Annotated in this window: 53 protein-coding genes and 1 pseudogene (1 of these 54 running past the window's edge); 27 read left to right on the forward strand and 27 right to left on the reverse strand. The window is 65.1% G+C overall.

The features are described from left to right. Positions 1 to 117 precede the first annotated feature (117 nt). A complete protein-coding gene (locus QU481_RS14415) occupies positions 118 to 1425 on the forward strand; it encodes a hypothetical protein (RefSeq protein WP_289830733.1) in 1308 nt (435 codons plus the stop codon). Between the two features lie 425 nt (positions 1426 to 1850). Here the strand turns inward: QU481_RS14415 and QU481_RS14420 are convergent, their stop codons facing one another. Both QU481_RS14420 and QU481_RS14425 read right to left on the reverse strand, forming a co-directional pair. Beyond that, positions 1851 to 2204 carry an EamA family transporter gene (locus tag QU481_RS14420; RefSeq protein ID WP_289830734.1) on the reverse strand — a complete coding sequence of 118 codons (354 nt, stop codon included), beginning with the start codon at positions 2202 to 2204 and terminating at the stop codon, positions 1851 to 1853. Then, complete coding sequence (locus QU481_RS14425) at positions 2201 to 2767, reverse strand: EamA family transporter (RefSeq protein WP_289830735.1); 567 nt, start codon at positions 2765 to 2767, stop codon at positions 2201 to 2203. Before QU481_RS14425 ends, QU481_RS14420 begins: the two co-directional genes overlap by 4 nt. Positions 2768 to 2904: 137 nt before the next feature. On the opposite strand from QU481_RS14425, the pseudogene QU481_RS23890 reads away from it, so the two are divergent. The 10 genes and pseudogenes from QU481_RS23890 to QU481_RS14470 form a co-directional block, all read left to right on the forward strand. Further along, positions 2905 to 3306, forward strand: a pseudogene (locus tag QU481_RS23890) (LysR family transcriptional regulator); the annotation flags it as partial. Between the two features lie 86 nt (positions 3307 to 3392). Further along, a complete protein-coding gene (locus QU481_RS14430) occupies positions 3393 to 3719 on the forward strand; it encodes a LysR substrate-binding domain-containing protein (protein ID WP_289830736.1) in 327 nt (108 codons plus the stop codon). A gap of 232 nt (positions 3720 to 3951) precedes the next feature. Then, on the forward strand, positions 3952 to 4962 hold the full coding sequence (gene tauA, locus QU481_RS14435; RefSeq protein ID WP_289830737.1) for a taurine ABC transporter substrate-binding protein: 1011 nt from the start codon (positions 3952 to 3954) through the stop codon (positions 4960 to 4962). 12 nt (positions 4963 to 4974) lie between these two features. Continuing rightward, positions 4975 to 5772 (forward strand): taurine ABC transporter ATP-binding protein, encoded by a 798-nt coding sequence (locus tag QU481_RS14440; RefSeq protein WP_289830738.1) that lies wholly within the window; start codon positions 4975 to 4977, stop codon positions 5770 to 5772. Next, positions 5759 to 6601, forward strand: a complete 843-nt coding sequence (gene tauC / locus QU481_RS14445; protein WP_289830739.1) for a taurine ABC transporter permease TauC — start codon at positions 5759 to 5761, stop codon at positions 6599 to 6601. Before QU481_RS14440 ends, tauC begins: the two co-directional genes overlap by 14 nt. A 198-nt stretch (positions 6602 to 6799) precedes the next feature. Beyond that, on the forward strand, positions 6800 to 7633 hold the full coding sequence (tauD, locus tag QU481_RS14450; RefSeq protein WP_289830740.1) for a taurine dioxygenase: 834 nt from the start codon (positions 6800 to 6802) through the stop codon (positions 7631 to 7633). 287 nt (positions 7634 to 7920) lie between these two features. Continuing rightward, positions 7921 to 8340 carry a M67 family metallopeptidase gene (locus QU481_RS14455; protein WP_289830741.1) on the forward strand — a complete coding sequence of 140 codons (420 nt, stop codon included), beginning with the start codon at positions 7921 to 7923 and terminating at the stop codon, positions 8338 to 8340. Continuing rightward, complete coding sequence (locus QU481_RS14460) at positions 8337 to 8636, forward strand: MoaD/ThiS family protein (RefSeq protein WP_289830742.1); 300 nt, start codon at positions 8337 to 8339, stop codon at positions 8634 to 8636. Before QU481_RS14455 ends, QU481_RS14460 begins: the two co-directional genes overlap by 4 nt. Then, positions 8620 to 9786 (forward strand): molybdopterin-synthase adenylyltransferase MoeB, encoded by a 1167-nt coding sequence (gene moeB, locus QU481_RS14465; protein ID WP_289830743.1) that lies wholly within the window; start codon positions 8620 to 8622, stop codon positions 9784 to 9786. Before QU481_RS14460 ends, moeB begins: the two co-directional genes overlap by 17 nt. After that, positions 9761 to 10723 carry a PLP-dependent cysteine synthase family protein gene (locus tag QU481_RS14470; protein ID WP_289830744.1) on the forward strand — a complete coding sequence of 321 codons (963 nt, stop codon included), beginning with the start codon at positions 9761 to 9763 and terminating at the stop codon, positions 10721 to 10723. The genes moeB and QU481_RS14470 overlap by 26 nt, the downstream gene beginning before the upstream one ends. Positions 10724 to 11501: 778 nt before the next feature. Here the strand turns inward: QU481_RS14470 and QU481_RS14475 are convergent. After that, positions 11502 to 12422, reverse strand: coding sequence for a LysR family transcriptional regulator (locus QU481_RS14475; protein ID WP_289830745.1), 921 nt, complete (start codon positions 12420 to 12422; stop codon positions 11502 to 11504). A 119-nt stretch (positions 12423 to 12541) separates the two neighbouring features. On the opposite strand from QU481_RS14475, the gene QU481_RS14480 reads away from it, so the two are divergent. Then, entirely contained in the window at positions 12542 to 13537 is a 996-nt protein-coding gene (locus QU481_RS14480; protein ID WP_289830746.1) for a bile acid:sodium symporter family protein, read from the forward strand. 67 nt (positions 13538 to 13604) lie between these two features. Here the strand turns inward: QU481_RS14480 and QU481_RS14485 are convergent, their stop codons facing one another. After that, entirely contained in the window at positions 13605 to 14300 is a 696-nt protein-coding gene (locus tag QU481_RS14485) for an alpha/beta hydrolase (RefSeq protein ID WP_289830747.1), read from the reverse strand. A 123-nt stretch (positions 14301 to 14423) separates the two neighbouring features. Between QU481_RS14485 and QU481_RS14490 the strand changes: the two genes are divergently transcribed. Continuing rightward, positions 14424 to 15323, forward strand: a complete 900-nt coding sequence (locus tag QU481_RS14490; RefSeq protein WP_289830748.1) for a LysR family transcriptional regulator — start codon at positions 14424 to 14426, stop codon at positions 15321 to 15323. An 89-nt stretch (positions 15324 to 15412) separates the two neighbouring features. Here QU481_RS14490 and QU481_RS14495 read toward each other — a convergent pair whose 3' ends face one another. The 10 genes from QU481_RS14495 to QU481_RS14540 form a co-directional block, all read right to left on the reverse strand. Then, positions 15413 to 16237, reverse strand: a complete 825-nt coding sequence (locus QU481_RS14495; RefSeq protein WP_289830749.1) for a ChaN family lipoprotein — start codon at positions 16235 to 16237, stop codon at positions 15413 to 15415. Between the two features lie 86 nt (positions 16238 to 16323). Continuing rightward, positions 16324 to 16857, reverse strand: coding sequence for a DedA family protein (locus QU481_RS14500; protein ID WP_289830750.1), 534 nt, complete (start codon positions 16855 to 16857; stop codon positions 16324 to 16326). A gap of 304 nt (positions 16858 to 17161) precedes the next feature. Beyond that, entirely contained in the window at positions 17162 to 18043 is an 882-nt protein-coding gene (locus QU481_RS14505) for an ABC transporter substrate-binding protein (RefSeq protein ID WP_289830752.1), read from the reverse strand. Beyond that, positions 18006 to 18767 (reverse strand): siderophore-iron reductase FhuF, encoded by a 762-nt coding sequence (gene fhuF, locus QU481_RS14510; protein WP_289830753.1) that lies wholly within the window; start codon positions 18765 to 18767, stop codon positions 18006 to 18008. Before fhuF ends, QU481_RS14505 begins: the two co-directional genes overlap by 38 nt. Beyond that, entirely contained in the window at positions 18764 to 20737 is a 1974-nt protein-coding gene (locus tag QU481_RS14515; protein WP_289830754.1) for an iron ABC transporter permease, read from the reverse strand. The genes fhuF and QU481_RS14515 overlap by 4 nt, the downstream gene beginning before the upstream one ends. Next, positions 20719 to 21543 (reverse strand): ABC transporter ATP-binding protein, encoded by an 825-nt coding sequence (locus QU481_RS14520; protein ID WP_289830755.1) that lies wholly within the window; start codon positions 21541 to 21543, stop codon positions 20719 to 20721. Before QU481_RS14520 ends, QU481_RS14515 begins: the two co-directional genes overlap by 19 nt. An 89-nt stretch (positions 21544 to 21632) precedes the next feature. Further along, positions 21633 to 22937, reverse strand: coding sequence for a lysine N(6)-hydroxylase/L-ornithine N(5)-oxygenase family protein (locus tag QU481_RS14525; protein ID WP_289830756.1), 1305 nt, complete (start codon positions 22935 to 22937; stop codon positions 21633 to 21635). Positions 22938 to 22948: 11 nt separating this feature from the next. Continuing rightward, a complete protein-coding gene (locus QU481_RS14530) occupies positions 22949 to 24742 on the reverse strand; it encodes an IucA/IucC family protein (RefSeq protein WP_289830757.1) in 1794 nt (597 codons plus the stop codon). Positions 24743 to 24749: 7 nt separating this feature from the next. Then, on the reverse strand, positions 24750 to 25763 hold the full coding sequence (locus QU481_RS14535; RefSeq protein WP_289830758.1) for a GNAT family N-acetyltransferase: 1014 nt from the start codon (positions 25761 to 25763) through the stop codon (positions 24750 to 24752). Then, positions 25760 to 27592, reverse strand: coding sequence for an IucA/IucC family protein (locus QU481_RS14540; protein ID WP_289830759.1), 1833 nt, complete (start codon positions 27590 to 27592; stop codon positions 25760 to 25762). The genes QU481_RS14535 and QU481_RS14540 overlap by 4 nt, the downstream gene beginning before the upstream one ends. A 118-nt stretch (positions 27593 to 27710) precedes the next feature. Between QU481_RS14540 and QU481_RS14545 the strand changes: the two genes are divergently transcribed. Together QU481_RS14545 and QU481_RS14550 are read left to right on the forward strand one after the other, a co-directional pair. Then, on the forward strand, positions 27711 to 28922 hold the full coding sequence (locus QU481_RS14545) for an MFS transporter (protein WP_289830760.1): 1212 nt from the start codon (positions 27711 to 27713) through the stop codon (positions 28920 to 28922). Positions 28923 to 29173: 251 nt separating this feature from the next. After that, positions 29174 to 30262: a threonine aldolase family protein gene (locus QU481_RS14550; RefSeq protein ID WP_289830761.1), complete on the forward strand. Its 1089-nt coding sequence runs from the start codon at positions 29174 to 29176 to the stop codon at positions 30260 to 30262. A gap of 69 nt (positions 30263 to 30331) precedes the next feature. Here the strand turns inward: QU481_RS14550 and QU481_RS14555 are convergent, their stop codons facing one another. From QU481_RS14555 to QU481_RS14575, 5 genes are read right to left on the reverse strand one after another with little or no spacing between them, the layout of a single operon-like run. Continuing rightward, positions 30332 to 31717, reverse strand: a complete 1386-nt coding sequence (locus tag QU481_RS14555) for an MFS transporter (RefSeq protein WP_289830762.1) — start codon at positions 31715 to 31717, stop codon at positions 30332 to 30334. Between the two features lie 11 nt (positions 31718 to 31728). Beyond that, positions 31729 to 33210 (reverse strand): 4-hydroxyphenylacetate 3-hydroxylase family protein, encoded by a 1482-nt coding sequence (locus QU481_RS14560; RefSeq protein WP_289830763.1) that lies wholly within the window; start codon positions 33208 to 33210, stop codon positions 31729 to 31731. Further along, complete coding sequence (locus QU481_RS14565; RefSeq protein WP_289830764.1) at positions 33200 to 34519, reverse strand: FAD-dependent monooxygenase; 1320 nt, start codon at positions 34517 to 34519, stop codon at positions 33200 to 33202. The genes QU481_RS14560 and QU481_RS14565 overlap by 11 nt, the downstream gene beginning before the upstream one ends. Then, a complete protein-coding gene (locus tag QU481_RS14570) occupies positions 34516 to 35679 on the reverse strand; it encodes a monodechloroaminopyrrolnitrin synthase PrnB family protein (RefSeq protein WP_289830765.1) in 1164 nt (387 codons plus the stop codon). The genes QU481_RS14565 and QU481_RS14570 overlap by 4 nt, the downstream gene beginning before the upstream one ends. Continuing rightward, entirely contained in the window at positions 35676 to 36623 is a 948-nt protein-coding gene (locus QU481_RS14575) for an NmrA family NAD(P)-binding protein (RefSeq protein ID WP_289830766.1), read from the reverse strand. The genes QU481_RS14570 and QU481_RS14575 overlap by 4 nt, the downstream gene beginning before the upstream one ends. 102 nt (positions 36624 to 36725) lie before the next feature. On the opposite strand from QU481_RS14575, the gene QU481_RS14580 reads away from it, so the two are divergent. From QU481_RS14580 to QU481_RS14630, 11 genes are all read left to right on the forward strand, one after another. Next, entirely contained in the window at positions 36726 to 37676 is a 951-nt protein-coding gene (locus tag QU481_RS14580; RefSeq protein ID WP_289830767.1) for an AraC family transcriptional regulator, read from the forward strand. 407 nt (positions 37677 to 38083) lie between these two features. Next, positions 38084 to 39850 (forward strand): acetate--CoA ligase, encoded by a 1767-nt coding sequence (gene acsA, locus QU481_RS14585; protein WP_289830769.1) that lies wholly within the window; start codon positions 38084 to 38086, stop codon positions 39848 to 39850. Further along, a complete protein-coding gene (gene pdhA, locus QU481_RS14590; RefSeq protein ID WP_289830770.1) occupies positions 39847 to 40893 on the forward strand; it encodes a pyruvate dehydrogenase (acetyl-transferring) E1 component subunit alpha in 1047 nt (348 codons plus the stop codon). The genes acsA and pdhA overlap by 4 nt, the downstream gene beginning before the upstream one ends. Continuing rightward, positions 40890 to 41864, forward strand: a complete 975-nt coding sequence (locus tag QU481_RS14595; protein WP_289830771.1) for an alpha-ketoacid dehydrogenase subunit beta — start codon at positions 40890 to 40892, stop codon at positions 41862 to 41864. The genes pdhA and QU481_RS14595 overlap by 4 nt, the downstream gene beginning before the upstream one ends. A 17-nt stretch (positions 41865 to 41881) precedes the next feature. Then, entirely contained in the window at positions 41882 to 42334 is a 453-nt protein-coding gene (locus QU481_RS14600; protein ID WP_289830772.1) for a pyridoxamine 5'-phosphate oxidase family protein, read from the forward strand. Between the two features lie 49 nt (positions 42335 to 42383). After that, positions 42384 to 43475 (forward strand): dihydrolipoamide acetyltransferase family protein, encoded by a 1092-nt coding sequence (locus QU481_RS14605; protein WP_289830773.1) that lies wholly within the window; start codon positions 42384 to 42386, stop codon positions 43473 to 43475. 19 nt (positions 43476 to 43494) lie between these two features. Continuing rightward, on the forward strand, positions 43495 to 43779 hold the full coding sequence (locus QU481_RS14610; RefSeq protein WP_289830774.1) for an acyl carrier protein: 285 nt from the start codon (positions 43495 to 43497) through the stop codon (positions 43777 to 43779). A 295-nt stretch (positions 43780 to 44074) separates the two neighbouring features. Beyond that, on the forward strand, positions 44075 to 44404 hold the full coding sequence (locus QU481_RS14615; RefSeq protein WP_289830775.1) for a hypothetical protein: 330 nt from the start codon (positions 44075 to 44077) through the stop codon (positions 44402 to 44404). Between the two features lie 114 nt (positions 44405 to 44518). Then, complete coding sequence (locus tag QU481_RS14620; RefSeq protein ID WP_289830776.1) at positions 44519 to 44968, forward strand: DUF411 domain-containing protein; 450 nt, start codon at positions 44519 to 44521, stop codon at positions 44966 to 44968. 64 nt (positions 44969 to 45032) lie between these two features. Then, complete coding sequence (locus tag QU481_RS14625; RefSeq protein WP_289830777.1) at positions 45033 to 45569, forward strand: C40 family peptidase; 537 nt, start codon at positions 45033 to 45035, stop codon at positions 45567 to 45569. A gap of 275 nt (positions 45570 to 45844) precedes the next feature. After that, entirely contained in the window at positions 45845 to 48439 is a 2595-nt protein-coding gene (locus tag QU481_RS14630) for a DUF3141 domain-containing protein (RefSeq protein ID WP_289830778.1), read from the forward strand. Between the two features lie 233 nt (positions 48440 to 48672). Here QU481_RS14630 and QU481_RS14635 read toward each other — a convergent pair whose 3' ends face one another. Further along, entirely contained in the window at positions 48673 to 48858 is a 186-nt protein-coding gene (locus tag QU481_RS14635; RefSeq protein WP_346432441.1) for an oligopeptide/dipeptide ABC transporter ATP-binding protein, read from the reverse strand. 98 nt (positions 48859 to 48956) lie between these two features. Between QU481_RS14635 and QU481_RS14640 the strand changes: the two genes are divergently transcribed. Continuing rightward, entirely contained in the window at positions 48957 to 49229 is a 273-nt protein-coding gene (locus QU481_RS14640; RefSeq protein WP_289830779.1) for a hypothetical protein, read from the forward strand. 242 nt (positions 49230 to 49471) lie between these two features. Here the strand turns inward: QU481_RS14640 and QU481_RS14645 are convergent, their stop codons facing one another. From QU481_RS14645 to QU481_RS14675, 7 genes are all read right to left on the reverse strand, one after another. Further along, on the reverse strand, positions 49472 to 50482 hold the full coding sequence (locus tag QU481_RS14645; protein ID WP_289830780.1) for a cytochrome d ubiquinol oxidase subunit II: 1011 nt from the start codon (positions 50480 to 50482) through the stop codon (positions 49472 to 49474). Then, positions 50479 to 51822, reverse strand: a complete 1344-nt coding sequence (locus QU481_RS14650; RefSeq protein ID WP_289830781.1) for a cytochrome ubiquinol oxidase subunit I — start codon at positions 51820 to 51822, stop codon at positions 50479 to 50481. The genes QU481_RS14645 and QU481_RS14650 overlap by 4 nt, the downstream gene beginning before the upstream one ends. Then, positions 51822 to 52391 (reverse strand): GbsR/MarR family transcriptional regulator, encoded by a 570-nt coding sequence (locus QU481_RS14655; protein ID WP_289830782.1) that lies wholly within the window; start codon positions 52389 to 52391, stop codon positions 51822 to 51824. The genes QU481_RS14650 and QU481_RS14655 overlap by 1 nt, the downstream gene beginning before the upstream one ends. A 190-nt stretch (positions 52392 to 52581) precedes the next feature. Beyond that, positions 52582 to 52824, reverse strand: coding sequence for a helix-turn-helix domain-containing protein (locus QU481_RS14660; protein WP_289830783.1), 243 nt, complete (start codon positions 52822 to 52824; stop codon positions 52582 to 52584). Further along, positions 52821 to 55070, reverse strand: a complete 2250-nt coding sequence (locus QU481_RS14665; protein ID WP_289830784.1) for an FdhF/YdeP family oxidoreductase — start codon at positions 55068 to 55070, stop codon at positions 52821 to 52823. The genes QU481_RS14660 and QU481_RS14665 overlap by 4 nt, the downstream gene beginning before the upstream one ends. Positions 55071 to 55175: 105 nt before the next feature. Then, positions 55176 to 56330 (reverse strand): trans-sulfuration enzyme family protein, encoded by a 1155-nt coding sequence (locus tag QU481_RS14670; RefSeq protein ID WP_289830785.1) that lies wholly within the window; start codon positions 56328 to 56330, stop codon positions 55176 to 55178. A gap of 143 nt (positions 56331 to 56473) precedes the next feature. Continuing rightward, a protein-coding gene (locus QU481_RS14675) for a pyridoxal-phosphate dependent enzyme (RefSeq protein WP_289830786.1) crosses the window boundary here: on the reverse strand, positions 56474 to 56585 show its end. Its footprint extends 1259 nt past the window's final position; only the last 112 of its 1371 coding nucleotides appear in the window; its start codon lies off the right edge, out of view; it ends in the stop codon at positions 56474 to 56476.

The raw sequence follows: 56585 nt of genomic DNA on the forward strand, positions 1-56585 counted from the left end.
CGCAATCAACCACATAAAACCATTTCCCGTTGGCAACTCCTTGAACTCATCGGACTCGGCCAAGAGCGGGGGCTGGAAGGGTCGCAAATCCGTCAAGTTCTGGCGAGCGAATATGGTGTGAATCCGGACTACACTTCGCGCTTGCTGGTCGACTTCGTCCAAAAAGGCTACGTGACCAGCCAAGCGGCCCCGCCGGCGCCAGGCGCGAAAGGCGGCCGCAACCGCAAGGTGTACATTCGGACCGACAAAGCCAATGATCTGGCGGATAAACCGATTCCCCGCTCGGCCGCCTTGGTGGCGAAGTTAACTCCCGCCGCGCTGGCGCCTCAGGAGGCGACCCCCATCCCGGCTAGCCAGGCGGAGATCCTGACCACCCCGCCAACCGACCAACCGGTGCAACAGGAGATCCCGGTCACGGAGGTCGTGCCCCCACTGCGCCAAGAGACGACGGTGGCGCCGGAGGCAACGCGCCGTCGCGGTCGCCGCCCCCTCGCGGAGGCCACCGCGAGCGAAACACCTCCCCAACAATCCCTGCCTTACTCCACACCGGAGGCCGACGCCGCGCGTGAGGGCAGGGCGGAACCGTCCCGATCCGCCTCATCGACACCGGTCCCCGTTCAGGACCTAGCACTCGATGCGGACGTCCCGTTCACTCCGGCCGACGCCGCACCGACCAATAGTGCACCGCTCGCTACGCCGGAGACGCTGGCGCACGAGGTGGCCCCGAGTACCCCACCGGCAGTGCACGATGCCCTCACGTCGGCAGTCGACCAGTTCTCCGACCTCTTGCTGTTACAGGTCGCGCAGAAACTGGGCACTTTCGTCGCGAATCAGATGGCCCCGCTGGAACAGGCCACCCAGGAATTGTGCGCCCAGATCGACGTCATCCGCGCCCGGCTGGACGCCATGACCCAGCAGCTCAGCACCGCGTTCACGGCGCCGGTAGCGGCGCCACACCGTGAGCGCCCGCCGGTGACGGGGCGGTCAACGCCGGGCAACGTCGCGCCTGCGGCGGAGCGTCCCACCCCGCCCGGCCAAGGGCGTGGCAAGGTCGGCAAGCAGCCCCCCGCCAGCCAGGCCGAGCGCAAAGGCAACCCGCAGACGACCATGGCCGGCCCGCGCAAATTGCGCGCCCTGTTGATCGGCGTGCCCGCCGAGCAGGAACAGGCCCTCCGCGAACGTTTCGGCGCGCGCTACGATTTGCTGTTTCTCGGCGCCGATGCGCGTTTTGGGAAAGTCCGCGCCATCAAGGACAAGCATGATATCGTCCTCGGGCTGGAAGAGACCTGCAGCCCGGCGATCAAGGACGCGCTCAAGGGGCACCCGCACAAGGCGGTCTTGCCGCATCCCGCGCAGTTGATGGATGAACTGGAGGAATATTTCCAGCTGCACCAGGAGCAGTCACAGGGCGGGTCAGCTGGCTGACGGTAGTACCCGGCGGGGATGACCCGTAGTAGGGAACGGCCATCATGAGTGACACCGTTCCAGGCGAGTAGTAGGCAGACGGGCCTCCGGGACTGTGGCCACCCGGTCTCGCTCGCCCGTTTCCGCTGCCTACTCATTGTCCCACCCAAGACTGGCACAAGACTGGCCCGTTCCGAGACCCCCCTTCGTCGTTCGGGACAGGGCGGCACGAACGCGACACATGGCGCCCGAGCGGCGATGCGGTGAAGGCAGTCTGATCCGTACTTCCGCGAGCTACAAACCTTGTTGGCAAGATGCCCGTTCAACGAGGTAGTGACGGCACTTGCAAACAAGCTGCCACAACGGGCCGTTACCTTCTGATCTTGGATCCTATTGGGCTCCGCTGAACGCTAAGGGATGGGAGCTTAGAAGTGAACATTGCCTTCTTACTCAGATCGTCTCACCGACCACAGAGTAAAGGCCATGAGCAGTACCCCTGCCACTTGTATAACGCTCAATGCATGCCCGTACACGGCCCAATCGACCAAAATCGCGGTGACCGGATATACAAACTGCAAGAGAGCAATGCGACTGGTCCGTAAGCGGCTCATGCCTGCGTACAACACGGCGTAGGCGAGGCCGGTATGGATGATGCCGAGTCCGGCGAGCCAAGCCCAAGCCGACTCTGTGCTCGGCCAGCCATAGACGAAGGGCCACCAAGCGGTGAGCATCACACCAACCGCGCATTGCCACCAGGCGAGCGCAAACGAACTGACCGAGGACATGACCTTGGCGATCATGGTGACGCCGGCGTAGGCCAGCGAACCGATAACGCACATCGCAATGCCCACCACATAGTCATGCGTAATGGGTTGCAGCCTGCCGCCATCCAACAGCCCTGTCGCAAGCACCAAACCCAGTAAGGCAATACCGCAGCAACGGCCCGTTGCACCGACACCTTTTCCCGCAACCACCACGCCCCCATCGCCATCACCCAGAACGGCTGGATATGGAAGATTACCGTGGCCACACCAATCGAGGAGCGAGGAATAGCCGCGAAGAACAACCCCCAGTTCGTCGCCATCAGCAGGCCGGCGCCGATCGCGCCGAGCAGCGCGCGACCCCTCAGCCTTAACTCGGGTAAACGCCGGTTGGCCAGGCCCCAGAGTAGCAAGGCTAGACCGCCAAACAAGCAACGGAACAGGACGGTTGTGACCGGGCTCTGGGCGGCCTCTTCGACAAAGATACCTATGGTGCCGAGGATGAGTCCGCCCATCACCATCAAGGCTGTGCCACGCTGCTCAGCCTGGGACTGATGCGTCTCGGCGTTAGTGGTTACGGAAAGGGGGATGTCAGTTTTCATGGCAGAAATTGTGCGAGGGTTGATTTCTGCTGGAAAGCGAATTTATATGTTGGATAACATTCGATTTTCGAATAAGTACTGAGCCATGCAGTCGAAAAAACCTTCAACTCGACTGGCTACGCGCCTTTGTCTCTGTGGTGGATTCCGGATCGTTGACGGCGGCGACAAAGCAAGTGCACCGGTCGCAATCGGCCGTCAGCATGCAGTTCAAGAAGCTGGAAGAGGTCGTGGGGCGGCCCCTGATTTTGCGAGGTTCACGCCACATGTTGCTGACTCCCGCCGGCTCCGAGTTGTTGTGCTGTGCGCGCCGCTTGCTCGGGGTGCACGCCGAGGCGCTGGCCGCGATCCAGGGGCCGGACATTTCCAAGCGGATCAGTCTGGGCGTCCCGGATGATTACGCCATGGCTTACCTCACGGCAGTATTGCGCACGTTTGCCAACCGTTATTCGAGCGTCGAGATCACCTTGGTGTGCGAACAGTCCACCGCGCTGATCCCGAAGGTTGAGCGAGGCGAACCCGACTTGGCGGTGGTGACGCGTGACCATCCGAACCGAGGGGAAGTGTTGTTCCGCGAAGGGGTGGTGTGGGTGGGGCAGAATAGCATGAGGCCTGACGGCGCGATCCTTTGCCGATCGCCGTGCACGAGCTGGGCAGCCGTGTCCGTAGGGAAGTGCTCGCCGCGATTTCGGCTCAGCAGCGCAAATACCGTATCGTTTATCACAGCCCCAACGTTGCGGGGCAGTTGGCGGCGACAGAAAGCGGCATGGCCGTGGCCGTGCTGATGCGCTGCAGCCTGTCTCCCAATCTCAAGGTACTGGATGCGCGGCACGGGCTGCCAGACTTACCCGACCTTGAGGTCGCCATTGTGCGCAGCAAAAACTCCGTGAGCTCACCCGCCGTTGATGCGATGTATGAGCAGATCATTCGCACACTCAAGCGGATTATTATGTAAGATTTTGTTAAAAGTCTTTTGATTGTTTTGAATGGGCGGTGCGATGGCAGGATGGAGGAGAACTTGGCTAGCTCAACTTTATTTCCTACAGCCCAACTACATTTTTCAGGAGCCATGATAATTTTCTTTTAACTATTATTTGGCTATTAAAAAATAATTTTAGATTACTTTTGATTATTAAGTGAACTGGGTATAGTCAGCTTCATTCCTCTCATTGATGCAGGAGCTGACCATGCAGACTACTCGCCGCCACCTGATTGCCATCGCCATTGCCACCGCCACCGGTTGGGTCGCGCCTGGCCTCGCCCAGGCCGCAGACAGCCCGATCGTGATCGGCTACCAGACCGGAGTAGACCCGTCGAAGGTCGCCCAGGCCGACGGCCTGTACGAAAAGGCCATCGGCAAGCCACTTCAGTGGAAGAAATTCGAGAGCGGCGCCGAGGTGATCGCCGCGCTGGCCTCGGGCAGCGTGCAGATCGCCGACCTTGGCTCCAGCCCGCTGGCCGCCGCCACTACCCGCCAGCTGCCGATCAAGACCTTCCTGATCGTCGCCGAGATCGGCAGCTCCGAGGCGCTGGTGGCGCGCAACGGCAGCGGCATCAAGACCCCGCAGGACCTGGTCGGCAAGAAGGTGGCCGTGCCGTTCGTGTCTACCACTCATTACAGCCTGCTGGCCGCACTGAAGCACTGGAAGATCGACCCGGCCAAGGTCAACATCGTCAACCTGCGCCCGAGCGAGATCACCGCCGCCTGGCAGCGCGGCGACATCGACGCCGCCTATGTGTGGGACCCCGCGCTGAGCAAGGCCAAGGAAAGCGGCAAGACCCTGGTGACTTCCACCGAAGTGGGCAAGTGGGGCGCGCCGACCTTCGAGGCCTGGGTGGTGAACAAGGACTTTGCCGCCAAGAACCCGGATGTGGTCGCCAAGTTCTCCCAGGTGACGCTGCAGACGTTCGCCGACTACCGCAAGAACCCGTCGGCCTGGAACGCTCAGTCGCCGCAGGTGGCCAAGATCGCCCGCCTGACTGGCGCCGATCCGAAAGAGATCCCGGGCTTGCTCGCCGGCAGCCGCTTCCCGGTAGGCCAGGAACAGCTGTCTAGCAGCCTGCTCGGTGGCGGCACCGCCAAGGCGCTGCAGAACACCGCCGAATTTCTGAAAGAACAGAAGAAGGTCGACAGCGTGCTGCCGAGCTACAGCGGTTTCGTCGAGGCGAGCTTCGTGCGCCAGGCGGCCGGCAAGTAAGGGGAGGCGACCATGGCCCGTCTGAGCGTCGATAACGTTTCGGTGCATTATCCGACCCCGCGTGGCGTCGTGCATGCACTGGACAAGGTGTCGCTGGAGATCGCCAGCGGTGATGTCGTCGTGGCGCTGGGCGCCTCCGGTTGCGGCAAGTCGACCCTGCTCGGGCTGATGGCCGGCTTCCAGCGCCCCGATGCCGGTCGCGTGACGCTGGACGGCGCGACCATCACCGGGCCGGGCGCCGATCGCGGCGTGGTGTTCCAGGACGACGCGCTGATGCCGTGGCTGTCCGCCGCCGACAACGTCGCCTTCGGCCTGACCTTGCAGAAGGTTGGCCGTAGCGAGCGGCGCGAGCGCGCCGAGGCGCTGATGCGCCAGGTGGGTCTGGCGGGCTTCGAGGACCATCGCATCGGTGAGCTGTCCGGCGGCATGCGCCAGCGCCTGGGCCTGGCGCGCGCGCTGGCCAACCGCCCGGACTTCCTCTTGATGGACGAGCCGCTCGGCGCGCTGGACGCGCTGACCCGCGAGCGCATCCAGAGCCTGATCCTCGACATCTGGCGCGGCACCGGCACCGGCATCTTCCTGATCACCCACAGCATCGAGGAGGCACTGTTCCTCGCCACCGAGCTGGTGATCCTGTCGCCGCGCCCGGGCCGCATCGTGCGGCGGCTGCAGCCGGGCTTCGCCCGCCGTTACGCGGCCGGCGAGAGCGCCCGCTCGATCAAGGCCGACCCGGACTTCGTCCGTGCCCGCGAGGACATCCTGAACGCGCACTTCGCGTACGACGAGGAGATCGAACATGCCGCCCATTGAGTTGAGCGTCGCCGAAGAGGTGGCGCTGCAGTCCGGCCGCCCCGAGCCGGTGCGCTACCGCGCCCCATCCGCCTGGCGGGCACGCCTGCCGAAGCTGGTGACGGTGCTGGGCCTGTTGACGCTGTGGGAGCTGGTCAGCGGCTTCGGCGTGGTGTCATCGCTGTTCCTGCCCGCACCGCAGCAGGTGCTGACGAAACTGGTCGAGATCGCCACCACCGGTTTCATGGACGCCACGCTGTGGCAGCACACCGAGGCGAGCCTGCTGCGCGTCAGTCTGGCCGTGCTGGCCGCGTTGCTGACGGCGGTGCCGCTGGGGGTGCTGATTGGACTCAACCGTACCGTAAGCAGCGCAGTCGACCCTTTGATCGAGTTCTACCGCCCGGTGCCGCCTTTGGCCTACCTGCCGCTGATCGTGATCTGGTTCGGCATCGGCGAGGTGTCGAAGGTACTGCTGATCTATCTGGCGATATTCGCTCCGCTGGTACTGGCCACCGGCAGCGGGGTGCGCCGGGTGGAGCAGAGCCGGGTGCTGGCCGCGCGCAGCCTGGGTGCCTGCCGCTGGCAGCTGGTGCGCCACGTGATCCTGCCGAGCGCCTTGCCGGATATCTTGACCGGCCTGCGCATCGCGCTGGGGGTGGGCTGGTCGACGTTGGTGGCCGCCGAGCTGATCGCGGCGCAGCGTGGCCTGGGTTTCATGGTGCAGTCGGCGTCGCAGTTCCTGGTCACTGACGTGGTGATCGCCGGCATCCTGGTGATCGCGGTCATTGCGCTGGTGCTGGAGTTGTCGATCCGTTATCTGGAGCGACGCTACGCCGGCTGGGCGCACTAACGCCACTGACAAAGCCCTTCCGGCGTTGTTGCGCTGCCTTGCCGTACCACTTGTACTGTAGCTACGCAGAAACTTCGGCTACGCCTCGTTTTCTGCGGCAGCGCGCCTAGCCGGAACCGCTACGCTGGGCTTTGTCAGCGGCTCTGATTGATGGTGGCCTTATGTGGCCGCCACGTCCGAAAAGAAAAAGGAATACCCGTGTCGCAATTGCATTTCCAACCGCTGAGCCCGGCGCTCGGCGCCCTGGTGCAGGGTGTCGACTTGACCTCCAAACTGGATAACGCCGTGTTCGGCCAACTGCAGCAGGCGCTGCTCGACTATCAGATTCTGTTCTTCGAGAACCAGCCGCTTACGCCGCGTCAGCAGCGCGACTTTGCCGCTCGTTTCGGCGACCTGCACGTGCACCCGGTCTACCCGAACGTGCCGGAGCAGCCGGAGATCATGGTGCTCGACACCCATGCCGACAACCTGCCGGACAATGACAACTGGCACACCGACGTCACCTTCATCGACACCCCGCCGCTGGGGGCGATCCTGTCGGCGCGCGAGTTGCCGCCGGTCGGTGGTGACACGCTGTGGAGTAGCAGCGCCGCCGCCTACGATGCGCTGTCGCCGGCCTTCAAGACGCTGCTGGATGGGCTGACCGCCGAGCATGAGTTCACCAAGTCCTTCCAGGAATGGCGCTTCAAGGGCACCGACCATTATGAGCGTTGGAAGAAGGCGCGCGATGACCATCCGACCGTGGTGCACCCGGTGGTGCGCACCCACCCGGTTAGCGGCCGAAAGGGTCTGTTCGTCAACGAGGGCTTCACCTCGCGTATCCGCGAGCTGAGCCAGAAAGAAAGCGACGCGCTGCTCGCTTTCCTGTTCACCCACGCGGCGCGGCCGGAGTTCACCATTCGCTGGCGCTGGAAGCAGTATGACTTGGCATTTTGGGACAACCGCATTACCCAGCACTATGCGGTGGCCGACTATCTGCCGGCGCGGCGCATCATGCACCGCGCGACGATTCTCGGCGACAAGCCGTTCTGAGAGTCCGTCACGATCTGCTGCACTCGGGTGATCCTGCGTTGAAATGAGGCTCAACATGCTCATGTACTCCCTGTACATTCCGCTGTTTTGCCTCATTTTGCATTGTCTGGCCCTTCGTTCGCGAGATCGTAAACAGGTTCTGACGCGCTAGCGGACTTCGGCGCCCCGCTGGCCACATGGCTGCGGGGCGTTGCTGCGCCCGTCGCCTGACCGGCCAGGCTCTACGCAGTTTCTATACTGGCTAATAGGGCGGCGATCGCCGCTCGACCCGCTGCTGGAGGCCGGCCGTGAGCGCTGTCCTGCATCTTCCCCCCGACATCTTCGACGCCTTGCGTACAGCGGCACGGCAGGGTTACCCATACGAGGCTTGCGGACTGCTGATCGGGCGGCGCGAGGGCTCGGTCCATCACGTCGTGGCGATGCGCCAAGCACGCAACCTGAACCGGGAACGCGCCCACGACCGCTACGAGCTGGACCCGGCCGATTACCTGACCGCCGAGCTGGCGGCGCGAGACGCGGGGCAGGAGATCGTCGGCATCTGGCACACCCATCCCAACCATCCGGCGCGACCGAGCGAGACCGACCGAGCGGCGGCGTGGCCCAACTGGTCCTACCTGATCTTGTCGGTCGAGGCTGGCGGGGTGGCGGCGGTGACGTCGTGGCGGCTGGACGGGGAGGCGTTTGTGGAAGAGGAGATGGCATCATGAGTGCGACGGTGGTGATTCGCATTCCGACCCCATTGCGTAGTTATACGAACGGTGCTGATGAGGTGACGCTCGAGGCCGACACGGTGGGGCAGGCACTGACCACTTTGGCGCTGTTGCACGAGGGCCTAGGCGAACGCATCCTCGACCTCGACGGCAAGCCGCGCCAGTTTGTGAATATCTTCGTCGGCAAGGCCGACCTGCGCACCCTGCAGGGCCTGGGCACCACGCTTCAGGCTGGCGACGTGATCGCGATCGTGCCGGCCGTCGCGGGAGGCTGCGATGAAGGCGAAGGATAGGGAGCTTGTGGCACTGCGCGCCCGCATTGCCGAGATCAGTCCGACCGAAGCGCAGCGGCTGCAGCAGCAGGGCGCAGTGCTAATCGACGTGCGCGAGGCGGACGAGATTGCCCAAGGCAGCCCGCCTGGTGCGCTGCGGCTGGGGCGTGGCTTTCTGGAGCTGCGCGTCGAGGATGCGATTCCCGATTTCGACCAGCCGGTGGTGCTGATGTGCAATGGCGGCACGCGTTCGCTGTTCGCCGCTGATAGCTTGGCGCGGATGGGGTACAGCACGCTGTTCTCGATGATGGGCGGCTTTTCGCGCTGGAAGGCCGAGGGCCTGCCGTTTGAGCAACCGTCGCAGCTGGACGGCCTGGCGCGGCAGCGCTATGCACGCCACCTGACCATACCCGAGGTGGGCGAGGAAGGGCAGGCGAAACTGATGGCGTCCAAGGTGCTGCTGATCGGCGCCGGCGGGCTGGGTAGTCCGGCGGCGTTCTATCTCGCTGCGGCCGGCGTCGGCACGCTCGGTTTCGTCGACGACGATGTGGTCGACCGCAGCAATCTGCAGCGGCAGATCCTGCACAGCGAGGCCAAACTCGGCATGCCCAAGGTACGTTCGGCCCGGCAGACCATCGAGGCACTCAACCCGGCGGTGAAGGTCGACACCTACGAGACCCGACTGTCCAGCGCCAACGTGGAGGAGATCTTCGCCGGCTATGACGTGGTGGTGGACGGCTCGGACAACTTCCCGACCCGCTATCTCGTCAACGATGCCTGCGTGAAGCTGGGCATCCCGAATGTGCATGGCTCGGTGTACCGCTTCGAGGGGCAGGCGAGCGTGTTCTGGCCCGGCTACGCCAAGCGGCGCGGGCCATGCTACCGCTGCCTGTACCCTGAGCCGCCGCCGGCCGAATTCGCACCGTCCTGCATGGAGGCGGGCGTGCTCGGCGTACTGCCGGGGGTGATCGGTCTGCTAGAGGCGGTGGAGACGCTCAAGCTGCTGCTGGGCGTGGGCGATCCGCTGGTCGGACGCCTGCTGTGTTATGACGCGCTGAAGGCCGAGTTTCGCGAACTGGAGCTGCAGCCAAACTCCGACTGCCCGTATTGCGCGCCGGGGCGAGCCTTCCCTGGTTACATCGATTATGAGCAATTCTGCCATGCAGGGTGAGCCGGCGGAACTGCCCGATGCCGCACGGGCACTGGTCGGCGCAATCGGCCAGACGCCGCTGGTGGAGATTCCATTCGCCGCCGAGGTAGCGCCGGGCGTGCGGCTGTTTGCCAAGCTTGAGAGCCTCAATCCGAGCGGCTCGATCAAGGACCGGCCGGTAGCGCGGATGCTGGTTGAAGCTTGGCGGGCTGGTGTGTTCGCCGACGGCAGGCACCTGCTCGACTCCTCGTCCGGCAATGCCGGCATCGCCTATGCGATGCTCGGCGCTGCGCTGGGCATCGGCGTCACCATCGTGGTGCCGGGCAATGCCAGCCGCGAGCGGCTGGAGCGGATGCGTGCCTACGGTGCCGAGCTGGTGGTCACCGACCCGATCGAGGGCTACGACTTCGCGCTGCGCGAGGCGCATACCCTGGCCGAACGGGAGCCGGAGCGCTACTGGCACTGCGACCAGTACGCTAATGCCGACAACTGGCGATCACACTTCGTGGGTACCGCCGAGGAAATCCTCACCCAACTGCACGAGCGTGGCCTGCCGGCGCCGGATACGCTGGTGGCCGGCATCGGCACCGGAGGCACGCTGACTGGTTGCGGCCGGCGTCTGTGCCTTGCCAATCCCAATATTCACATCGCGGTGGTGATTCCCGAAACCTTTCCTGGCATCGAGGGGCTGAAGCCGTTCGGCGCGCCGGGCGACATCGTGCCGGCGCTGCTCGACGCGACGCTGATCAACGAGCGGATCGGTGTCAGCTCGGAGCAGGCGGTGGCGATGTGTCGGCGGCTGGCGACGTTGGGCCTGTTCGTTGGTCCGTCGTCAGGGGCTTTCGTGCATGCGGCGCTGAGGGTGGCAGCGAGCGGGCATTATCGGTGCATCGTCACGTTTCTGAACGACACGGGGGAGCGGTATGTGTCGACGGGGATGTGGGGGGCGGATACATAGGGTGCTGCGCGCCTAACGGTAGGGGAAGCTGCGAAGGCTGTCGTTTTGTCAATCTCGCTCTGTTGGCAATCCACATTCTTTCCCTTGGGCCAACCTTAGAGCCTGTTTACGATCTTGCGAACGAAGGGTCAGCCAAGGCGAAATGACGCGAAAAAACGGAATGTACATGAAGTACATGAGCATGTTGAGCGTCATTTCAACGCAGGATCACCCGAGTGCAGCACATCGTAAACAGGCTCTTAGTGAGGTTTGTTGCAGTGCCGGTCCCGCACAACGGGGCGGGGTACTTTCTTTTGTCTCGTGTACAGACCAGGGACATGGTTGACACTGCTGCGAACCCTGCTTCGCAGATGAACCCTGCCTCGGGGCACCAGAGACAACATGAGCCTATGAACTGAATTCGTCTTGTTGGCCAGCCAGGAAGGCGCCAATCGGTGCGAGCTGTGCTGCCGTTTCGCCATCAACTCGTAGGATGGTGGAGCGGCGGCGCAACTCATCGTCTCGCTTTTATCGATGGGTTGTGGCTCCAGTGCCTTCACCCGTCCTACGGGGGCAATGCAAAAGCGGCCCGAAGGCCGCTTTCCTCACACTGGCATTCACCCCACCATCACCACACTCTTGGCAATCTGCCCATTCTGAATCGCCAGCCCCGTCAGGTCCGCGATGGTGATCTGTTCCGTGCTCTGCCGCTTCGTGATTCGCTGGAGGCCGGTCTCGATGGGGCTACTTGTCTATATCGATGTCGATGCATCAGTCCAGGCAGGGCAGGGAGGAGAACTCAGCCAGCCAGTGGCCAGCTGCGGTTGGCCGAAAACTCGGCTGCGACGTCGCGGATCAGTGCCCACACGGTTTCGGCCAACGGCGACAGCGAGCGGTTCTTGCGCCGCACCAGCATCAGCGAGCGCTCGACGCTGGGGGTAAGCGGGCGTACCACCAGGTCGCTGGCCTCGGGCAGCGGCAGGGCCAGGGTGGGTAGCACGCTGATACCGATGCCGGCCTCGACCATGCGGTAGACAGTGGTGGAGTGGCCGAGCTCCTGCACCACTTGTGCCTTCACGCCCCGTTCGGCCAACGCGCGGTCGATCAGCGGACGGCTGCCCGAGGCGTAGTCGAGCAGCACCAAGGGCTCGCTGGCAAGGTCGGTCCAGGCTACGCTGTCGGCGGCGGCGAAGCGGTGGTCGGCGCGGCAGACGAGACAAAACGGCTCCTGCAGGATGGTCTCGCAGACCAGGTCGTCGGCGCCGAGTGGGTCGATGATCACGCCGAAGTCCACCTCGCCGTTGCGCACGCTGGCCAGCACCAGCTGCTGCACCTGGTCGCGCAGCATCAGCGACAGCTTGGGATAGCGCTCGGCGGTGCGGGCGATGCAGGCGGGCATCAGGTTGGCCGAGATGGTCGGGCTGGCCGCCACGCGCACCCGGCCCTGACGCGTTTCGCCGAGCTGGCGGGTTTCGGTGAGGCAGGCTTCCAGCTCGTCGAGCAGCCGCTCCAGCGAGCCGGCCAGGCCGTGCCCGGCCTCGGTCAGCGCCACCTCGCGGGTGGTGCGGTCGAACAGCTTCAAGCCCAGCTCGCTCTCCAGCTCGCGCAGCGCGTGGCTGACCGCCGGTTGCGACAGGCCGATCGCGTCGCCGGCACGGCTGAAACTGTGGTGCTTGGCCACGGCGAGAAAGGTGCGGAGTTGGCGTAGCGAGATATTCATGCAGTTATTGAATGAATTGATCAGATAAATCCATTTGAATTCTATATCGGCTCGCCGCGAAAATAACGACCATGAATAGAGGGCCGCAGGCTCTCGCAACGACGATTCAGGAGCACCCCGTGGCACGACCTCGTTTCCTTCCCGACAACTTCACGCTGGCGCTGATCACCACCGTGCTGCTGGCCACCTTCCTGCCCTGTGAGGGCCAGACCGCCGTGGTATTCGGCAAGGTGACCTATGCGGCGATCGCGCTGCTGTTCTTCCTGCACGGCGCCAAGCTGTCGCGCGAGGCGGTGATCGCCGGCGCGACGCACTGGCGGCTGCACCTGTTGGTGTTCGTCAGCACCTTTGTGTTGTTCCCTGTGCTGGGCTTCGCGTTGAAACCCATCCTGTCGCCGCTGGTGACGCCAGACCTGTATCTGGGCGTGCTGTTCCTGTGCACGCTGCCGTCGACGGTGCAGTCGTCGATCGCGTTCACCTCGATGGCGCGCGGCAATGTTCCGGCAGCGGTGTGCAGCGCCTCGGCGTCCAGCCTGATCGGCATTTTCCTGACCCCGCTGTTGGTCAGCGTACTGGTGGTGTCGCACGGTGGTGGCACCACTTCGTGGCACTCGATCATCGACATCATGGTGCAGCTATTGCTGCCGTTCCTGGCCGGCCAGGTGGCGCGTCGCTGGATCGGTGGCTGGGTGGAGCGCAACAAGGCACTACTGCGCGTCGTTGACCAGGGCTCGATCCTTTTGGTGGTGTACACCGCGTTCAGCGAGGCGGTGATCCAGGGACTGTGGCACAAGACCCCACTAGCGGCACTGGCGGGCCTGTTGGTGGTCAACGGTGTGTTGCTGGCGCTGGCGCTGTTTGCCACCCGCACGGCGGCGCGCAAGCTCGGCTTCGATAAGGAAGACGAGATCACCATCGTGTTCTGCGGCTCGAAGAAGAGCCTGGCGAGCGGCGTGCCGATGGCCAATGTGCTATTCGCCGGCCATGCGGTCGGGGCGATCGTGTTGCCGCTGATGCTGTTCCACCAGGTGCAGCTGATGGTGTGCGCGGTGCTGGCGCAGCGCTACCGCCGTCGGCACGAGGAAGCGGCGGCGGTGGAGCAGACCGCTAGTTAGTCGATTTGAAACAACAAGGCCCGCCGATTAGGCGGGCCTTGTTGCTTGATTCTCTAGAAGGGGACTTTCAGTGCGGACTCGTCAGCGTCTGCGCCCAGTCGAGGAAGTCGGCGGCCATGGCCGGGCTCAGCGCATGATCGACGGGGTAGAGCCGGGTGGCGTGGGGCACGCCCAGGTCGGTGAGCCACTGGTCCGCTTTGTGCGCCCATGCGACCGGCAACTTGCTGTCGTATTGCCCGTGGGCGATGAAGGCGCTCAGCGTCGCGAGCTGCTCGCGCGGGGCCAGGCGGGGCCCTAGTTCGGGCAGGATGCGGCCGGACAGCACGCCAAATCCGGCGACCCGTTCCGGTGCGCTCAGCCCCACGCTGGCGCTGAGGATGCCGCCCTGGCTGAAGCCGGCGATGACCGTGCGCTGAGGCGCAATGTCGTAGGCGGATTGCAACTGTTCGATGAAACGAATCAAGGTCTGGCGGCTCTGTTCCGCCTCCTCGACCACAATGCTGGGCCCGTTGGGGGTGAATGCTACCCGGAACCAGCCGAACTGCCCCGGTGCGAAGGTCAGCGGGCCACGCGGCAGCACGACCAGCACTTCGGGATCGATCGCCATGGCCAGCTCGGCGAGGTTTGTTTCGTTGCCGCCGACGCCATGCAGCAGCAGGAGGCAGGCCTTCGGGGCGGCGGGCACGGGCTGGCGCAGCCGAAAGTCCAGCGCAAAGGCCGGGTCCTGCTGCAGGGGGCTGATCGGGTCTAGTGTGTGAGACATGGAGGGCTCCGGAAGGGGAACTCGGCCAAAGCCAGGTTGGATGGATATTGGACGAATCGTAGGCGTTGTCTCGATTGAGATAAACGGCTTATTCTGAGATCAACTGTTCCACTTATAGAGACAATGGACCGATTCCTCGAAATGCGTGCCTTCAACGCGGTGGTCGATAGCGGCAGCTTCATCAGGGCGGCCGAGGCACTCGACCTGTCCAAGGCGGCCGTGTCGCGTTACATCGCAGAGCTGGAGGGGCGTTTGGGCGTGCGCCTGCTGCACCGAACCACCAGACGGCTATCACTGACCGAGGAAGGTCAGGTGTTCTACGCGCGCAGCAAGGAGCTGTTGGCCGGGCTCGACGAGGCCGAGGCGGAAATCACTTCACGCAGCGTGGCGGTCAGCGGTCTCGTGCGGATCAACGCGCCGGTGACCTTCGGGATCCGCCACCTGGCCCCGCTTTGGGGTGAGTTTCGTGCCCTTTATCCCGAAGTGATGCTCGACGTGACGCTGGCCGACCGGGTGATCGACCTGGTCGAGGAGGGCTACGATCTGGCGATCCGTATCGCCGCGTTGCCAAGTTCGACGCTGATCAGCAAGCGCCTGGCGACTACGCGCATGGTGCTGTGTGCCTCGTCGCAATATCTGGAGGCTCACGGCGTACCGACACAGCCGGCCGAGCTGGCCGACCATGGAGTGATTTCGTACAGCTACTGGTCCACCAAGGACGAGTGGCACTTCGACGGACCGGCGGGGCCGGTCAGCGTGAAGACCAACCCGTGCATGCACACCAATAGCGGCGACACCTGCCGCGCGGCGGCATTGGCGCACCAAGGAGTGATCCTGCAGCCGGGCTTCTTGGTCGGCGACGATCTAGCCAGCGGGGCGCTGGTGGAGCTGATGCCCGAGTTTCGTTCGATCGGGCTGGGAATCTATGCGGTGTACCCGACCCGCAAGCATGTCTCCCCCAAGGTCAGGGTGCTGATCGAATTCCTGTCGGAGCATTTCGCGAGGGCGGCGCCACGCTGGTGAGTGCCGCCGCCGGCCTTGCCCCGTCTATTCGTCTACCAGTGAAACCTTTGGCCAGCGTCGTGGTAGGGCGGGGAGACAGACTGCAGTGGTCAGGAGGCGGCCTTATTCAGCGCCGTGCACGGGTTCGGGTGCTCGGTGGCCGGGACGGTGACCACGCGGTCGAAGGCCTTCGGTGCCGGTTTGGAATCGACGAAACCGACGCTTAGTGCACCGTTGGCGTATTTGCCGAGCCAGCGGGGCACGCCGATGTCGCGGCGCACGTGGCCGTTGCCGGCGATCAGCAGCACGCTATGCGCGCGGTTGTCGAACATCACCTTGGCCATGAACACGTCGCGTGCGATCTGCGCGTTCACCATGCCTTGCAGCGTTTCTTTGGGCAGCTTGCCGCAGTGGCCTGCGTCGAGCTCGTGGGCCTGGGCTGTCAGGATGTCGGCCGGCACCGGCTTGTTCAACCCATAGCCGTCGAGGGTGGCCTGGTCGAATATCGCGCTGAAGCCATCGCGCATGACCTTGGCGGCCTCGTCGCGCGACACGTTGGCGGCGATGATGGGCAGCTTGTAACGTTGCGCCAATTCGATCAGTGGCTTGTAGTACTCCCAGTTCCAGCCACTGTTGGCCGGCGCGGCCGCCTCAATTACGCAGTCGGTGTTGGTGCAGCGCTTGAGTGCCTCGTCCAGCTTGGCCTGGTTACCACGGTCGAACTGCTCCATCGCGATGACCGGGCGCCAGCCGTTGAACACCGCTTCCTTGATCAGCGCGTAGCGCTGCTTGTGACCTTCGGCGTTATCGTGCATCTCGCCGAGTAGCACTAGTGGCTGGCGGCTGAACTGCTGGTCGAGCGTCGGTGGTACCGGTTTGCTGGCACAGGCGGACAGGGCGAGGGTGGCGAGTAGGACGGTAAGGGAACGGGTCATCGTTGGCTTCATTGTGTTGATCTTATCGCGAGGCGACGAAGCGAGCGGCTTCGCGGCCATGTCGATTGTAGCGGTTCTGATCGAGGTCAGGCGGCCATCCAGCCTTCCAGCCAGCGCAGGCCGAAGGCACCCGGCGCTAGGATGCCGGTGGCCCAGGCGATGCCCGAGGCGACGTTTACCAGCTGGAAGGTGAATGCAGGCATTTCACAGATGCCGGCCACCAGCGGTACCGATGCGCGCAACGGGCCGAAGAATCGCCCGGCGAACACCCCGGCGGCGCCCCAGCGCTCGAAGAGGCGGTGGCCGCGCGGCAGCAGGTCGGGGTGCTTCGACAGCGGCCACATATGCGCGACACGGTGTTCCAGTTTCAACCCTATCCAATAGGACAGCCAGTCACCAAGGATGGCGCCGACCGCGGCGGCGGACCAGATCGGCCAGAATGCGATGCCGCTTTTTCCGATCAACACGCCCACGCCGAGCAGGATGGCGGTGGCGGGCAGCAGTAGCGACAGGAACGCGAGCGACTCGCCAAAGGCCAGCACCAGCACAATAGGGGCGGCCCAAGCTTCGTGCTCGCGGACGAAGTCCAGTGTTTGGGTAGTCAGTTCGTGCAGCGTCACGGCGATCCTTTGCGGGCATCAGAACCTGTCATGAGCCTGGTGCGGGGCCGCCAAGCGAACCCGGGTGAGCAAGACCGCTCGCCGTCAACGTAGCTGGGATCGGGCCATGACAGGTACTAGTGTCGCGGCAGCATTTCAGCAAGGCAAGGCCGGTGCGGCCTCAGAGCCTGTTTACGATCTGCTGTACTCGGGTGATCCTGCGTTGAAATGTCGTTCAACATGCTCATGTACTCCTTGTACATTCCGCATTTTCACGCAATTTCGCCTTGGCTGACCCTTCGTTCGCGAGATCGTAAATAGGTTCTCAGACCAGTGCCCGGGCGAGCCGTTCGGTCAATCTTTGCGCCGACAGCGGGCCACCAAAGGTCCAGGTGTCCGGCGCGAGCCGCACCAGCCGGCCCTGCGCCAGGGCCGGCACCTTGGGCCATAGGGTGCCACGGGTGAAATCGGCGCGTGGGTCGACGACGGTCGCAAGATCGGCCGGCTGGTTCAGCAGATCCTCGACACCGACGGTCAGGATGCCTTGTGCCGCGTCGTCTTCGGGCCAGGCGTTGACCATGCCGAGCGCGCGGATCACGCCGCCGGGCAGGCTGTTTGCGGCGAACGCCCAGCAGGATGGCGAGCCGGCCAGGCCTTGCAGCAACCCCAGGCGCCGCCCGGCGCGCTGTCTTAGCTGCGCCCGGCCGTTGGCGAGTGTTGCGTCGAGTCGGGCCAGCACCCGCCGCGCCTCGCCCTCCCGGCCGGTCCAGCCGGCCACCCTAGCGAAGTCGTCGCGCATGATAGCGAGGCCGTCGCCGCGCTGCTGGCTGACGAGCAGCCGGGTCGGCGCGATCTTCTCTAGCAGCGGCATGAGCGGCGCGTGGCGGAAGTCGACGCCGAGGATCAGGTCAGGCTTGAGTGCGACGATCGCCTCGAACGATGGCTGCTGGCGGGTACCGACCGAGGCGACGTGGCCGAGTTGCTCCTTGCCGAGGCCGACCCAGCGCTTGTAGCCCTTCAGATCGGCCGCGCCGACGGGCGTGACGCCGAGCGCCAGCAGCATCTCGACCAGGCTGTATTCGAGCGCAACGACGCGCAGCGGGCGGGCGGCGGCGAGGGCGGGGCCGGCGACGAAGAGGGCGGTGAGGCCGGCGATGAAGCGGCGCCGGTCAGGCCTTGGCGGCGCGCCAGCGGTCGAGCAGGGCATACAGTTCTTCCTCGGGTTTATTGGGTAGCAGCGGGCAGGTGGCGCAGCATACTTCGCCCGGCAGTTCGTAGCGCAGGCAGCACAGACGTCGCAGCCGTACCGGCGACGAAACCTGCGGCAGGAACGAGTCGACGTAGTGCACCGGTTGCCACAGCGGGTTGGCCGCACCGTCGGCGAGGCGGCGCGATCCGAGCAGCCAGTCGGCGTGGGCCTGTGCCTCCGGGTGGCCCTCGTCGGCAAAATGCCGCAGCAGGTGCTCGATCAGATTGCCGGCGCTGTTCCACAGCACGCGGCGACTGAGCTTGCCGTGCTCGGCCAGACGGTCGATCAGCGGCGCCAAGTGCTGCCACAGCAGCGGCTGGTAGCGTTCGGCCAAGGAGTCGTGCGGTGCGGGCGTACCCAGGTGGTCGAGCTCTAGCTCGCCGGGCAGACCGTGCTCGTCGAACCGCAGGCCGACACGCTCGAGCGCCAGTGGCAGCCGCAGCCCCAGCAGCGCCGCGGCGATCGCCGGGGGCAGCAGCAGGCGGAAATAGTGTTTGGCCCATTGCGACACCTGTGCGCGGCGCGGGGCGCCGGCGTAATCGCGTGCGAGGGCCAGCAGCGCGTCGGGCAGGTGCGACCCGTCGGCGAGCGTTGCTAGCGGCAGTGCGTCGGGGCGGTGGCCGGCGTACAGCTGCGCGCGGCACGGCGCCAGTTCGCCGGTGAGCAGCGTGTGCAGGCTCATGGGCGCTGCCTGCGTTGTCGCGCCAGCAGGATCAACAGATACGGCGCGCCGAGCACGGCGGTCATCAGGCCGAGCGGGATGTCGAGCGGGGCGAGCAGGCTGCGGCCGAGTAGGTCGGCGACGCCGGTCAGCACCGCGCCGACCAGCATCGCGCAGCCGAGCCTCCAGCGCGGGTTCTGGCCGACCAGCAGGCCGGCCAGGTGTGGTGCGGCGAGGCCGACGAAGCCGACCGGGCCGACCGCAGCCACCGCCAGCGCCGCGGCCAACGCCGCGAGCGACAGAGCGAAGAGGCGCAGTCGCGCCACCGGCACGCCCAGCGCATTGGCCTGTTCGTCGCCGAAGGCGAGAAAGCCCAGCGCGCGTGCCAGCCACAGGCCCGGCAGTGCCAGCAGCAGCCAGGGCAGCAGCGCCAAGGCGCTGTCGAGGCCACGGCCGTAGCTGCTGCCGGCGAGCCACACCACCGCCTGCGCCGCCTGGACCTTGGCCGACACGATCAGCAGTGCCGCCAGCGCGCCGAGCAGCGCCGACAGCGCGATGCCGGTCAGGGCGAGCCGCACCGGCTCGTAGTCGTGGCGGCGGTTCACCGCCAGCGCGACCGCCAGCACCAGCGCGGCGCCGACGAGAGCGGCCAGCCATTGGGCCGGCAGCGGCGCGGGGGGCCACGCCAGCACCAAGGCCAGCATGGCGAGTCCTGCCCCCTGCGAGACGCCCATCAGCTCCGGGCCGGCCAGCGGGTTGCGCACCACCTGTTGCAAGAGACCGCCTGATAGAGCTAGCAGTGCACCGGCCGTCAGCGCCAGCACGAGGCGCGGCAGGTGTAGCTCGACGAGTAGCGCGCCGCTGCTCGGGATCTGCGCGAGCCAGTCGGACAGCGCATAGTCAGGCAACGGCAGGCTGCCGTAGAAGAGGCCGGCCACCAGCAGCACGGGGATCAGCGTGGCGAGTGGCAGCACCGGCCAGCGGCGGGACGGCACGGCCGTGCCGAGCGTGTCGGCGCTTGGCGGCACCAGCCGGCTCAGGCGCTGGATCAGCCAGATCAGCAGCGGCGTGCCGACCAGCGCGGTCGCGACGCCGAGCGGCAGGCCGCCACTGCCGCCGATGCGCTGCACCGCCGCGTCGGCCAAGGCGAGCAGCAAGGCGCCGGCGAGTGCCGACGCCGGCACCAGGCGGCGCGGGTGCCAATGGCCGGCGAGGCGCGCCAGGTTCGGCGCGATCAGGCCGACGAAGGCGATCGGTCCGGCCAGGCTGACGGCGACGGCGGCGAGCAGCGTGGCGATCAGCAGCACGCGACGGCGCAGCGCGGCTACCCTCAGGCCCAGCGTCGCGGCCGCCTCGTCGCCGAGACCGAGCACCGCCAGCGGCTGGCGCAGCCAGAGGGCGCCAGCGGTGGCGAGCACGAACCACGGCAGCGTCTGAGCGACGCCGCCCCAGCCGTTCTGAAATAGGCTGCCGGCGCTCCACAGCGCGAGGCCGGCGATGTGCTGCTCGTTGAGGATCAATAGCAGCGACGCAAGCGCGGCCAGCAGCAGGCTGGTGGCGGTGCCGGCCAGGATCAGCCGCAGCGGCGTGGCGCGCCAGCCGCCGGCGACCGCGAAGGTGAGCAGCGCGGCGACAAGGCCGCCGGCGAACACCGCCGGTACGCCGACGAACTTCAGCGACGCGGGCAGGAGCAGGCTGACCATCAGGCCGATCTGCGCGCCGGAGGTGACGCCGAGCACGTTCGGCGCGGCGAGCGGGTTGCGGGTGGACAGCTGCAACAGGGCGCCGGCAAGGCCCAGCGCCGCGCCGGCGATCAGCGTCGCGGTCAGGCGCGGCAGCTTCAGCTCGAGCAAGACCGCGTGCGCGAGGTTCGGGTCGGCGAGGTGGCCGGGCCACATGTTGGCTGAAAGCAGCGCCACGGCCAGCAAGAGAGCCAGCGGCACAAGCCGGCGCGGCGCGGCCGGCGCGACGCTCAGGCGGACTGCAACCATGCGGCCTCCTGCAACTGGCCGTGGTAGCGGGGCAGGCACACCGGCGGTTGGCTGTCGGGCAGCCGCCACATCTCGACGTCGAACACGTCCTTCAACAGCGCCGGGGCCATGATCTCGTGCGGGGTGCCGCGCGCGCGCAGGCTGCCGGCCTTCATCAGCAGCAGTTCGTCGCTGAACGCGGCGGCCTGGTTCAGGTCGTGCAGCACCCAGATCACCGTCAGGCCGTGCTCCTCGTTGAGGCGGCGCACGGTGGCGAGCACGTCGATCTGGTGGTGGACGTCGAGGTAGGTGGTCGGCTCGTCGAGCAGCAACACCTCGCCGCCCTGCGCCAGCGCCATCGCGAGCCAGGCGCGCTGGCGCTGGCCGCCGGACAGTGTGCCGATGTCGCGCTCTGCCAATGTTTCGAGCCTGGTCAGCGCGATCGCGCGGTCGATCGCGAGCTGGTCCTTGCGGTCCAGATGGTGACTGAACCCGGTGTGGGCGAAGCGGCCGCAGGCGACCAGCTCCGCCACCGTCAGGCCCGGCGGGGTGGTGTGGCTCTGCGCCAGCATCGCCAGCCGTTTGGCGCGCTCGCGCGGCGCCATTGTCGCGAGCGGCCGGCCGGCCAGCGTCACGCTGCCGGCGGCCGGTGAAATCAGGCCGGCCAGCGAGCGCAGCAGTGTGCTCTTGCCGCAACCGTTCGGGCCGCACAGGGCGTAGACGCGGCCGGCGTCGAAGCCAACCGACAGCGAATCGAGGATGGTGCTGCCGCCGAGCACGACGCGCAGCGCATCGGCCTCGAGCAGCGGGAAGTGGTGTGTGCTCATCGAAAACAAGGGGCCACCGGTTGCCCGGCGGCCCGTCAGGCGAGGATATGTCATCATTCCAGTGAAAACGAGAATGATTATCTATTAATTTATGCCGCCTTTGCGGTCGGCGCGGTCGGCTGCTCGGGGGCGGTCCAATGGAGCGGGGCGGCCGCATCGCTGTCGTTGTAATGACGGCGGCCGAGCAGGCTGTTGGCGATCACCGCGCTGCGCCACGCGGCGAGCGACAGCTGCGGGTCGGCGATGCCGTGGCTGAGCCGGCCGGCGTTCTGGAAGAACAGCCGCTGCTCGGCCGGGCCGTCCCAGTCGGCCGAAAAGTCCTCCCGCAGCGCGAGGCGGCCGTTGCGGGCGCGACGGATGCGCTCGGACAGCGGCGCGAGGCAAGACGGCAGCACGCTGCGGTAGCCGGTGGCGAAGATCACCAGGTCGGCGCTCAGCTCTTCGTCCTCGCCGTTGAAGCCGTTGTGCATCGACAGGCGCAGCGCCTTGCCGTCGCGGCGCATCGCGCATACCTCGCGGAACGGCAGCAGGCTCGGGCGGCTCTGGCCCGGGTCGAGGAAGTCGGCGACGTACAACGCCTGCGTCAGCTCGCGCAGCGTGTCGGGCGAGATGCCGTCGCTGGCGAGCTTCTGGCGCTCGACGATCGCCGGCTTGCGCTCCTCGGGAAGGCGGTGGAAGGCGCTCACGTAGTCCGGCGTGAAGAACTCGTTGGTGAACGGGCTTTCGTCCAGCGGCTCCAGTGTCGGGCGGCGGCTGACCAGCGTCAGCGACGCGAGCTCGCCGCGCGCGCCGTTCATCAGGTCGAGTACGATCTCGGTGCCGCTCTGGCCGCCGCCGATCACGACGACGTTCTTGCCCGTCAGGTTCAGCGGCGTGGTCATGTACTGGCTGGCGTGCAGCGCCTGCTCGCCCAGGTGCGGCGCTCCCCAGTCCGGCACGTGCGGTACCGAGCCGGTTGCGACGACGAGCTGTTCGGCCTCGATCTGGCGGTCGGAGAAGCTCAGGACGAAGCAATCGCCGTTGTGGCGCACGTCACGGATCTCGCTGCCGAAGTGCAGATTGGGCAGCTGCTGGGCGACCCAGCGTAGGTAGTCGGCGAACTCGCGGCGCTCGATACGCGGGAATTCGGCGTTGATGAAGCGATAGAAGCGCTGCTTGGCGACCAGGTAGGCGAGGAAGGAGTAGGGGCTCGTCGGGTCGGCCGAGGTGACCAGGTCCTTCAGGAATGAGGTTTGCAACCGGGTGCCCGGCAGCATCATGCCCGGGTGCCAGTCGAACGCCGGGCGACGTTCGAAGAAGCCGGTCTTCAGCTCGGAGAGCGGAGCGAGCAGCGCGGCGACGCTCAGGTTGAACGGGCCGACGCCGATGCCGGCAACATCCAGACGGATAGTCATGGGGGGATCCTTTAGAAGCGGTGCGCGTCGTGCGCGGCCAGCGGGTTGGTCAGGGTCGGGCCGAGGGCGTGGATGGGCCGCTCGGCGCTGTCGCCGTAGCCGGCGACGAAACGGGCGCGGTTCAGCGACAGCCGGGGCATCTCGGCGGTGAACGGGTCGAACAGCACGAAGCGTTCGGCCAGCTCGGGGTGGGCGGTCTGGTAGGCGCGCAACCGGGCTGACAGCAGCCGGTAGAACGCAGGCTCGGCGATCACGTCCGCATCGGCCAGCGCGCTCGCCATAAAGCGGAACACGCTGCCGAACAGCGCGGTCCACAGGTTGTGGATCAGGTAGTGCGGCGGCATCGTCGGCAGCGCGGCCTTCACCATGGCGGGCAGGCCGGAAAGCTCGGGCAGCGCGGCGTCGGCGACGAACAGGTCGCCCTGGAAATCCTTCAGCGCCACGCCGACCGGCACGTTGCCGTCGAGGATCAGCGTCAGGTTCTGGCCGTGCGCGATAAAGCCCAGGCCGTAGCGGCACTGCAGGTGGTAGAGCGGTACCACGCAGCGCTCGAACAGCCGGCTCAGCCATGCCTCGGGCGCGAGGCCCGAGCGGCGTATCAGCTCGGCGGCGAGCGGGCGGCCTTGGTCGTCGCACTGCTGCAGCACTGCGAACATCAGCGCCGTCTCGCCGTCGTCGAGTAGCGACGCGGGGCTGATCCGCCACACCGCGCCCAAGAGCTCATTCAGGTGGTATGGCGCGCCATCGAGCCGGCTGTAGAACGGGTGCGGCACATGGCCGCCGGCCAGCTCCTCGAGCACCAGCACCCGGCCTTCGGTCAACGTTGGGTCGCTGGCGACCGTGTCGCTCAGCCAGCGCGACAGCGCCGGGCCGATCGCCAGGTAACGGCCGGGCAGGCCGCGATAGCTTGAGGTATTGAGCACGGTCAGCGGCAGCTTCAGGTGTAGCGCGTCTGGGCGGACGTGGTTGGACAGCGTGCGTAGCGACGGTTGCGGTACGTAGCGATCGCCGAACTCGCCTAGGTGAATCAGCTCGCCGCTGGCGAGCAAGCCGGCGAATTGGCTCGCGATATGCGTCTGCCACTGCCAGGGGTGGACCGGTAGCAGCCAGTGGCTGGTGCGGCTTGCGCCGTGCTCGGCCAACGTCGACAGCAGCCGAGTCTGTTCGGCGCCGTCGCATGAAGCGGCGAGCAGCTGCTGCTCAGAGAGTCCCTCGGCGAGGTGGAACGGCGCTAGATCGCGCGACACCGCCAGCCAGTGCAGCGCGAACGGGCGGGCGCTCTCGGTGCCGTAGGCGTGGTGCTCGGCCAGCCCCCAGCCGACTCGGCCCTTGCTCGGCACGGCTTTGGGATGGCCGTCGAGCAGGCTGTTGAGCCGGTCGGCCGGCAGTGCCAGTAGGTCGGTGGCGGTGAGGCCGCGTCGCGCGGTGAGCAGCTGCAGGTCGACGAGCAGCGTCTGCTGCATTTCGCTCGCGTACTGCGCCAGTGTCAGCGCCGGGGTCGGCAGATCGGGCGTCAGGTCGGCCAGCGCCTGCAGCGCGTCCCAGGCCGGCTCTTGTACACCGTCGGCGTCGCGGTACAGCGTGTCGGGGCGGATCACCGGCATGCCCCAGGCGTTGACGCGGCCGTACCAGCCGTAGTGTACGGCGCCCGCGCGGGCGCGGAACTGACCCGGCATGGTCTCGACCGGCTCGATCAGCCCCTCGTACGCGAACTCGGACAGCAGCTTGGTCAGCAAGCGGCGGTTGGCCAGGCGCCACAATGCAGGGTCGGCCTGCGCGGTGAGGGCGTGATGCGCGTGGTTCATCGCCGCCTCACAGTCCGAACTGGTCGAAGAACACGTCGCGCTCCATCACCACCAGCGCGGCGCGCTTGTGCGGGAAGTCGAACTCCTTGCGCTTGACGAAGCCATGGTCCTGCAGGTGCTCGATGAAGCGGCTGTTGTCGACGCGCGGCTCGCCGACGAAGCGGTGGCAGCGCGGCTCGTCGATGAACAGGTAGTGGGCGATCGCGCGCAGCCACAGCGGGAAGCGGCGCGGGCCGCGGAAGCGGCTGTCGCCTACCAGCACGTGGCAGCCGCGGTCGTAGTCGTCGGCGTCGTAGAACGGCGAGATGCGGTCTTCCTTCGCCCAGTACGTCTCGAAGTAGCCGAACGGCACATCGTCGAAGCAGCCGATCAGCGGGTGGCTGTGCTGGTCGGCCAGCCGTTTTTGCAGGTACTCGGCATGCGACTCGCGGGTGCCGGCCATCTCCCAGAAGTGGTCGACCCGCTGCTGGTTCATCCATTGGTGGAACACCTCGAGGTCGCGCTCGGGGTCGAGGGTGCGGAACGACAGCGTCTCGCCGATCTCGGGCAGGAAGCGCCGGTAGACGTCGCCCTGAGGCTTGGGCGGGCGCAGCGGGTGCTGATGGTGGTTGGTCACGGTGAAACGCGACGGGAACAGACCCGACGCCGGCGCGGTGAGCCACGGCCCCGGCAGCTGCCAGAACGCGCTGCGCCAAGCGATGGCGCGGCCGGCTTCCTGTATCTGCACTAGGCCGAGCCGGTGCGCGGCGGCGGCGAACTCCGGCACTGCGCCAAGCTTAAGCGTGACTCGGCGGGTGTCGCGGTCGCTGCGGAAGGTCTCGGCGAGCAGCGCGTACAGCGCGGCCGGCGGCAGCGCGGCGTCGACGCCGCCTTCGAGCGTCAGGGTGAGCTCGCACTCGGCATGGTTGACGGTGAAGCGGGCGGCGCTGCGCCCGTCCAGCAGCAGGGTCAGCGTGTCGGCCTCGGCGAGGCAGGCAGCGCTCTGGCCGCCGGGCAGGGTGATCGGGGGCAGGGTGGTCATGGACGGCTCTCGGAGTCGGTGCAGTGGTAAATCGGGTTGGCCAGCGGCACGTAGGAGCGGAACGAGCCGTCCGGCTCGGTGGTCTCGTTGACGTTGCGCAGGCAGATCATGAAGTTGCCCTTGGCTTCGATCTCGGGCGAGGTGAGCAGGTAGTCGACGAAGGCGGTGTCGGCCAAGCCCTCGGCCTTCAGCGCCAGCAGGAAGCGGCGCATCAGGCGGGCGAGCCGCACCTCGTCGGCAACGCCGGCGGCACCGAGCACGCTGATCACGTTGAACACGTTGTTGACGATCAGGTAGTAGCCGCACAGGCAGTTGGTCTCGGCCTGGCTGAACTGCAGCTCGAGCGCGGCCTCGATGCCCGGCACGTGCGGCTTCAGGCGTTCGATGGTCGCAGTGCTAAACGTGGTGCCCTGGCAGTCGCGGAAGTACACGCGCGACGGGTAGCCGCCGGCGAGACCCAGCACCATGTTTTGCTGGTGGGCGCTGAACAGGAAACCGAAGTCGGACATCGCGATCAGGAAGGGGCGTAGCGCCACATCGAGGAAGCTGCCGAACCAGCGCTCGGCAACGATGGCCGCCGGCTCACCGGATTGTTCGGCCAACGTCGTCACCAGTTTGCCGAGCATGCCCGGCGTACCGTCCGGGCCATCCTGGCACAGTGTCGCCATCACGTAGGTAGTGTCGCGCTCTGCGAATGGGTTGTCGCGCAGCAACACGAAACTTTCGGCCAAGGGGCTGCCGTCCAGGTTCGCCAGCGCGAACGCGGCGCGTTCGTGCATGATCGCGAGCGTTGGGCAGCGCTCGGCAAGCTCGCGGCCAAGCGGGCTCATGAACGCACCGTGCACCAGCGCGCCGCGTGCCACTTCGGCCGGCTGCAGCACGCGCTTGGAGTTGGTCAGCCGCACGCTCAGCGAATGCTTGAGCATGTAGCGCTGGCCCGGTGCGTACAGCGTGCGCAGCGACGAGGTCGGGTACCAGTCGACGCCCTGCGCGCCGAGCTCCTTCAGCCTACCGGCGCGAATCCAGTGCTCGTAGCTCGGATGGTGCTTCAGCACACGTGCCTGCCACGGGTGCACCGGCAACAGCAGCCAGTCGTCCGGCAGCTGATTCTGCGCGACGATGCGCGAAAGCGCCGGGTCGTCGGTGATCAGGCCGGCCAGCCGCGCCGACGCGGGTAGGCCGTCGCAGTCGACGCTCCACAGCGCTTCCGGGGCCAGTGCCAACCATTCCAGCGCGAAGCGCGACGCGAATTCCGGGCTGTACGCGCGCACGTCGTCGGCTGAAAACTCGTCGCGGCTCTTCGGCGTGGGATGGACCGCGTGGCCGTATACCAGGCCCTGCTCGGCGGCCAGGTAGCCAGCCTCCGGCCACGACAGCGCGGAAAGCTCAGTGAGTCGCGCCGCCTCGGCGGCGGCAAGGTTCAGCGCGCTGTCGGCCACCCTCTTGATGAACAGCCAGGCGAGTTGCGGCGTAGCGTTGCGGCCGGCGATCGCCGGTTCGGTGGCGATCAGCGCGACCAGTTCGGCGAGGCTGCCCGGCTGCCAGGCTCCGTTGTCGCGAGCGAGCCAGAGCGGCAGGGCAAAGGCATGACGCCCGGCCAGCGACCAGTGCGCCAGCGGTAGCCACACCGACAGCGCATGGCCGGGCAGCGGCAGCAGCACGCCGCCGTCGACGCCGGCCTGCGCGGTGCTGATGCCGGCCGGCAGTTGTTCGCGGCGATGGTGGGTCCAGTGCGGCCACTCGCGCAGCAGCGCGTTGACGAAGGCGTTGGTCGAGGCCAGTTCGCCGGGCGTCCGCCCGGATCCTGGGGGAGTGAGGTGCAGCGACATGATGGGGTGTCCATCGGTGGTGGTTGGTGTTTTTCATGCTAAACACAAACAAGAATCGTTTGCAATAGCGCAAATGCAAGATAAAATGGCGGCTCTGAATTTGATGTCGTAGCTTCCGATGCCCACCCCACCTGTTGCGTCCCGTTCCTTCGTCTTCACTCTGGCTGCCGGCTGCGCCGTGATGGGCCTGGGCCAAGCCGCGCTGTTCACCTTCCAGCCGCTGCTGATCGCCGCTACCGGCCTGACTCTTGCGCGCGTCAACAGCGCGTTCGCGATCGGTAGTGCACTGTTCCTGCTCGGCGCGCCGCTGTGGGCACTGGTCGGCGATCGCATAGGCCGCCGGCCGGTGCTGGTGATCGCCTTGCTCGGCTTTGCGGTCAGCCACGTTGCGCTGTTGCTGCTGACTTTGGTGGCGCAGCGCGGCTGGCTCAGTGCCGACGCGATCTGGTGGTGGCTGGCGGCGAGCCGGGTGGCTTACGGCTTGACAGTGTCGGGGCTGGTGTCGTCCAGCCAAGCCTGGGTCGGGGCGACGGTTGCCATCGGCGAGCGCCTCGGCGCGCTGTCGCGGCTGTCGGCGGGGCTGACCGTCGGCCGGCTGATCGGGCCGGTATTGGCATCGACGACGCTGGCGCTCGATCCCCTGGGGCCGCTGTGGCTGGTGGCGCTGGTCGCCTGGCCTGCGTTGGTGGCCACCGCAAAATTGGTCGAACCGTCAGCACATCCATCGCACGCGGTATCGCGGCTGTTGCCGCAGCGGGGCCTGTTCGGGCTGCTGTGGCGTTTCTGGCCGCTGGCGTTCGCCACGCAATGCGCGCTGGGACTGGTGCAGTACGTGGCGGGGGTGTGGCTGGCGGCGCGCTTCGGCTGGAGCCCGACCCGTGCCGCGGCGACGCTCGGCGGCATGCTGACCGCCGCCGGCGTGGGGGCGCTCCTAGTGCAGCTGTGGCTGGTGCCGCGCTTGTCGCCGCGCTGGGTGCCGGCAGCCGGCGTTCTGCTCGTCGCCTCGATTGCGTTGATGCCGCTGTGGCACCACCCGGCGGCGCCGTGGCTCGGCTTCGTCGGCATGTCGCTCGCGCTGGCGGTGATGGTGCCGGCGTACAGCCACCAGGCGGCGAAGGTGGTACCGCCGGCGCAGCAGGGCCGCGTCAGCGGCTCGATCGCTGCCGCGCACACCGTCGGCTACACGGTCAGCGCGGCACTGGCCGGCTGGCTGTTCGAGCTGGGGCCGGACTGGCCGTTGTGGCTGGCGGTGGCGAGTGCCGTCGTCGCCGCTTGCCAGCTGTTGCTACTCGGCCGCCGGCCGCAGGCAGCCTTCGTCACCGCAAGCTGAGCGAATCGCCCGTCGCTGCACAGCTCGGCCAACCTCGTGTTGGGGGCCGGCAAGCGAAGAGTGTGTTGCTCTTGCGGTCATAACCTGCCGCCGATCGGCTGGTTGGCAAAAACCACGGGGGGCGGGAAGCGGCGCTGGGCGCTCTGCGTTACCATGGGCGACCTGCGGCCCGGCCGAAACCCGACTTGGCCGCGATCCCGCCGGCCACCCGCCGAGCGGATCCCGCTTACCGTTATCTATGGAGAGTCGCTATGTCCCCGCTAGTACTGCGTCAACGTTGCCACACCGTTGTTCCGGGCCACCGCCCGCATAGCGCTGCCGAGGACTTCGCCGCGATGGCGGCATGGTGCGAGGTCAACGGTGTCCAGCACGACCAGTATGGCGAGGGGGCTCTCGTCAACAGCTTCGAACGCAAGATCGCCGAACTGCTCGGTTTCGAGGCCGGCGTGTTCATGGTCAGCGGCACGATGGCGCAGACCATCGCGCTGCGCCTGGCTTGCGAGGAGCGCGGCAGCCGGCTGGCGGCGATGCACCCGTCGGCGCACATCGTGCTGCACGAGCGCAGTAACTACCAGTTGCTCGACCATTTCGACACGCTGCCGCTGGGCCGGCCGCACCGTGCGTGGACGGTCGACGACCTGAAGGCCTGGCCGGAAAAGCTCGGCGCTGCGCTGTACGAGCTGCCGATGCGCGAGATCGGCGGCGTGCTGCCGGCGTGGAACGACCTGAAGGCGATCAAGGAATACTGCAGCACCGAGCGCATCCACCTGCATCTGGACGGCGCGCGGCTGTGGGAGGCCGCCACCGGCTACGGGCGTGGGCTCGACGAGGTGTGTGCCGGCTTTGATTCGGCGTATGTGTCGTTCTACAAGGGTATTGGCGGCATGGGCGGCGCGATGCTGCTCGGCAGCGCTGATTTCATTGCGCGCGCATCGAACTGGGCGAAGCGGCTGGGTGGCAACGTCTGGCAGCGCTCTCCGTACGTGGTCGCCGCGGCGCGGCAGTTCGACGAGCGCCTCGCCGCGATGCCGCGCTACGTCGAACGCGCGCGGCAGGTCGCCAGAATTGTCGGCGAGTTCCCCGAGCTGACCCTGAACCCGTCCACCCCTCAGTGCAATCTGTTCCACGTTCACCTGAAGGTCAGCGAGCAGACGGCTACTGCCGCGCGGGATAGGCTCGCGCAAGACTACGGCGTGTGGCTGTTCGGTGCCGCGCAGCCGGGCATGCTGGCCGAGTCGAGCTATTTCGAATGGTACGTCGGTGACAACCTACTTGCGCTGTCCGACGGCAAGCTGCGCGAAATCCTGATGATGTTCGTCGCCGAGTTGGCGCGCGGCTGAATCCGGCGCTGACAAAAAAGCCCGCATACCTAAGTGCGGGCTTTTTTATTGCTGACTGAAGCCAAGGGCTCAGGCAGTTTCAGGAATCCCATCCCAACGCCGTATGATCGCAACGACTGCTGCCAGCATGGAGATAATCGATGCAACCATCAGCGCCAGCGAATAGCCTCCCGTCAGAGCCGTCCTCGCGTCCGTATCCAGCATGGACAGTGATGTCGAATGGTACGACGCCAGCCCGACGAACGCTGCGATGCCGATCACTGCGCCGAACTGCTGGGCGGTATTCAGCAGACCGGAAGTCAGGCCCTCTCGACCCTGCACCGAGTGCGTGCCGGCCAGGATGCCGGTCGTGATAGACACGATGGGCAGCCCGACGCCGACGATGAGAGTCGGCCCCAGTACATCGCCAATGAAGCTGCCTTGTGCGCCCAGCGCCGACAGCCAGCCAAGCCCGATGCCCACGATGATGAAGCCCGACGTCATGGCGCAGCGCAGCCCAAGCCAGGCGATGAGGCGCGGAACCTGCGAGGCAGTCGCGATGACCACCGCACAAAGCGGGAGCAGCGCCAGACCCGATTCGAACGGCCCGAACCCCAGCACTTGTTGCAAATAAAGATTGACGATGAAAAACATCGGAAACAACACGATTTGCCCCAGGCAGGCAAGGAGGTTGGCCTTCATGAGACCGGCATTGCGCCATACGTCCGGTGGTATCAGCGGCGCGGGGCCGCGCTGTTGCCAAATGGCGAACGCGATCAGCAAGCCGACCGCCAAGGCCAAGGCGGCGAGGTTCGCCAGCTTGACAGTACTGCTCAGCGAGAGCAGGCCAAACGCCAACAGCACTTGCCCGCCCATCAACAGCAAGGCCCCCGGAAGGTCTATGGGGGAGTGAACCCTACGGTCGGGAATGCCGGCCAATACCCGGTGTGCCAGCGCCAGCAGCACGAGGGCAGCGATTACACTGACCCAGAAGGTGGAGCGCCATCCCCACGACTGGGTCAGCAAGCCGCCCAGCACCGTTCCAGCCGCTCCACCGGCACCCGCCATCGCCGCGAGCAGCCCCAGAGCGCGTTGGCGGGCCTCCCCGTCGAACACGGTCAGTACGAGCGCGAAACTGGCCGCTGCCGCCAACGCCGCGCCGACACCCTGCAGCGCCCGCCCGGCCACGAGCGATACTGGACCGGCTGCGACGGCGGCGAGGGCGGAGCCTAGCGCCAGCGTGATCAGCCCGAGGCGGAAAACCCGTCTCCTGCCGAGGATGTCGGCCACTCGGCCACTTAGCAGCAGCACCCCGCCAAACGCGATCAGATAGGCATTCGCGATCCAGGACTGGCCGGTGGAGTCAAACCCCAACTCTTGCGTGACTGACGGCACCACTACGTTGATGATGGAAGTGTCCACCAACAGCAGAAACTGCGTGCCTGCCAGTAGCCAGCGAATTCGTCCGAGATTCATTGTGTTTTCCTTCAATGATTATCCGGCCCGCCGGTCTCGTTCTTCCCGGCAAGGGCCTGAGACGCAAAGTGGCCATACTTTTCCGCCAAGCCCGTAAACGTCATTTGGGCCAAATAGACATGCGGCGCGCCTTGGTAGAACTGTTCGTAATGGGCGTGCCGGCTGGCAAAGTCAGAGCCCGTGGCATCCCAGACCAGTTTCATCAGCCGGATGCGCTCATCGGCCGACTGGGCCGACGAACGTATGAACCGCCGCAGCATCGGCCCGATGTCCGGATGGTCGAGGTCGTGAAGGGAGTCGGGCAGCTGTATCAACGCACCGCCGCAAAGCATTCGCAGCTCGTGGATGAATTTCGGGTAAATCTCACCCGCCAATATCCGCTGGGCGTAGGTGATTTCTCTGTTGAGACGAACGACCCCATCGTCCTCCGCTTTCGTCTCATGCCCCGCCTCGGCGGCGAGCACCGTCGATTTGGCGAGCTGGACATAGCCCAATAGGCGGCCGAGTTGGGCGCGGGCTTGCGGGTTGCCAGCGCTGCCATGGCTGTCGCATACGAGCGAGGCGAGGCCGGCCAGGAATTCCAGCTTGGTCCAGAAACGCACCGATGCCTGATGCGCCATATTGGTGTAGGCAGGGGTCTCCCACCACATGGCAAAGGTGCGCTGAATATCCCTATACGTCAGTACCCGTTCCCATGGGATGAATACATTGTCGAGCACGAGCAGTGCATCGTTCTCATCGAACCGCGAAGAGAGCGGATTGTCCTCGCGGCTGCGGGCGGCGTGTTCGTACGAGTCACGCGAAATGAGGATGACGCCGGGCGTTGCTGGCGTGACGGTAAAGCTCAATGCATAGTCGACATCGTCCTGCGAAAGCGGCTCGATAGTCCCGACGATGATTTCGTCGGCGAAGATGGCGGCCGTGCCGATGCTCTTCGCCCCGCTGACGACGATGCCACCGTCGGTTTCACGGACGGTGCGAACGCCAATATCGTTGCCCGGGCCCTGTTGCGCCAAGCTCTTGGCCTTGTCGATCTTCGGGTTAGTGATCGTGAAGGCTACAAACAGATTCTGTTCGGCAGTCCGCCGGTAGAGCGAGAGTACGTTCGCCGAGCCATCGAAGTCGCCGCCGGCAAATACATCGGGGCGAGCTGCGAAGCCGGCGATGCCAGACGCCATATAGTCCGGCGAGCGACCCAGGAATCCAAAGCTCTCCTCGGCCCATGTCTTATGGGCGATCCGCTTCGATACGAGCTCTTCATAACTGCGCGGAATCAGGAAGGAGAGGGCATGGCGGGTATCGCTCGCCGGGTCCAGATAGGTCAGAGCGGTACGCGATGCCGAGTCATGACTCAGCTCGTAAAGCTGGGCAAACGACTGTGCGGCGTTCCTGAACGCGGCAGCGGAGGTGACGTTTCCGACCTTTTGCTGGCCCAGCCAGACGATGCGGCCGTCGTTGAGGCTGCTCAGATAAGCGGCACCATTACGCATCATGCAGTGCTTCCTGTTGTTTGGAGGTGGTGGCTCGGGCCGTTCTGTCAGAGCCCCAGTAGGGTGAGGGTTCGTTGACCATCGTGCGTTCCATTGCCGAAATCCTCGCGTAGCGCGCTGCGATCGCTTCCAGTTCGCCCGGCCCAAACACATCCCTGGGGTCTTTGAAGCCTCCCGGTGCCTGGGCGTTGGCAATATCGATAACGACCTCCGGCCCCTTCTTGCGGTTGGCGATCTGCAACTCGGTCATCTTGACGCGCCGGTCGGCCTCGTAGGCAGACAGGGCCTTATCGAAGCGGGGATAGAGGCTCAGATAGTGGGCGAGGGCACAAGCGTCGATGATCGATTGCGTCGCACCGTTCGAGCCGATCGGGTACATCGCATGGGCCGCATCGCCGATCAGCACGATGCCGGCGCCGTGTGTCCACGTCGGCAGCGGCTCGCGGTCGACCATCGGATAGACGAAGGTGTCTGCGCTGGCGAGCATGATCGCTGCAGGCTCGACTCCGGCGAACTTCCAGCCCTCGAAATCCCTGGCAAATCGGCTGGGTTGCACCGGCAGATTCCAGTCGCCATGCGCATAGCCCTCGGCAGGGTTTTCCGGGGCGGCCGCGGCCCAGTTCAACAGGACTTCACTCGAGCCGGCCCGTTGGGCCATCGGGTAGACGACGAACTTTCGTATCCCGTCGCCGGCAATGATCATCGAGCTTCCGGTCAGAAACGGCTTCCCCCAGACGGTGCCGCGGAAAATCACCATGCCGTTGGCTGGCGGCGGTCCTTCATCCGGTGCGAGCAACCTGCGTACCGCCGACCTGATGCCGTCCGCGCCGATAACGAGGTCGGCCTTGTAGCGGACTTCCGCCCCGCTCGTGCGGTCGTGGCAGACGACCACCTGGCCGTCTTTCGCCTCTTGAACGTCGACGACTTCTTTGCCCGCGTGGACGGCGTCAGGCCCGAGTGCTTGCACCACCTGCTGGAGCAGTTGCATCTGGAGCCAGCCGCGATGAATCGAGAGCTGTGGCCAGCGGAAACCGGCGGCCTTGCCACGGTCCTCACGCCAGATGCAGTCCCCATGGTGGTTCATGTAAAACAGCTCGCTTGTTTGCACGCAGATCGGAAGGAGACCATCCAGCAGGCCGAGGGCGTCGAGCTCGCGAACTGCCTGTGGTAGGAGATTAATCCCGGAGCCCAGCGGCTTGATGTTTTCCGAGCGTTCGACAAGGCGGATCTGCGTAAACCCGTGAGCATGCAGTGCCAGCGCGGCGGTTAGACCCGCGATGCCGGCACCAGCGATGAGTATTCGTGCCGTCACGCATATTCTCCCTGACGTTGCGGCTGCTGGGCGGTGCCGGCGGATGCCGGCCGTAGTGCATTCTGGTGCTGGCGCGATCGTGGCCGAAGCTGCATCAGTGCTTCGTTCTCACGAGTTAGGTCCAGAATCCGCTTCAGTAGCTCAACCGGCGCACCGCCGCTGCCTTGGTCGTAAAGGCGGACGTCGGGGGAATAAGCTCGGCGAGCGATGCCGATGTGGCGGCCGCGGAACACTTTCAGCTGGTACAGCAGATCCGCCAGGCGGCTGGCACTCTGTACGATGCCTTCGTCCGGCTCGCCAGCTTGGGACTGGAGAAGGTCGGCGACCTTCGTCACCAGCGATGTCTTGGATGCATGGCGGGCATGAAAATCCCGCCAGGGAGGCAGGCTGTACTGCACCGACTCCAACAGAAAACGCTCATAATCGGGCTGATTGCGATCGGACGCCCATACGCAGAGGTCGATCAGCCACAATGGCGCTTGGGCTGCAGCAGGACCGAGGTAAGGTGTCCCTTCGACAGTGAATTCCTCGAAATACGGCCGCATCACTTGCGCGAAGAACACCGGTGATACGCGTGAGGTAACCGAGTCGATCGCATCGATCATTGAACGGCTTGCATCGCTCAGCATCCCGATCATGGGGGCAAAGCGCGCATCTCTGGGGTCCATCTCGCTCAGTGCTTCGCTGATCGACAGCGAAGCGCTCAGGTTCGGGAAGACGTGCACGACGGCGTCCTGCAGCCAACGCTCCTGTTCATCGCCGGTATAGGTTCGCCTGCGTTCCCCTGGCGGGTTCCATGAGGTGTAGTGGTGAACCGTATCGCGCGGGATCATATTGCTGTAGCGGCCAAGCGCAATCAGCGGCGGCTCGATTTCCGGCACGGCAGCGACCGGTTCGATGCCATGGCGCTTCAATGAGCCGGCGACGATGCCAATATCCCGCATCGCGGCGAGGGCAGCTTCGGCGCTCTCGATCCTGCAGGTCGCGATGTCTTTCGCGAGCGACCGCAGCAGTTGAGTCAGGGCGGCCGTATCGGCATTGCCATTCAACGCTGGCAGTGTGGAGAGCCGAGCATCCGCCTGCAGGGGGTCTAGGTTCTGGATGGTCTTGATGTTGAAGTAGGCGTGCTCTTCGAAGAGGTTCGAGTCGGGCAGGATCATTCAACATCTCCGACGGTGACGAGTGCTTCTGGCCGGTTGGCCGCCACCTTGCCTGCCGGCTGCCAGAGCCGCCGTTGAGCCCACTCACTCGGTGTAAGTGCCGTGATATCCAGTTTTTGACGAAGCTCGACCGCGCCGTTTTTGAAGAGCGTCGATGCGGGGTTGTGGAACGCCCAGTGGTAGATGCCGGCAATGCCGGCTGCCGCATCGGTGCCAAGAAGCCCGGCGATCGCGGTTTCGAAAACGGCCGGATCGAGCGAGCAGTAATTCAGAGGTCGACCCAGCGAATCGGCCAGCGCTGCCGCGAGCTCCTTGCCGGTCACCGGAGCAGAGCCGATCGCGATCGCTTGCTCGGGGATCACCGCGATGCGGTGCGCGATGCAAACAGCCTTGGCCAGGTCGGTGTGGCTGATCCACGAAACTTCCATGTCCGCAGGCAGGGGGTAATGCAACTCACCCCGCTGCTGCATGGCCACGATCGACGACGGCGCCAGCAGGTTCTCCAGGTACACCGCCGGCTGCAGGCAAACCATCGGAATGCCGCTGGCGCGGAGTATCCGCTCGGCGCTGAGGCGGGTGTCGAATCCCGCGACGCCGCTCATTTGTGCCGGCGTCCTGATGTTGGCATTGAACACCAATCGCTGAACGCCCGCTGCAAGCGCCGCACTTGCGATATTTTGCGCGTAGCTGTCGATGATGGTCGGGTCGTAGACCAGTGGGAGGGTGATGGTTGCGTTTGTCACCCCGGCAAATGCGGCAACCAGCGATGCCGGATCGCCCAAGTCGGCTACTGCTCGTTCGATGCCGGCGGAAAGCACGCTACGCTCGGAACGAACGAGCCCCTTGACGCGCTCGCCACGCTCCAGAAGTTCCTTGGCGATGGCGGCCCCCTGAGCGCCGGAAGCGCCGAGCACAAGATGCTGATTTTCTACCGGAAAGGGCATTTATAAACTCCTGAGCATTGTAGACGTGGCTCGGAATTTTATTTGTCATACCATTGTATTATCAATTAGGATACGGCCTGTATTCCTTAAGAATCGTCCAGAATGATCGACGAATCCGATGTCCTCACCCATGTGCTCGATCCGCTACGTCTCAATGGCATGTTCCTGAGCCAATGGGAGGTGAGCAGCCCCTGGGCGATTCAGGGTAAACCTGAGCCCTGTGCACTGATCCATTACATGGTGTCGGGAAGCGCGACGATCAGCATGCCGGATCAAGAGCCAGTGACGCTGGCCGAAGGAGACTTGGCGATGTTTCCGCGTGGCGACACGCATATCGTCGGTGATTCGCCAAGGACCCCGCCACGCCCCCTGGAGGACGTGCTGCCCACGCGTAGTACGGGCAAGTTCAGTCTCATCCATCTTGATGGGGGTGGGGAGCCGGGGCGGATGCTGTGCGCAGGGCTGCACTACGAGGCGGACGGTGTGTTGCCGCTGTATCACCTGCTGCCATCGCTGCTCGTTGTCGAGGCCGAGCAAATCAGCAAGGAACCCCTCCTGGCGCATATGCTTGACGGCTTGAAGCGAGAGATCAGAGAGCATCACGAGGGGCGCAACCTCGTCCTGTTGCGGGGGTTCGAGCTGGTGTACCTGCTTGGACTTAGGGTCGCGCTGCGTGACCCCAGCGCGCTCGGGAGGGTCGCCAGTGTCCTGCGCAACCCAGGGATAGGGCACGCACTCACTGCGATCTATGAGAACTACGACTACCCATGGACGCTCGAGTCGCTCGCCCAGAGTGCCGGGATGTCGCGGTCTGCGTTTGCCCAGACGTTCAAGCAGCTGATTGGCGAAGCGCCCGCACGGCATCTGATGTGCAGGCGGCTGGCCGAGGCGAAGCGACTGCTCAGCGTCACGACGCTGTCGCAGGAGGCGATCGCGAAGAAGATTGGCTACGAGAGCACTGTCGGGATGCATTTGGCGTTTCGGAGCCTCTACGGCACCACGCCGGGCGCCTTTCGCAAGAAACATCAGGCCAAATTGCGTCGGAACGGCTGACGGTAGCCCATGTTGGGGGGAGACTAGCGCAACTTCATGTTCTCAGAGCCTGTTCAAGGTCAAGGATGATCCGCACAGCAAATCGTCGTACGGGTGGTGCATGGTCTAGAGTTGAACCGTCGCTGCCATCGATTGGACTCCTGCGATGGCGAAGCTGTCGCATGTCAGTGCTTGACTCGGGTTACTGCTGAGTTGGGCTCCATCCTTGAGGTGCGCCTCTCGGAGCTTCATAAAAATTGCTACAAGCTTCGCAAAGGCTGATGCGACAGCCGATGCGACTGCGCTTCCTGCCGTTTCTGACGCAGACCGTCAGTGGCAATCGATCAACTAGCGTAATTCGCCGGTGGCGATGACTACCCCGACCAGCCCCTCACCAGGCTAGGGACAGCTCGAACGAGGACCCTGCTGTGCGACCGACCTACATTGACAAGACCCTGGCGGCGTTACCCGTCTCCCCGAATCTGGTCGAGAGGGAGGCGCTGTGCCGTACCTTCTCCTGGGAAGGGCCGCGGCGCGAGTTGGCGGGGTTGCCGGGAGGTGGCATCAATATCGCGCACGAAGCGGTGGACCGCCACGCTCTGGGTGTGTGGCGCGACCAGATTGCGCTACGTCTGTTGGCGGTTGACGGTACCTGTCGCGACATCAGCTACGCCCAACTAAGCCAACTGAGCAATCGCTTCGCCAATGTCTTGACCCGTCTGGGCATTGGGCGCGGCGACCGTCTGTTCGTGCTGTGCGGCCGTAGGCTGGAGCTGTACCTGGCGGTGCTCGGCGGCTTCAAGGTCGGGGCGGTGGTGTCCCCGCTATTCTCCGCCTTTGGCCCAGAGCCGATTGCTACTCGGGTGAAGCTGGGGGAAGGCGCGCTATTAGTGACGACCGAATCGCTGTATCGACGCAAGGTTGCAGGGGTACGGTCGGAGATGACGTCGCTGCGCCATGTGCTGCTGGTCGGGGAGGGAGATGCCTTGGTCAACCCGCCGCAGGGCACTTTTGATCTTGCCAGCCTGATGGCCGAGGCCTCCGATGAGTTTGCCATCGTACCGACCCAAGTCGATGATCCCGCGCTACTCCATTTCACCAGCGGCACCACTGGCACGCCGAAAGGGGCTCTGCATGTGCATGGCGCCGTGCTGACCCATTACGTGACCGGCAAGTATGCGCTCGATCTGCATCCGCAGGACATCTACTGGTGCACTGCCGACCCGGGCTGGGTCACGGGTACCTCCTATGGGATCATCGCGCCGCTATTACATGGTGTGACCAGCATCATCGATGAGGCTGAGTTTGATGCCGAACATTGGTACCGCATCCTGCAAGACGAGCGGGTGAGTGTCTGGTACACGGCGCCGACCGCGATCCGCATGCTTATGAAGGCCGGGCCGGAGCTGGCTCACCAGTTTCGCTTCCCGGATCTCCGCTTCATCGCCAGTGTTGGTGAGCCGCTCAATCCGGAGACGGTGTGGTGGGGAGTCGATGTCCTTGGACTGCCCATACACGACAACTGGTGGCAGACCGAAACCGGTGGAATCATGATCGCCAACACCGTGGCAATGCCGATCAAACCGGGCTCGATGGGGAAGCCGCTGCCAGGCGTCGAGGCCTGCATCGTACGACGGCTGGCCGACGGCTCCGTCGATGTCTTGCATGAGCCGGACACCATCGGTGAGCTTGCGCTTAAAAAAGGCTGGCCGTCGATGTTCTGCGCCTACCTGGGGCAGGACGAGCGTTACCGCAAGTGCTTTTCCGATGGGCTCTACCTAACCGGCGATCTGGCTCGGTGCGACGCAGACGGTTATTACTGGTTCGTTGGCCGGGCCGATGACGTGATTAAATCGGCAGGCCACCTGATTGGACCATTCGAGGTGGAAAACGCGCTGATGGAGCACCCCGCCGTGGCGGAAGCGGCGGTGATAGGCAAGCCTGACGAGATGGTGGGCGAAGTGGTCAAAGCCTTCGTCTTGCTCAAGCGCGGCATCGAAGCCAGCGAAGCGCTGCGCGCCGAGCTGCTTGGTCACGCCCGCAAGCGCCTGGGCGCGGCCGTGGCACCGAAGGAGATCGTCTTTCTTCCGTCATTGCCGCACACGCGTAGCGGCAAGATCATGCGCCGCCTGCTCAAGGCGCGCGAGCTGGGCCTGCCGGAAGGAGATCTGTCGACGCTGGAGGAGGGCACATGAGCTCGCAGACCCAGACCAGCGACACATTGATGCTACCGCCGGGTCCCGTCCCCACCGCTCCCGTTCCCTTCGCTCCCGAACTGGCGCTGGGCCTGCTGCGCGACATGCTGCGCATCCGGCGGCTGGAGGAAAAATGCGCCGAGTTGTATGGCGCCGGACAGATTCGCGGCTTCCTCCATCTCTATATCGGCGAGGAGGCGGTGGCGGCCGGTGCCATGCGTGCGCTGAGCACCGACGACACTGTGGTTGCTACCTACCGAGAACATGGCCAGGCGCTGCTGCGCGGGGTGTCGATGCGCGCCATCATTGCGGAGATGTTCGGCAAGCAGGAGGGTTGCTCGCGCGGGCGCGGCGGATCGATGCATCTGTTCGATGCCCAGTCACGCTTTTTTGGCGGCAACGCCATCGTCGGCGGCGGCCTGCCGCTGTCCGTGGGGCTGGCACTGGCCGACCGCATGCAGGGCATTCGCCGCGTTACGGCTTGCTTCTTTGGTGATGGCGCGGTGGCCGAAGGGGCCTTTCACGAGTCGATGAACCTCGCTGCGTTGTGGCAGCTGCCGGTGCTGTTTTGCTGTGAGAACAACCTGTACGCCATGGGCACCGCGCTGCCTCGCTCCGAGTCTCAGACTGACTTGTGCCTCAAGGCCGCCAGCTATCGCATCGCCTCCCGTGCCGTCGACGGCATGGACGTCGTCGCCACGCACCAGGCGGCGCTCGAGGCCGTCGATGCGGTGCGTAGTACGCAGCAGCCGTTCTTTCTCGAATTCCAGACCTACCGCTTCCGGGCGCACTCCATGTTCGACCCGGATCTGTACCGTGACAAGGCGGAAATCGAGCACTGGAAGGAGCACGGGCCGATCCACACTTACACTGCACGCCTGAAAGCACAGGGACTATTGGCCGAAGAGCAGTTCTTGGCGCTCGACGTCGAAGTCGGACGCGAGGTGGACGACGCCATAGCGTATGCCGAAGCCGGTCACTGGGAGCCAGTCGCAGACCTGCTGCGCGACGTGCACACCCCGGCCGGCGGGAGTTCATCATGAGCCGCATCAGCTACCGCGAGGCCTTGCGTGAGGCGCTGCAAGAAGCAATGCAGCGAGATCCGCGCGTGTTTCTGATGGGCGAGGATGTCGGCCGCTACGGTGGCACCTACGCGGTTTCCAAAGGGCTGCTGGCGGAGTTCGGCCCCGAGCGCATCCGCGACACGCCGCTGTCGGAACTCGCTTTCGTCGGTGCCGGTATAGGGGCTGCGCTGGGCGGGCTGCGGCCGATCGTTGAAGTAATGACGGTCAATTTCAGCCTTTTGGCGCTGGACCAGATCGTTAACACCGCTGCCACCCTGCGGCATATGTCCGGAGGGCAGTGCTCGGTGCCACTCGTCATCCGCATGACCACCGGAGCCGGTCGCCAGCTTGCAGCGCAGCACTCGCACAGCCTGGAAGGCTGGTATGCCCATATCCCCGGCATCCGCGTGCTGGCGCCTGCCACGCTGGAGGACGCGCGCGGCATGCTTTGGCCGGCGCTGGAAGACCCCGACCCGGTGATCCTGTTTGAGCACGGCCAGCTCTACAACGTAGAAGGCGAGCTGGCCGAAGGTGTGACGGTGGACATCCGCTCCGCCAAGGTGCGCCGCGCAGGACGCGACCTGACGCTGATCGCCTATGGTGGCCTGCTCGGCAAGGCACTGGAGGCGGCAGAACAGTTGGCCAGAGAGGGTATTGACGTCGAGGTGATCGATTTGCGAGTGCTGCGTCCGCTCGACGACGCCACGCTGCTCGCCTCGCTTGCCAAGACCCACCGCCTGGTGGTGGTGGACGAGGGCTGGAAGAGCGGGAGCCTCGCCGCCGAGGTGGTTGCCCGCCTCACCGAGCAGGCCTTCTACGAACTCGATGCCCCACCTGTCCGGGTGTGCAGCGCCGAAGTCCCTATTCCCTATGCCAAGCACCTGGAAGAAGCGGCGCTGCCGCAGGTCGCCGTCATCGTTGCGGCGGCGCACGGCGTGTGCGGCACCTGACGCTCTTGGAGAACCTCATGGATGACGCAGCCCGCCAGCGCGTGCTGGACGTGATGAACAGCCACAACCTCTGCACCATCGCCACCGTCCGCGCAGACGGCTACCCCCAGGCCACCACCGTCGCCTACGTCAACGACGACCTGACCCTGTACCTGTGCTGCGACGTGCATGCACAGAAGCTGCGTAACATCCGGCTCAACAACAAGGTCTCGCTCACCATCAACCGCTACTACACCGACTGGCGCGAGATTCGTGGCCTGTCGCTTGGCGGCCTGGCCGAAGAGGTGCAGGGCCGGGGTGAGATCGAACAGGTACTGCGCCTGATGCTGGCCAAATTCCCGCAGTTTTCCGATTTGGCGCAGGTGGAGAATCTGGCCAACGTGGTCGCGGTGATCAAGGTCACGCCCCAGGTCATCTCACTGCTCGATTACCGCCAGGGCTTTGGCCACACCGAGTACCTGGAGGTGTGATGGCTACCGCCCGCCAGCAAGCCTCCGGCCCCGGCAGAAAGTGCGCGCCATGATCGAGTTCAAGTTGCCGTCGCTTGGGGCTGACATGGACGAGGGCAAGCTGCTGGAATGGAAAATCCAGCCCGGCGCCACGGTGAAGCGTGGCGACATCGTCGCCATCGTCGACACCGCCAAGGCCGCCGTGGACATCGAAAGCTGGGTGGAGGGCACGGTGCACCAGCTGCTGATCGAGGTGGGTGACAAGGTGCCGGTGGGCACCCCCATCGCGCTGCTGCTGGCGCCGGGTGAAACGGCGGAGAGCGTCGCGCAGCCTGCTGCGGCCGTACCCCGTCGGCGCATCTCGCCCGCCGCCCGCCAGCGCGCCGCCGCACTCGGCGTCGATCTTGCCAGCGTCACCGGGACGGGGCCGGATGGTGCAGTCACGCTGCAGGACGTCGAGACCAGGGCCGCGCAAACCACCGCCCCGTCCGTCGACCGCGGCGCCGAGATGCGCCGTGCCATCGCCGCGGCGATGAGCCGCTCCAAGCGCGAGATTCCGCACTACTACCTCTCCGAAGCCATCCCGCTTCGTTTGGCGCTCAGCTGGCTGGAACGGTGCAATGCCGAGCTCCCTGTTACCGAGCGCCTGCTGCCCGCCGTGCTGTTGCTAAAGGCGGTGGCGATCGCCACAAGGCGCTACCCGGAAATGAACGGCCATTGGCTCGACGGTGCCTTTCGTGTGGCTCCCGCAGCCCATCTCGGCGTGGCGATTTCCCTGCGCCAGGGCGGACTGATTGCCCCGGCGCTACACGACGTAGCGGCCAAGCCACTCGACGTGCTGATGCACGAACTCGCCGACCTGGTACGGCGCGCCCGTGCCGGCTCGCTGCGCAGCTCCGAACTGGCTGACCCGACCCTGACCGTCACCAACCTTGGCGAGCAGGGCTGCGAGTCGGTGTTCGGCGTGATCTACCCGCCGCAGGTCGCGTTGGTCGGCTTTGGCCGGGTGATGGAGCGGCCGTGGCTGGAACAGGGGAAGTTAGTGGCAATGCCCAGCGTCATCGCCAGTCTGTCCGGCGACCACCGCGCCAGCGACGGCCATCGCGGTGCGCTGTTTCTTGCCGAGATTCGCACCTTGCTGCAACAACCTGACACCTTGTAACCCCTACGGGAGCACCGCCATGGACCGCACCGCCCTGCGCACCGTTGTCCTCGCCACGCTGCGCACCATCGCTCCGGAAGTAGAAGAGGGCGAACTGCGCGATGACCGCCCACTACGCGAGCAGATCGATCTCGATTCGATGGATTGGCTCAACTTCATCATCGGTCTACATGAGAGTCTCCAGGTTGATATCCCTGAAGCTGATTATCGTGAGTTGATCTCGCTGAATGCCGTACTCGACTACCTCGAGGCCAGACTGAGCGGTGCCGTTTCCGCACAGGCACTCAGTGGGGGTAAGCCTTGATTCCTGCCCTGGTTTACCGACCGAATATCGCTGGCGCTGCTGAGGGCAGTTGCCGGTCTATGGACCGGCATCGGCCGCGTGGTCTATGTACTGTCAGAACATGCTCTGTTGGGCCGCTGACTGGAGACCATCCGTAGACCCCAACCTTCTTGCTGTCGTGCCGCGAAATGTTCGACCGTGGCCAATAGGTTCTTACAGGAGGGGGCCTAATTCCTTCCGGTCTCCCTCCTTTTCGCCAACGAATCGAGTAGGGCGGTTGTCGGCGCCATGCCGCTCAACTTACAATCGGCCGATCATGTACCGACTGCTCCGAGTTCTCACGCTGATCGTCTCCGTGGCCATGCTGCCTATGCACGCCACGGCGCTGGCGGCCGCGAATCCGGAATGCAGCCGCATGGTGATGTTGTCGCCGCAGTCAACCGACAAACCGGCCGACGGTGCGGCGATGGTGCACAAGGCCAAGGCCGCCGTCTCCGACGTCGATTGCTGTTCGCCACATCTTGTCGCCTTGCCGGTGTCGCTGCCCACCGGAGCCGTCGCCGCCAATGTCCCGCAGCAGGCCACCTGCGACGCCCGCTTGGCCGATCGTTGTCTCTCCCCGCCTGAACGCCCTCCACGCAGCTGATTCCCGCTCTTTTGTGCCGTCCTGCGACTGCTTTGCAGTCGTTATGCCATCGTGCCGGCAGCTTTTTGCGTGCCTGTAACACGCCTGTGCCGGCCAAAACCAGGAATCAGTCTGATGAAAACCCGTCAATTTGCCATTGCCGCGCTGGCCGTCTTTTTGCCGATGACCCTGCAGCCCGTCCTCGCCGCCACCAAATTGGTGACGATGTACAAGTACAAGGGCTGCGAGTGCTGCGAGAAGTGGGCCAAGCACCTCGAGGCCCTCGGCTTCACGGTCAAGACCGAGCTGCGCGACGACCTGACACCGGTCAAGCAGCAGGCCGGGGTGCCGCAGGAGCTGGGTTCCTGCCACACCGCGCTGATCGACGGCTACGCGTTCGAGGGCCATGTGCCGGCCGACCTGATCGCCAAGGTCTTGAAGGATAAGCCGAAGATTGCCGGTCTTGCCGTGCCGGGCATGCCGCTGGGCTCTCCGGGCATGGACGTGCCGTCCGGCCAAAAGCAACCGTATCGGGTAATGGCATTCAGCCGAAATGCTGCCCCGACTATCTACGCCCAGCGTTGATTTCGGGTTGAGCAGAACGTGGCGGCAGGGTAACCTGCCCGCCACCCCATCACAGGACTATTGCGTGGAGCGTTCCCTCGTTTCCTCTCTCGTGTTGCCGTTGCTGTTGCTCAGCTGCCTGATGTTCAGCGCGCCGAGCTTCGGCGCCAAGCAGGACGATGATGCTTCCGATGCCCCGGCCGCGAGCGACGGCCAGAATTCCAAAAATGTTGCCAGCGCGCTGGCCGGCGACATCCTGATGCAGGCGATGGGGCTGGTCGGCGTCGCCTATCGCTTCGGTGGTAGTTCGCCCACCAGCGGTTTCGACTGCAGCGGCCTGATCCGTTATGTGTTCCAGCGCTCGATCGGCATGGACCTGCCGCGCACCGCCGCCGAGCAGGCGCGCACCGGCAAGGCGGTCAACCGGGACGAGCTGCAGACCGGCGACATCGTGTTCTTCAATACGCGCGGCTTCGCCAATTCGCACAGCGGCATTTATTTGGGCAAGGGCAAGTTCATCCACGCGCCTAGCTCCGGCAAGAGCATCAGCATCAGCGACATGAACGAGGCGTACTGGACCACGCACTTCAACGGTGCACGCCGGGTGCTGCGACAACAGTAACCGGTAGCAGTCTGCGCGGCTGCGGCGATGACGCATCGTAGCTATTGTCGATGCTTTGGAGAGAACCACGAACGGGTAGGGCCGGCCGTGGTTTTTTTATCGCCCAGGCTCGGGCCGGGTTGGGCCGAGCATTGCCGTGCACGATACTTCGGACCCTGAACGAGCTGCCTTGAGCCGGGTTCCATTGGAGTGACTACAACGTCGATCGACAACTGTTGCATCGCAACATGATCGGTGTAGAGTGACGGTTCCAAACCGCCCATCGGGAGAGCTGTATGTTGTCGCAAACCGCTGCTTTTTCCGTTGTACCGTCAGGTGCCTCTGACATAACCAGTTACTGGGTCGATACCTGGCAGCGCTCGATCCTGTTCCTTGACGTGCTGCGCGAACGCGGCAATGTGTTTCTCGAGCACGCGATGTCCGGCAAGCCGCCGGTGCTGGTGTTCGATTACGAGGTGATTGTCGACGGGCGAGAACTGGAGCGCCCCGCCAACTATGCGCTCGCTGCGATCAAGCCGCCGGCCGCCTGTCCGCCCACTGACCCGAAGAAGCGCCCCTTCGTGGTGATCGATCCGCGCGCTGGTCATGGGCCTGGCATCGGCGGCTTCAAGATGGACAGCGAGATCGGTATTGCGCTGCAGCAAGGCCATCCGTGCTACTTCGTGATGTTTTACCCGCAGCCTGAGCCGGAGCAGACGCTGGCGAGCGTCGGGCTGGCGGAAAAAGTGTTTCTCGAGAAGGTCAACGAGCTGCACCCGGATGCACCCGGCAAGCCGTTCGTGATCGGTAACTGCCAAGGCGGATGGGCGCTGGCGCTGGTGGCGGCGCTGTATCCGGAGCTGGTCGGGCCTATCCTGCTGGCCGGCTCGCCGCTGTCGTACTGGGCCGGCGTCGAGGGCAAGAACCCGATGCGCTATACCGGTGGCCTGATGGGCGGTACCTGGGCGGCCTCGTTTGCCGGCGACATCGGTAATGGCCAGTTCGACGGGGCGTATCTCGTTAACAATTTCGAGCAGCTCGACCCGGCCAATACCTATTGGAACAAGCTCTATCGGCTGTACGACAAGGTCGACACCGAGCGCGAGCGCTTTCTGGAGTTCGAACGCTGGTGGGGCGGCCACTTCATCCTCAACAAGGCCGAAATGGAGTGGATCACGCAAAACCTGTTCGTCGGCAACCGGCTGACTGCCGGCGACCTGTATACCGCCGACGGCAAGCGCCGTATCGATCTGCACAATATCCGCTCGCCCATCATGGTGTTCGCGTCATGGGGCGACAACATCACCCCGCCGCAGCAGGCGCTCAACTGGATTCCCGATCTGTACGACAGCGTCGAGGACATCCGCGTCAACGAGCAGACCATCGTCTATTGCTTGCACGAGAAGGTCGGCCACCTGGGCATCTTCGTGTCGGCCGGGGTGGCGACCAAGGAGCACAACGAATTTGCCACGGCGCTCGACCTGATCGATGTGCTGCCGCCCGGTCTCTACGAGGCGGTGATCCAGGACACCCATCCGGAAACGCCGGGCCTGGAATATGCAGAGGGTCGCTACGTTATCCGCTTCGAGCCGCGCGATGTCTCGGACATCCTCGCGCTCGACGACGGCCGCGAGGACGAGCGCGCTTTCGAGGTGGTGCGGCGCGTCGCCGAAATCAATCAGACGATGTACGACAATTTCGTCTCGCCGTGGGTGCGTGCGTTCTCGAACGACTACACGGCCCTTCTGCTGCGTAATCTCAACCCGGCCCGATTCGGGCGAGCGCTGTTCTCCGATCTGAACCCGACGCTCTGGGCGGTGAGACCGATCGCCGAGGCGGTACGCGCGTATCGCCAGCCCGTTGCTGATGACAACCCGCTGCGTCAGATGCAGGAGAAGGCCTCCGAGGCCATCACCGATGCGCTGGATAACTATCGCGATAGCCGCGACGCGCTTCAGGAACATGTCTTCAAAACGGTCTACGAGTCGCCGTGGCTTGCCGCCATGGTCGGGCTACAGCCACCACGCGAGCGTCGGGCGGCGGCGCGCCGGCACAGCTGGGCGCACGACGAGATGCTGCGGCTCAAGCGGCTGGCGCTTGACGGCGGATTCGAGCAGGGCTCGCTGTTGGAGGGCTATCTGCGCTTGATGATCTATGTCGCGATAGGTACGGGGGTGGTCGACGAGCGGCCGTTCAACGGCATCCGTCGCGTGATGCGCGACACCGGCCTCGACAAGACCATCACGCTCGAGCGATTGAAGGAGACGATCAAGCAGCAGACTTATCTGGTACGTGCGGACGAGGAGCGGGCGCTGGCAGGCTTGCCGCAGCTGCTCACCGACCCGCATGAACGCCGGCGAGCGTTCACGCTGATGCGTGAGTTGCTTGAGCTGTGTGGTCCGATCAGCGAGGGCAAGATCGAGAGGCTGAAGCGGGTGGCTCAGGTGTTGGAGCTGGACGCTGGGCATGTCGGTGAGAGTGTGCTCGCCCGTGCTGCGGCGGCAGAGGCCGAGCCGGCCCCGGTGGCCGGCGACACGGCGGTCGTTGCCCCGGTGGAAAGTAAGCCAGTCACCAAGCGCGTCGCGAGCAAGAGCACGGCGAAGCCGGCGGCGGCCAAGACAACTGCCAAGCCTGCCGCATCGGCCAAGCCCCCGGCGGCGTCCGCCGGAAGCAAGCCGGCAGCTTCGCGCCGCAAACCGGCCGCGGCCAAGCCTGTTCCCGATTCCGCCGTTTCGGCGGCAGCGGCTCCGGTCAGCGCCGAGCCGGAGTACCTGAAGGTTACCGACCGCCTCGAGTCCGTGATGCCGCCGGCGGCTAATGCACCGGTGGCGCCGAGCGGGAAAACCGAAACGGCGCCAGTGCAGGGCAAGCCAGCAGGTGAGAGCGAGTAAGGGGTATCTACCCAAACAAAACGGCACCTTGGGTGCCGTTTTTCGTTGCTCTGGACAGGCCGGGCCAGCGCGGCCCGCTAGGTCGGTCATGTGCAGCGCCTGCTTATGATCTGCTGCACTCGGGTGATCCTGTTCTGAACTGGTGCTCAACATGCTCATGTACTCTCTGTGCATTCCGTTTCGCGCCATTTCGCCTTGGCAGACCCTTCGTTCGCGAGATCGCAAACAGGCTCTCAGGCAAAGTGGCAGGCGACTTTGTGACTCCCATCCAGTTCGCGTAGCGCTGGTTCTTCACGCCGACAACGCTCGGCCGCCTGCGGGCAGCGCGTGTGAGAGCGGCAGCCGCTTGGTAGCGAGGGCGAGTGGTCGATTTTTCCTCCTCCGCTCGTTGTGTCACATCGGATTGAAAACTGTTTAATAGGTCAAGCGCCTGGTTTTTTAAACCGTTCGTCACCCCGTCAATGACAATGGCCATGATCTACCTATAGTGGGAACACGCTGAACTACGGAAAGCGGGGTGGCGATGGAGGCAGTCAAGCTATTCGAGTTGATGTTGCGAGAGGAGGGCGCGGTACCGACCCAACTGTCGAACCTGCATATCGTGGCGCTGCTGGCGGAAAGCCTGGCAGCGATTTCGCCAAAACTGTCACAGTCTGAATTGTCTCGCTTGATCGCGGTGGGGGTGCTGGTGAGGCACCAGATGGCCTCGAGCACTTCGCCGCAATGGTTGGAGCACGCATCTGAATCGTCGCTGCAGAGCGGCTTCCCCTCCACGGAACCTCTGCATTGACGCCCATCCCCCGTCTTGACGGGTTGATGCCGCCTTGAAGGTGGCTTGGCAGTAAAAACGCCCCGCAATGCGGTAATGCCGTTCACTTAAGCCGTTCAGTCCGGATTTTAGCTTCGAAGAACGCTTGGAAGTAACAAAAAAGCACCGTTTTTCCACCTTGGTGGGCGGTGCTTTTTCCTTAAGTGAACGGCATTACCGCAATGCGGGGCGTTTTACATTGGGCATTCGGACAAGCTTAGCGGTTATTGATATGTCAGCTCGTGCGCCTTGCCCCAGAACACTCGGTAGGCGAACACGGTGTAGCCGAGAATGGTCGGCAGCACCACGGCCGCGCCGGCTAGGATCACCTTGAGCGCCTCGGGGCTGCTGGCGGCCTGCCAGATGTCGAGCTGGTCGATCACCAGCTGTGGGAACACGCTGTACGCCAGGCCCCAGAACGCCAGTACCACGATGCCGACGGTGCAGGCGAACGGTAGCCAGCAGAAGTTGTCGTTGCCGGCCGCTTGGCGGCGTGCCAGTCGCGGCAGCGCCAAGGCCAGTGTCACGAACAGCGCCAGCGAGATCAGCGGCAGCGGCAACAGCAGCAGGAAGTCCGGCAGCACGAACCATTTCTCGGCGATGCGCTGGCTCACCAGTGGCGTGACCACCGACACGGCGATTACCGCCAGCGCTGTGCCGGCCACGCTGTGGCGGGCCCAGCCGATGGCGCGCGCTTGCAGCCGGCCTTCGGTCTTCATCACCAGCCAGCCGGCGCCAAGTAGGGCGTAGGCGGCGGTCAGGCCCACGCCGGTCAGCAGCGAGAAGCCCCAGGCGGCCAGGCCCGGCTCGAAGCCGGTCAGGTAGCGGCCCAGCATCACGCCCTGCGACAGCGAGGCGAGCAGCGAGCCGGTGGCGAAGGCGGCGTTCCACCACGGCTTGTGGTCGGCGTGCGCCTTGACACGGAAGTCGAACGCCACGCCGCGCAGGATCAGCCCCAGTAGCATCAGCGCCACCGGCAGGTAGAGCGCGCCGAGGATCACCCCGTGCGCCATCGGGAAGGCGGTCAGCAAGAGGCCCACGCCCAGCACCAGCCAGGTTTCATTGGCGTCCCAGAACGGGCAGATCGAGGCGATCATCATGTCCTTGTCGTCTTCGTCGGCGAAGGGCAGCAGCACGCCCACGCCCAGGTCGTAGCCGTCCAGGATCACGTAGATCAGCATGGCCAGGGCCATCAGACCGGCGAAGATCACCGGCAGCCAGTAAGCGGCAGTCATGCTGTCACCTCTTTCAGGTTGGCCGAAGGCCGGGCAGCGGGTTTGCCGGCCTTGCGGGCGAGATAGAACACCACGGATACGTAGGAGAGCAGCAGCACCACGTAGAGCGCCAGGTACATGATCAGGGTGGTCAGGATCATCGGTGCCGGTACTTTGGACGCGGCCTGCGCGGTGGTCAGCACGCCGTAGACCAGCCAGGGCTGGCGGCCCATCTCGGTGACGTACCAGCCGGCCACGGTGGCGATCCAGCCGGAGAAGGTCATCGCGATCAAGAGGCGCTGCAGCCAGGCGGCCGGCTCACCGCGCTTCTTCAGCTGCCAGGCGGCGAGCCAGGCGGTGGCGAGCATCAGCATGCCCATGGCGACCATCACGCGGAAGCTCCAGAACACCTTGGCGACCGGCGGGTGGGCGCCCTTGAATTCGTTCAGGCCCTTCAACTCGCCGTCGATCGAGTGGGTCAGGATCAGGCTGGCCAGCTTCGGCACGGTGATGGCGTAGTCGTTGCTGCGGGTTTCCTCGTTGGGGAGGGCGAACAGCGTCAGCGGCGCGCCTTTCTCGGTATTCCACACGCCCTCGACCGCGGCGATCTTCTCCGGCTGGTGGTGCAGGGTGTTGAGGCCGTGCATGTCACCGACGAAGATCTGTACCGGGATCAGCAGCGCGGCCAGGAACACGCCGCTCTTCATCGCCTTGGCCACGGCCGGCACGCGGTCACCGCGCAGCCAGCGGTAGGCCGACACGCCCGAGATCAGGAAGGCGATGGTCAGGCCCGAGGCGAGCAGCATGTGCGTCAAGCGGTACGGCATCGACGGGTTGAAGATCACCTCCAGCCAGTTGGTGACGTGTGCCTGGCCGTTGATCATTTCGAAGCCGGCCGGGGTCTGCATCCAGGAGTTGAGCGCGATGATCCAGAACGCCGACACCGTGGTGCCGCCGGCCACCAGCACGGTGGCGAGGGTGTGCACGCGGTTGCTGACGCGCTTCTGGCCAAACAGCATGATGCCGAGGAAGGTGGCCTCCAGGAAGAACGCAGTCAGCACTTCGTAAGCGAGCAAGGGGCCGGCGATGTTGCCGACGGTCTGCATATAGCCCGGCCAGTTGGTGCCGAACTGGAAGCTCATGGTGATGCCGGACACCACGCCCAGCGCGAAGGTGAGGGCGAACACCTTTACCCAGAAGCCGTAGGCGTCCATCCAGGCGTTGTCGCGGGTCTTGTTGTAGCGCAGCTTGAAGAACAGCAGCATCCAGCCCATCGCGATGCTGATGGTTGGGAACAGGATGTGGAAGGTGATGTTGGCGCCGAACTGGATGCGCGCCAGCGTGATTGCGTCGAGTTCCATCAGGCCTCCTCGCCGCCGTTGCGGCTGGTCATCTTGCTGAGCGACTGGGTGAACTGCAGTACCTTGGTGACCTTGGAGCCGAGCTTCATCAGCCGCTGCAGCGTTTCCACGTCCAGGTTCTGGATGTCGGAGAACCAGCTGGTGACGAGTTCGATCAGCTGGTACATCTCCTTCATGCGCGCCTGCGCATGCTTCTCGGCGTCGCTGGCCGGGCGCTCCATCATCGCGCCGCGCAGCATGGTCAGCGTCGGCTCCACCTCGCGCTTCTTGCGCTCTTCGGCCAGGGTTCTGAAGATTTCCCAGACGTCGTCCGGGGTGGAGAAGTACTCGCGGCGGTCGCCCGGGAAGTGCTGCAGCTTCACCAGTCGCCAGGATTCGAGCTCCTTCAGCCCCATGCTGACGTTGGAGCGCGAAAAGCCCAGGCTTTCGGCGATTTCATCGGCGTTGATCGGCCTTTCGGATACATAGAGCAGGGCGTAGATCTGCCCGACCGTGCGATTGATGCCCCAGCGGCTGCCCATCTCGCCGAAATGCAGCACGAAGGACTGTACGAGTGGTGGTGTGTTCATGATGTTCTCAATTTTCAGTAATTTCTGAAAGTTTGATAGAGATCATATGCTGACTGATTTGATGGGTCAATGAATGATGCTGGAAATGCGGGGAAGCTGCGACGAAACGCCGCATGAAGCAAGGCTTTGGCCGGCATGGGCCGGCCAAAGATAGGGAAGGGGATAGACGGGGAGAGACGGGGCGTTGGGCTCAGCCTGCCGCGTCGAGCAGGCTGTGGCCCTTGTCGGTCAACCACAGCAGGCGGCGCGCGCCGTCTTCGCGCAGTTCGACCAGGCCCGGCCCCGGCAGCGTGGGGCTGTCGCCCAATGCCGCCAGCAGGCGATAGAGCTCGCTCTGGCCGAGGCCCAACACCTTGCAGGCGCGCGGCAGCGACACGCCGTCCTGTTCGGCCAACAGTGCGAGCAGCGCCAGCGCCTGGTCCTGCTGGCTCATAGCGCGTGGCTCAGCCGCACCGGGATCGACTTCGACGCTGGGGTGCGCGCCTTGTCGGCCACGTTGGATAGCGGCACCAGGCTGTTGGTCTCGGGGAAGTAGCTGGCGAGGCAGCCCTCCGGGATGTCGTATTCGACCAGCAAGAAGCGCCGCGCTACGCGCTCGCCGTCGTCCCACAGCGAGGTCATGTCCACCCACTGGCCGGCTTGCATGCCGAGCCGGGCCAGGTCCTGCTTGTTGATGAAGCAGACGCGGCGATGACCGAACACGCCGCGGTAACGGTCGTCGAGGCCATAGACGGTGGTGTTGTACTGATCGTGGCTGCGCACCGTCATCAGGTTGAACAGCGGGCCGTCGCCCAGTTTGGTCTCGAAGCGTTGGCGATCTGGCAGCGGATGCGAGATCAGCCGAGCCCGCGCGCCGGCGGTGCGCCAGCGCTGCTCGCGCGCGGCGTTGCCGAGGTAAAAGCCGCCCGGCACGTGCACCCGCGCGTTGAAGTCGGCGAAGCCGTCGACCACTTCGGCGATCTTGTCACGGATGCGGTCGTAGTCTTCGACCAGCCACAGCCACGGCGTCTTGCTCTGCGGCAGCGTGGCCGCTGCCAGGCGCGCCACGATGGCGGGCTCGGACAAGAGGTTGGCCGAAGCAGGCGCGTTCATGCCGGTGGAGATGTGCACCATGCTCATCGAGTCTTCCACTGTCACGCCCTGCACGCCGCCTGCCTGGCGGTCGATCTCGGTGCGGCCGAGGCAGGGCAGGATCAGCGCCTGCTCGCCGTGCACCAGGTGCGAGCGGTTGAGCTTGGTGGTGACATGGACGGTGAGCCGACAGTTGCGCAGCGCCTGGTGGGTGCGCTCGGTGTCCGGCGTGGCGGTGGCGAAGTTGCCGCCCATCGCGAAGAAGACCTTGCCCTCGCCGGAGAGCATCGCCGCGATGGCACCGACCACGTCGTGGCCGTGCTCGCGCGGCGGGGTGAAATCGAACGCCGCGCCGAGCTTGTCGAGGAAGGTGGCGGCAGGCTTCTCGTTGATGCCCATGGTACGGTCGCCCTGGACATTGGAGTGGCCGCGCACCGGGCAGGCGCCGGCGCCGGGCTTGCCGATATTGCCCTTCAGCAACAGCAGGTTGACGATCATCTGGATCGTCGCTACCGAATGGCGGTGCTGGGTGATGCCCATGCCCCAGGTGCAGATGGTCGCGTTGCTTGCGGCGTAGACGGCGGCGGCCTCGCGGATCTGCGCCTCGGTCAGGCCCGACGATTCCTCCAGCGCTGGCCACGCTTCGGCCAACACCTCGTCGCGCAAGGTATCGAAACCGTCGGTGTGCGCAGCGATGAAGTTGCGGTCGAGTGCATCGGTTTCCAGCAGCACCTTGATGATGCCTTTTACCACGGCCAGGTCGCCGCCGATGCGCGGCTGGAAGTACAGCGAAGCCAGCTCAGTGGCGCCGCCGGTCAGCATCTCCACCGGGCTTTGCGGGTCGGTGAAGCGCTCCAGCCCCCGCTCCTTCAGCGGGTTGAACACCACGATGCGGCAACCGCGCTTGGCCGCCGCGCGCAGCTCGCCGAGCATGCGCGGATGGTTGGTGCCGGGGTTCTGGCCGAAGATGAAGATCGCCTCGGCCTGGGTGAAGTCGTCCAGCGTGATGGTGCCCTTGCCGACGCCAATCGCCTCGATCATGCCGACGCCGGACGGCTCGTGGCACATGTTCGAGCAGTCGGGCAGATTGTTGGTACCGAACTCGCGCGCGAACAGCTGGTAGAGGAAGGCCGCCTCGTTCGAGGTGCGCCCGGAGGTGTAGAACAGCGCCTGGTCGGGGTGGTCGAGCGCGTTGAGCTCGCGCGCGACCAGCGCGAAGGCGTCGTCCCAGGCGATCGGCCGGTAATGGTCGCTGGCCGCGTCGTACACCATCGGCTCGGTGAGCCGGCCCTGCGATTCCAGGAAGTAGTCGTCCTGGTCGGCCAACCAGGCGACGCTGTATTTTTCGAAGAACGCCGTGTCGACGGTGCGCTTGGTCGCTTCGGCGGCGACGGCTTTGACGCCGTTTTCGCAGAACTCGAAGGTGGAGTGGTGGTTGCGGTCGGGCCAGGCGCAACCCGGACAGTCGAAGCCGTCCGGCTGGTTGGAATGCAGCAGGGTGGCGATGCCCTTCTGCAGGATGCCCTGTTCGCTGATGTGCTTGAGCGAGCTTTTCAGGGCGCCCCAGCCGCCGGCGGGTTGCTTGTAGAGTTTGATGCGCTGAGTCACGGTGTCGACGCGGATGAGCGGTAGATGCCCAGATTATCGCAGATCGACGCCGAGGTTGGCCGAACCGTTCGGGATTCGACCAACCTTGCACACAGGACGTTGTAATTACAGCGCGGCGAGCGCTTGTTCGAGATCAGCGATCAGTGCCGCCTCGCTTTCGATGCCCACCGACAGTCGGATCAGGCTGTCGTCGATGCCGAGCGCGGCGCGGCGTTCCGGCGCGAGGCCGGCGTGGGTCATCTTGGCCGGAACGCACACCAGGCTTTCCACCCCGCCCAAGCTTTCGGCCAAGGTAAAGAGCTTGCTCCTCGCCAGCACCCGCTGAACCGCCGCCGCGTCGCCCTTCAGGCGGAACGACACGATGCCACCGTAACCGTTCTGCATCTGGCGGCGTGCCAGTTCGTGCTGCGGATGGCTCGGCAGGCCCGGGTAGAACACCCGCTCGACGCCCGGCTGCGTTTCGAGCCAGTGCGCGATCGCCAGCGCGTTGCGGCTGTGCTGCTCGACGCGCAAGGCCAGCGTGCGGATACCACGCAGCACCAGGAAGCTCGGGAAGGCATCGAGGATGGCGCCGGTAGCGTTGTGCAAAAAGGCGAGCTGCTCGGCAAGGTCGGGCCTGTCGTTCGACACTACCGCGACGCCGGCGATCACGTCCGAGTGGCCGTTCAGGTATTTGGTCGCCGAGTGCAGCGAGATGTCGAAGCCGTAGGCGAGCGGCTGCTGCAGCACCGGCGAGGCGAAGGTGTTGTCGGCGACAGCGATCAGGCCATGGCGCTTGGCGATGGCGGCGAGCGCGGCCAGGTCCGCCAGCTTGTTCAGCGGATTGGACGGGGTCTCCACCCACAAGAGCCGGGTGTTCGGGCGGATCGCCGCCTCCAGCGCAGCGAGGTCGGCCGAATCGACGTAGCTGACGTCGAGGTTGGCCGAAGGCTTGCGCACCCGGTCGAACAGCCGCACCGTGCCGCCGTACAGGTCGTCGATGGCGACGATGTGGCTGCCGGCCGGCAGCAGGTCGAGCACGGTGGCGATGGCGGCCAGGCCCGAGGCGAACGCGTAGCCCTGGCGGCCGCCTTCCAGCTCGGCGACGGCGCGCTCCAGCGCCTCGCGGGTGGGGTTCTGCGAACGCGAGTATTCGTAGCCGCTGTGCTCGCCCGGCGCGTTCTGCCGGTAGGTCGAGGTGGCGTAGATCGGCGGGATCACCGCGCCGAACGGGTCCTGGTGCTGGCCGGCGGTGACCGAGAGGGTGTGGAAGTCGCTCATGGGGATTCCTTGGTGTTGTCGGGGCCGCGTCAAGTGCTAGCCCCACATCTTGCTGCGCATCTCCGATGCGTCATTGATAGTGGGACGCTGGAAAAACCCGGTGGAACGGCCCGAACAGTGCGGTCCGGGTTGTCGTCCGTGGCTCATTGGCGAGTCAGCCGCTGGCGCCAATAGGTCAGCAAATCCGCCTGCGTGATCAGGCCGACGAAGCGGTCGCCGTCGATCACCAGCGCGGTCAGGTCCTCGTTGAACAGC

This window comes from Crenobacter oryzisoli, assembly GCF_030385785.1.
In the GTDB taxonomy this organism is placed as follows: domain Bacteria; phylum Pseudomonadota; class Gammaproteobacteria; order Burkholderiales; family Chromobacteriaceae; genus Crenobacter_A; species Crenobacter_A oryzisoli.

Bases quoted from the DNA above. Each gene is read 5' to 3' on its own strand.
- QU481_RS14420 (WP_289830734.1), bottom strand. From the start codon at position 2,204: ATGATCGCCAAGGTCATGTCCTCGGTCAGTTCGTTTGCGCTCGCCTGG.
- QU481_RS14425 (WP_289830735.1), bottom strand. From the start codon at position 2,767: ATGAAAACTGACATCCCCCTTTCCGTAACCACTAACGCCGAGACGCAT.
- tauA (WP_289830737.1), top strand. From the start codon at position 3,952: ATGCAGACTACTCGCCGCCACCTGATTGCCATCGCCATTGCCACCGCC.
- QU481_RS14440 (WP_289830738.1), top strand. From the start codon at position 4,975: ATGGCCCGTCTGAGCGTCGATAACGTTTCGGTGCATTATCCGACCCCG.
- tauC (WP_289830739.1), top strand. From the start codon at position 5,759: ATGCCGCCCATTGAGTTGAGCGTCGCCGAAGAGGTGGCGCTGCAGTCC.
- QU481_RS14460 (WP_289830742.1), top strand. From the start codon at position 8,337: ATGAGTGCGACGGTGGTGATTCGCATTCCGACCCCATTGCGTAGTTAT.
- moeB (WP_289830743.1), top strand. From the start codon at position 8,620: ATGAAGGCGAAGGATAGGGAGCTTGTGGCACTGCGCGCCCGCATTGCC.
- QU481_RS14470 (WP_289830744.1), top strand. From the start codon at position 9,761: ATGAGCAATTCTGCCATGCAGGGTGAGCCGGCGGAACTGCCCGATGCC.
- QU481_RS14475 (WP_289830745.1), bottom strand. From the start codon at position 12,422: ATGAATATCTCGCTACGCCAACTCCGCACCTTTCTCGCCGTGGCCAAG.
- QU481_RS14485 (WP_289830747.1), bottom strand. From the start codon at position 14,300: ATGTCTCACACACTAGACCCGATCAGCCCCCTGCAGCAGGACCCGGCC.
- QU481_RS14490 (WP_289830748.1), top strand. From the start codon at position 14,424: ATGGACCGATTCCTCGAAATGCGTGCCTTCAACGCGGTGGTCGATAGC.
- QU481_RS14495 (WP_289830749.1), bottom strand. From the start codon at position 16,237: ATGACCCGTTCCCTTACCGTCCTACTCGCCACCCTCGCCCTGTCCGCC.
- QU481_RS14505 (WP_289830752.1), bottom strand. From the start codon at position 18,043: ATGCCCTGCTCGACCGCTGGCGCGCCGCCAAGGCCTGACCGGCGCCGC.
- fhuF (WP_289830753.1), bottom strand. From the start codon at position 18,767: ATGAGCCTGCACACGCTGCTCACCGGCGAACTGGCGCCGTGCCGCGCG.
- QU481_RS14515 (WP_289830754.1), bottom strand. From the start codon at position 20,737: ATGGTTGCAGTCCGCCTGAGCGTCGCGCCGGCCGCGCCGCGCCGGCTT.
- QU481_RS14520 (WP_289830755.1), bottom strand. From the start codon at position 21,543: ATGAGCACACACCACTTCCCGCTGCTCGAGGCCGATGCGCTGCGCGTC.
- QU481_RS14525 (WP_289830756.1), bottom strand. From the start codon at position 22,937: ATGACTATCCGTCTGGATGTTGCCGGCATCGGCGTCGGCCCGTTCAAC.
- QU481_RS14530 (WP_289830757.1), bottom strand. From the start codon at position 24,742: ATGAACCACGCGCATCACGCCCTCACCGCGCAGGCCGACCCTGCATTG.
- QU481_RS14535 (WP_289830758.1), bottom strand. From the start codon at position 25,763: ATGACCACCCTGCCCCCGATCACCCTGCCCGGCGGCCAGAGCGCTGCC.
- QU481_RS14540 (WP_289830759.1), bottom strand. From the start codon at position 27,592: ATGTCGCTGCACCTCACTCCCCCAGGATCCGGGCGGACGCCCGGCGAA.
- QU481_RS14545 (WP_289830760.1), top strand. From the start codon at position 27,711: ATGCCCACCCCACCTGTTGCGTCCCGTTCCTTCGTCTTCACTCTGGCT.
- QU481_RS14550 (WP_289830761.1), top strand. From the start codon at position 29,174: ATGTCCCCGCTAGTACTGCGTCAACGTTGCCACACCGTTGTTCCGGGC.
- QU481_RS14555 (WP_289830762.1), bottom strand. From the start codon at position 31,717: ATGAATCTCGGACGAATTCGCTGGCTACTGGCAGGCACGCAGTTTCTG.
- QU481_RS14560 (WP_289830763.1), bottom strand. From the start codon at position 33,210: ATGATGCGTAATGGTGCCGCTTATCTGAGCAGCCTCAACGACGGCCGC.
- QU481_RS14570 (WP_289830765.1), bottom strand. From the start codon at position 35,679: ATGATCCTGCCCGACTCGAACCTCTTCGAAGAGCACGCCTACTTCAAC.
- QU481_RS14575 (WP_289830766.1), bottom strand. From the start codon at position 36,623: ATGCCCTTTCCGGTAGAAAATCAGCATCTTGTGCTCGGCGCTTCCGGC.
- QU481_RS14580 (WP_289830767.1), top strand. From the start codon at position 36,726: ATGATCGACGAATCCGATGTCCTCACCCATGTGCTCGATCCGCTACGT.
- pdhA (WP_289830770.1), top strand. From the start codon at position 39,847: ATGAGCTCGCAGACCCAGACCAGCGACACATTGATGCTACCGCCGGGT.
- QU481_RS14595 (WP_289830771.1), top strand. From the start codon at position 40,890: ATGAGCCGCATCAGCTACCGCGAGGCCTTGCGTGAGGCGCTGCAAGAA.
- QU481_RS14600 (WP_289830772.1), top strand. From the start codon at position 41,882: ATGGATGACGCAGCCCGCCAGCGCGTGCTGGACGTGATGAACAGCCAC.
- QU481_RS14605 (WP_289830773.1), top strand. From the start codon at position 42,384: ATGATCGAGTTCAAGTTGCCGTCGCTTGGGGCTGACATGGACGAGGGC.
- QU481_RS14610 (WP_289830774.1), top strand. From the start codon at position 43,495: ATGGACCGCACCGCCCTGCGCACCGTTGTCCTCGCCACGCTGCGCACC.
- QU481_RS14615 (WP_289830775.1), top strand. From the start codon at position 44,075: ATGTACCGACTGCTCCGAGTTCTCACGCTGATCGTCTCCGTGGCCATG.
- QU481_RS14620 (WP_289830776.1), top strand. From the start codon at position 44,519: ATGAAAACCCGTCAATTTGCCATTGCCGCGCTGGCCGTCTTTTTGCCG.
- QU481_RS14630 (WP_289830778.1), top strand. From the start codon at position 45,845: ATGTTGTCGCAAACCGCTGCTTTTTCCGTTGTACCGTCAGGTGCCTCT.
- QU481_RS14645 (WP_289830780.1), bottom strand. From the start codon at position 50,482: ATGACTGCCGCTTACTGGCTGCCGGTGATCTTCGCCGGTCTGATGGCC.
- QU481_RS14650 (WP_289830781.1), bottom strand. From the start codon at position 51,822: ATGGAACTCGACGCAATCACGCTGGCGCGCATCCAGTTCGGCGCCAAC.
- QU481_RS14655 (WP_289830782.1), bottom strand. From the start codon at position 52,391: ATGAACACACCACCACTCGTACAGTCCTTCGTGCTGCATTTCGGCGAG.
- QU481_RS14660 (WP_289830783.1), bottom strand. From the start codon at position 52,824: ATGAGCCAGCAGGACCAGGCGCTGGCGCTGCTCGCACTGTTGGCCGAA.
- QU481_RS14670 (WP_289830785.1), bottom strand. From the start codon at position 56,330: ATGAGCGACTTCCACACCCTCTCGGTCACCGCCGGCCAGCACCAGGAC.